The sequence below is a fragment of the Sphingobacteriales bacterium genome (assembly GCA_016700115.1).
GTDB lineage: Bacteria > Bacteroidota > Bacteroidia > Chitinophagales > UBA2359 > UBA2359.
The window spans coordinates 4,707,501-4,765,171 of record CP064999.1 but is presented as its reverse complement, the minus strand read 5'-3'; the positions used below and the strand labels follow the sequence as shown (position 1 = coordinate 4,765,171).

The 57,671-nt window shown below is 42.3% G+C and carries 35 protein-coding genes and 1 tRNA gene (2 of these 36 cut by a window edge); 20 read left to right on the top strand and 16 right to left on the bottom strand.

The annotated features are described in order from the left end of the window. On the bottom strand, nucleotides 1-526 hold the start of the coding sequence (gene pepT / locus IPM47_16975) for a peptidase T (GenBank protein ID QQS28524.1). The gene continues 743 nt to the left of window position 1, outside the view; 526 of the gene's 1,269 nt are visible here — the first part of the coding sequence; its start codon is at nucleotides 524-526; its stop codon lies off the left edge, out of view. Between the two features lie 276 nt (nucleotides 527-802). On the opposite strand from pepT, the gene IPM47_16970 reads away from it, so the two are divergent. Then, on the top strand, nucleotides 803-2,647 hold the full coding sequence (locus IPM47_16970; protein QQS28523.1) for a UbiD family decarboxylase: 1,845 nt from the start codon (nucleotides 803-805) through the stop codon (nucleotides 2,645-2,647). 67 nt (nucleotides 2,648-2,714) lie between these two features. Here IPM47_16970 and IPM47_16965 read toward each other — a convergent pair whose 3' ends face one another. Then, nucleotides 2,715-3,239 carry a TlpA family protein disulfide reductase gene (locus tag IPM47_16965; protein QQS28522.1) on the bottom strand — a complete coding sequence of 175 codons (525 nt, stop codon included), beginning with the start codon at nucleotides 3,237-3,239 and terminating at the stop codon, nucleotides 2,715-2,717. 239 nt (nucleotides 3,240-3,478) lie between these two features. Here IPM47_16965 and IPM47_16960 point away from each other — a divergent pair, with 239 nt between their 5' ends. After that, on the top strand, nucleotides 3,479-4,276 hold the full coding sequence (locus IPM47_16960) for an SDR family NAD(P)-dependent oxidoreductase (GenBank protein ID QQS28521.1): 798 nt from the start codon (nucleotides 3,479-3,481) through the stop codon (nucleotides 4,274-4,276). A 35-nt stretch (nucleotides 4,277-4,311) separates the two neighbouring features. Here the strand turns inward: IPM47_16960 and IPM47_16955 are convergent, their stop codons facing one another. Beyond that, nucleotides 4,312-5,610 (bottom strand): MgtC/SapB family protein, encoded by a 1,299-nt coding sequence (locus IPM47_16955; GenBank protein ID QQS28520.1) that lies wholly within the window; start codon nucleotides 5,608-5,610, stop codon nucleotides 4,312-4,314. Between the two features lie 172 nt (nucleotides 5,611-5,782). Between IPM47_16955 and pulA the strand changes: the two genes are divergently transcribed. Next, complete coding sequence (gene pulA / locus IPM47_16950; protein ID QQS28519.1) at nucleotides 5,783-7,804, top strand: type I pullulanase; 2,022 nt, start codon at nucleotides 5,783-5,785, stop codon at nucleotides 7,802-7,804. A gap of 64 nt (nucleotides 7,805-7,868) precedes the next feature. Beyond that, the gene (locus tag IPM47_16945) at nucleotides 7,869-8,762 is read left to right on the top strand and encodes a hypothetical protein (GenBank protein ID QQS28518.1); all 894 of its coding nucleotides are present in this window, start codon (nucleotides 7,869-7,871) and stop codon (nucleotides 8,760-8,762) included. Nucleotides 8,763-8,780: 18 nt separating this feature from the next. Here the strand turns inward: IPM47_16945 and IPM47_16940 are convergent, their stop codons facing one another. The 5 genes from IPM47_16940 to IPM47_16920 all read right to left on the bottom strand — a co-directional run bounded on the left by IPM47_16940 (nucleotide 8,781) and on the right by IPM47_16920 (nucleotide 14,349). Next, complete coding sequence (locus IPM47_16940; protein ID QQS28517.1) at nucleotides 8,781-9,425, bottom strand: deoxynucleoside kinase; 645 nt, start codon at nucleotides 9,423-9,425, stop codon at nucleotides 8,781-8,783. Nucleotides 9,426-9,443: 18 nt separating this feature from the next. After that, a complete protein-coding gene (trpS, locus tag IPM47_16935) occupies nucleotides 9,444-10,466 on the bottom strand; it encodes a tryptophan--tRNA ligase (GenBank protein ID QQS28516.1) in 1,023 nt (340 codons plus the stop codon). 98 nt (nucleotides 10,467-10,564) lie between these two features. Next, complete coding sequence (locus tag IPM47_16930) at nucleotides 10,565-13,291, bottom strand: gliding motility-associated C-terminal domain-containing protein (protein ID QQS28515.1); 2,727 nt, start codon at nucleotides 13,289-13,291, stop codon at nucleotides 10,565-10,567. 243 nt (nucleotides 13,292-13,534) lie between these two features. Further along, the gene (locus IPM47_16925; protein ID QQS28514.1) at nucleotides 13,535-14,089 is read right to left on the bottom strand and encodes a hypothetical protein; all 555 of its coding nucleotides are present in this window, start codon (nucleotides 14,087-14,089) and stop codon (nucleotides 13,535-13,537) included. A 186-nt stretch (nucleotides 14,090-14,275) separates the two neighbouring features. Continuing rightward, nucleotides 14,276-14,349: transfer RNA gene (locus IPM47_16920), tRNA-Arg, on the bottom strand. Between the two features lie 694 nt (nucleotides 14,350-15,043). On the opposite strand from IPM47_16920, the gene IPM47_16915 reads away from it, so the two are divergent. Further along, nucleotides 15,044-24,115, top strand: coding sequence for a gliding motility-associated C-terminal domain-containing protein (locus tag IPM47_16915; protein QQS28513.1), 9,072 nt, complete (start codon nucleotides 15,044-15,046; stop codon nucleotides 24,113-24,115). Nucleotides 24,116-24,694: 579 nt separating this feature from the next. Then, the gene (locus IPM47_16910) at nucleotides 24,695-25,483 is read left to right on the top strand and encodes a hypothetical protein (protein QQS28512.1); all 789 of its coding nucleotides are present in this window, start codon (nucleotides 24,695-24,697) and stop codon (nucleotides 25,481-25,483) included. 116 nt (nucleotides 25,484-25,599) lie between these two features. Here the strand turns inward: IPM47_16910 and IPM47_16905 are convergent, their stop codons facing one another. From IPM47_16905 to IPM47_16890, 4 genes are all read right to left on the bottom strand, one after another. After that, on the bottom strand, nucleotides 25,600-26,847 hold the full coding sequence (locus IPM47_16905) for a 3-phosphoshikimate 1-carboxyvinyltransferase (GenBank protein ID QQS28511.1): 1,248 nt from the start codon (nucleotides 26,845-26,847) through the stop codon (nucleotides 25,600-25,602). A gap of 75 nt (nucleotides 26,848-26,922) precedes the next feature. After that, nucleotides 26,923-27,972 (bottom strand): 3-dehydroquinate synthase, encoded by a 1,050-nt coding sequence (gene aroB / locus IPM47_16900; GenBank protein QQS28510.1) that lies wholly within the window; start codon nucleotides 27,970-27,972, stop codon nucleotides 26,923-26,925. 100 nt (nucleotides 27,973-28,072) lie between these two features. Next, the gene (locus IPM47_16895) at nucleotides 28,073-29,398 is read right to left on the bottom strand and encodes an SGNH/GDSL hydrolase family protein (protein QQS28509.1); all 1,326 of its coding nucleotides are present in this window, start codon (nucleotides 29,396-29,398) and stop codon (nucleotides 28,073-28,075) included. A 29-nt stretch (nucleotides 29,399-29,427) separates the two neighbouring features. Beyond that, a complete protein-coding gene (locus IPM47_16890) occupies nucleotides 29,428-30,699 on the bottom strand; it encodes an outer membrane protein transport protein (protein QQS28508.1) in 1,272 nt (423 codons plus the stop codon). 178 nt (nucleotides 30,700-30,877) lie between these two features. Here IPM47_16890 and IPM47_16885 point away from each other — a divergent pair, with 178 nt between their 5' ends. Both IPM47_16885 and IPM47_16880 read left to right on the top strand, forming a co-directional pair. Continuing rightward, complete coding sequence (locus IPM47_16885) at nucleotides 30,878-32,167, top strand: GNAT family N-acetyltransferase (GenBank protein ID QQS28507.1); 1,290 nt, start codon at nucleotides 30,878-30,880, stop codon at nucleotides 32,165-32,167. 131 nt (nucleotides 32,168-32,298) lie between these two features. Continuing rightward, entirely contained in the window at nucleotides 32,299-33,687 is a 1,389-nt protein-coding gene (locus IPM47_16880) for a hypothetical protein (protein ID QQS28506.1), read from the top strand. A gap of 79 nt (nucleotides 33,688-33,766) precedes the next feature. Here the strand turns inward: IPM47_16880 and fdhD are convergent, their stop codons facing one another. After that, a complete protein-coding gene (fdhD, locus tag IPM47_16875) occupies nucleotides 33,767-34,564 on the bottom strand; it encodes a formate dehydrogenase accessory sulfurtransferase FdhD (GenBank protein QQS28505.1) in 798 nt (265 codons plus the stop codon). Nucleotides 34,565-34,574: 10 nt separating this feature from the next. Further along, nucleotides 34,575-36,257, bottom strand: coding sequence for a formate--tetrahydrofolate ligase (locus IPM47_16870; GenBank protein ID QQS28504.1), 1,683 nt, complete (start codon nucleotides 36,255-36,257; stop codon nucleotides 34,575-34,577). A gap of 170 nt (nucleotides 36,258-36,427) precedes the next feature. Between IPM47_16870 and IPM47_16865 the strand changes: the two genes are divergently transcribed. The 3 genes from IPM47_16865 (at nucleotide 36,428) to IPM47_16855 (ending at nucleotide 41,557) form a co-directional block, all read left to right on the top strand. Beyond that, on the top strand, nucleotides 36,428-38,116 hold the full coding sequence (locus IPM47_16865) for a sulfatase-like hydrolase/transferase (protein QQS28503.1): 1,689 nt from the start codon (nucleotides 36,428-36,430) through the stop codon (nucleotides 38,114-38,116). Nucleotides 38,117-39,259: 1,143 nt separating this feature from the next. Further along, nucleotides 39,260-40,096 (top strand): glycogen/starch synthase, encoded by an 837-nt coding sequence (locus IPM47_16860; GenBank protein ID QQS28502.1) that lies wholly within the window; start codon nucleotides 39,260-39,262, stop codon nucleotides 40,094-40,096. A 129-nt stretch (nucleotides 40,097-40,225) separates the two neighbouring features. Next, on the top strand, nucleotides 40,226-41,557 hold the full coding sequence (locus IPM47_16855) for a DUF4270 domain-containing protein (GenBank protein ID QQS28501.1): 1,332 nt from the start codon (nucleotides 40,226-40,228) through the stop codon (nucleotides 41,555-41,557). A 94-nt stretch (nucleotides 41,558-41,651) separates the two neighbouring features. Here the strand turns inward: IPM47_16855 and IPM47_16850 are convergent, their stop codons facing one another. After that, the gene (locus IPM47_16850; protein ID QQS28500.1) at nucleotides 41,652-42,359 is read right to left on the bottom strand and encodes a YebC/PmpR family DNA-binding transcriptional regulator; all 708 of its coding nucleotides are present in this window, start codon (nucleotides 42,357-42,359) and stop codon (nucleotides 41,652-41,654) included. 343 nt (nucleotides 42,360-42,702) lie between these two features. Here IPM47_16850 and IPM47_16845 point away from each other — a divergent pair, with 343 nt between their 5' ends. From IPM47_16845 to IPM47_16805, 9 genes are all read left to right on the top strand, one after another. Further along, nucleotides 42,703-43,293 (top strand): tRNA-(ms[2]io[6]A)-hydroxylase, encoded by a 591-nt coding sequence (locus IPM47_16845; protein QQS28499.1) that lies wholly within the window; start codon nucleotides 42,703-42,705, stop codon nucleotides 43,291-43,293. A 44-nt stretch (nucleotides 43,294-43,337) separates the two neighbouring features. After that, nucleotides 43,338-45,791, top strand: a complete 2,454-nt coding sequence (gene priA / locus IPM47_16840; protein ID QQS28498.1) for a primosomal protein N' — start codon at nucleotides 43,338-43,340, stop codon at nucleotides 45,789-45,791. An 806-nt stretch (nucleotides 45,792-46,597) separates the two neighbouring features. Beyond that, on the top strand, nucleotides 46,598-48,718 hold the full coding sequence (locus IPM47_16835; protein ID QQS28497.1) for a hypothetical protein: 2,121 nt from the start codon (nucleotides 46,598-46,600) through the stop codon (nucleotides 48,716-48,718). Further along, nucleotides 48,705-49,628, top strand: a complete 924-nt coding sequence (locus tag IPM47_16830; GenBank protein ID QQS28496.1) for a hypothetical protein — start codon at nucleotides 48,705-48,707, stop codon at nucleotides 49,626-49,628. The genes IPM47_16835 and IPM47_16830 overlap by 14 nt, the downstream gene beginning before the upstream one ends. Nucleotides 49,629-49,651: 23 nt before the next feature. Further along, nucleotides 49,652-52,207, top strand: a complete 2,556-nt coding sequence (locus IPM47_16825; protein ID QQS28495.1) for an Hsp70 family protein — start codon at nucleotides 49,652-49,654, stop codon at nucleotides 52,205-52,207. A 145-nt stretch (nucleotides 52,208-52,352) separates the two neighbouring features. Then, nucleotides 52,353-53,096, top strand: coding sequence for a hypothetical protein (locus tag IPM47_16820; protein ID QQS28494.1), 744 nt, complete (start codon nucleotides 52,353-52,355; stop codon nucleotides 53,094-53,096). A gap of 57 nt (nucleotides 53,097-53,153) precedes the next feature. Further along, nucleotides 53,154-53,978, top strand: coding sequence for a KilA-N domain-containing protein (locus tag IPM47_16815; protein QQS28493.1), 825 nt, complete (start codon nucleotides 53,154-53,156; stop codon nucleotides 53,976-53,978). Nucleotides 53,979-54,040: 62 nt separating this feature from the next. Beyond that, nucleotides 54,041-55,780 carry an AAA family ATPase gene (locus IPM47_16810; protein ID QQS31513.1) on the top strand — a complete coding sequence of 580 codons (1,740 nt, stop codon included), beginning with the start codon at nucleotides 54,041-54,043 and terminating at the stop codon, nucleotides 55,778-55,780. A 755-nt stretch (nucleotides 55,781-56,535) separates the two neighbouring features. Further along, entirely contained in the window at nucleotides 56,536-56,703 is a 168-nt protein-coding gene (locus IPM47_16805; protein ID QQS28492.1) for a hypothetical protein, read from the top strand. 505 nt (nucleotides 56,704-57,208) lie between these two features. On the opposite strand, the gene IPM47_16800 is transcribed toward IPM47_16805, so the two are convergent. Continuing rightward, nucleotides 57,209-57,671 carry the 3' portion of a hypothetical protein gene (locus tag IPM47_16800; protein ID QQS28491.1) on the bottom strand. It continues 41 nt past the right edge of the window, so the window shows 463 of its 504 coding nt (coding positions 42-504); the start codon falls outside the window, past its right edge; its stop codon occupies nucleotides 57,209-57,211.

Sequence of the window (57,671 nt, the reverse complement as noted above, 5' to 3'; positions counted from 1 at the left end):
CCCGTATTGTTCCGTGTTTGACTTCGGGGTTATTTTTCAAATAATAAACAGCATCCATAATGGCTGCAACTCCTGCTTTGTTATCTGCCCCCAATAATGTTGTTCCGCTTGCGGTGATGATGTCGTGGCCGAAATGTGAACCCAATGCAGGATGTTCTGTTAGTTTAATTACCTGACCCGTATCATCGGGTAAAACAAGGTCATCTCCCTGATAGTTAGTGTGAACAATAGGCTTTACTCCTGTTCCGCTGCTATCAGGGGCGGTGTCAATATGAGAGCAAAAACAGATTACCGGAACATCTATCCTGTTAGTATTGCCTTCAAGCGTTGCATAAACCACGCCCCATTCATCCATTGCCGCATCTTTCAACCCAATCTCAAGTAATTCTTTAACTAAAAGCCGGGCTAAGTCCTTTTGTTTTTCAGTCGAAGGATAGGTCTTTGAATTTGGATCCGACTGTGTGTCTATCTGAACATAACGCAAAAACCGCTCGGTTATGGTGTGTTGAAATTGGGGTATTGACATAACTTGATTTCAGATTTTAATATTGAAAATGACAGGATAAATTACACATTCTGAGTTGTAAAAAGACTTTTAAGAGAACAAATACCTGAAAAATTTGAAGCGGCAAATTTACGATTTTCGTCCATGATTCATTAATCGAAGGATATAAATAGTCTTCCTGAATTCAGTTTGGAAAACTATAGTTTTAAAAATGGGTTTTATCTTGTGTCAGAAAGAGAAACTAAGTTATATTGTTGTCAGACAATTGATCTCAAAACCCGCTAATGCCGATTAGATATGCCATACAAAAGCACGTTTGACTGTTTGATTGATCTGGAAAAAACCGGGCATTTGGTTCGGATTACCGAAGAAGTAGATCCAAATCTGGAAATGGCATCTATTCACCGGCGAGTTTATGAAGCCGGAGGACCTGCCCTTTGGTTCACCAATGTAAAAGGAAGTAAGTTTACCTGTGCCTCCAATTTGTTTGGAACTTTGGAAAGAAGCAAGTTTATGTTCCGGCATACTTTGGAAAGAGTGCAAAAGGTAGTTGCGGTAAAAGCAAATCCTGAAGCTGCACTCAAACATCCCTGGAAATACTTGAGTGTTCCGTTTACTGCACTCAATTCATTGCCTATGAAAAGCCGGTTTGGAGCGGCGGTTACTTATGGGCAAACTACAATCGGGCAACTACCTCAAATTAAAAGTTGGCCCAAAGATGGTGGAGCATTTGTTACCCTCCCATTGGTTTATACCGAAGATTCAGACAAACCCGGTATTATGGGTTCTAACCTCGGTATGTACCGGATTCAACTCGGAGGCAATGAATATTTACCGGATAAAGAAATTGGATTGCACTATCAGCTACACAGAGGTATAGGCGTTCATCAGTCAAAAGCAAACCGTAAAGGTGAGCCATTAAAAGTGAGTATTTTTGTCGGAGGACCACCGGCACATATACTTTCGGCGGTTATGCCCCTACCGGAAGGGCTTTCAGAAATAATTTTTGCCGGAGCTTTAGGAGGCAGACGGTTTAGATATACTTACCGCGATGGATTTTGTCTTTCAGCCGATGCCGATTTTGTCATTACCGGATATGTTTACCCCCATGAAAATAAACCTGAAGGTCCGTTTGGAGATCATTTGGGGTATTACAGCTTGAAACACGATTTCCCTGTTATGAGAGTACAAAATGTGTGGCATCGCAAAAACGCTATCTGGAGTTTTACGGTTGTGGGTCGTCCGCCACAGGAAGATACGAGTTTCGGAGCAATGATTCACGAAATTACGGGAACGGTCATTCCCAGTGTATTGCCCGGATTGCATGAGGTAAATGCCGTAGATGCCGCAGGTGTTCACCCATTGTTACTGGCCATTGGCAGCGAACGCTATACGCCATATTACAAAGAACAGAAACCACAGGAAATTTTGACTATCGCCAACCATATACTGGGTTTTGGTCAGATGTCTTTGGCAAAATACCTGCTCATTATTGCTAAAGAAGATAACCCTCAGCTAACTACCCATCATATCGAAGATTTTTTAAGCCATTTGCTTGAACGAATTGACTGGACGAGAGACCTCCATTTTCAAACCAAAACAAGTATAGATACGCTCGATTACAGCGGTACCGGCTTAAACACCGGTTCGAAAGTAGTCATGGCTGCTGCCGGGGAAAAAAAGCGGACTTTAGATAATGAATTACCGGAGGGTTTAACGCTTTCACAGGGGTTTACTTTTCCGGCTGTTGCAATACCCGGAATTATGGTTATTCAGTCACCCGTTTATAAAGATGAGGAAACAGCTCAACTTCAATTAAAACAACTGACCGAACATTTATATCAATTAGGGTCTGAAATTTTATCAGGTTTCCCTTTGCTGGTGTTGGCCGATGACAGTGAATTTACTGCACGAAACCTCCGCAATCTGCTTTGGGTTACTTTTACCCGAAGCAATCCATCTCATGATATTCATGGAATCGATTCGTTTACAGAGCATAAACACTGGGGTTGTCGGGGGTCTTTGGTGATTGATGCCCGAATAAAACCACATCATGCCCCTCCCTTAGAAAATGACCCGATGATCGAAAAAAGAGTTGACATGCTTGGCACGAAAGGCCATTCCTTGCACGGAATCATATAACTCCCGTTTTTCCTTGAGTATAGAGCAAGCCGGCCTATCTAAAAAAATAAAACAAAACGGAGGAAGATTACAACAAGGGCGAAATCAGGGCTTCCAATTCTTCATAAGTAAATTCGCGTTCAAAAAAACCGCGATAATTGTCAGAGGTTCGAAGAATGATAGTAGCAGGAATGGCACCACTCCACTGAGGTTCAATTCGATCTATCCATTTATTGGGGTCGTTTCCACCATCTAAAATCAAAACTTCGGAATTTATTCCTTTGCGGCTCAGGAAAGGATTAACTCTTTTTTCCAAATCTTTGATGAAATCAAGGCTGACAAACACCACCTTTAGTTTTTTATCGGCAAATTTTTGTCCGAGTGCTTCAAAATGTGGCATTTCTTCAATGCATGGTTTGCACCAGGTCGCCCAAAAATTATAAATCATCACAGTATCAGATTGCTCATGAAACCGCATAAGTAGTTCATCTACTGTTATGGGTTTGGCAAATTTGTCTAAAGGCAAATTTGAGTCTATGCTGTCTTTTGGAGAACCTAAAGCGTGAACAGATGTATCTGAGTGAATATCTTGTGAATTATGACCTGAATACATAGTCCCCGATTGAGATTGACAGGATATTAAGCCGAATATGACAGCAACTACCAAATAAAAAAGTGAATTTAAACCCATAATGAATAATGTATGTGTGTAAAAGAACTGAAGACCGGTAAAAACGGAAAATACTAATCAAACAGATATAGTAAACAAGTTTCAGCCAAAAAGGTGTATTTTGGCGGATAACTTTAGAAAATTTAACAGGATATCAACTGCATTTGAATTATCTCAGCCCAATGGACGGAAAAACCAATTTTGATTTAGGAGGAAATTTACCACATATTGTAATGATAACCGGTGCAACTGCCGGAATAGGGAAAGCAACAGCAGCACGTTTTGCAGCAGAAGGTTGGTGGATATTAGCTACGGGCAGAAGGGTAGAACGATTGGAAGCCATTAAGAAAGAACTCGAAGATAAATTTCGGGTTAAAGTAGAAACAATTCAGGCTGATGTGAAAGACTATACTAAAATGGAGAAGGCAATTGAACATTTGCCCGATGAATGGAAAAACATCCGGGTTTTGGTCAACAATGCGGGTTTAGCACTTGGCAGAGATACCATTCAACATTCTTTAGTCGAAGATTGGGATACTATGATTGACACCAATATAAAAGGGCTGCTTTATGTCAGCAAAATTGTGATTCCATATTTGCAAAAGCATCCAAAAGGAGGACATATAATCAATTTAGGTTCAATTGCCGGTAAGGAAGTTTATGCAAACGGGGCTGTTTATTGTGCTACTAAGTTTGCAGTAGATGCACTTAGTCGTGGAATGAGAATTGACCTGTTGCATCATGGCGTAAAAGTAACCGCTATTCACCCGGGATTGGTGGAAACCGAGTTTTCAGAGGTCAGATTTAAAGGAAATCAGCAAAAGGCAAAATTGGTATATGAAGGATACCAACCTTTGTTCCCTGAAGATGTTGCAGATGCTATTTTTTATGCAGCAAGTCGTCCGCATCATGTCAATATTGGGGAAATAACACTCACCCCGCTTGCACAGGCAAGTGCTCATTATCTGTACAAAGGGTAAAAGGTGTTTTGAGCAGTTTTGAGGTAGCCGGGATTTTAGAACAGCAACCATAAAAAACCTGCTAAAGCGGCAATCAAAACCAAACTATAGCCATAGGTGAGCAATTTTCGCAACTCGCTGCTGCCAAACCATAAGGCTATAATCATTTTTACAGCCGTATTGCTGATGGTCGCCAATAATATGGAGATTTGTACGGTTTTGGCTGCAGTTGTGTTACTGCTTAGCTTAGACAGTGAAATGGTTATGGCATCAATATCAGACAGCGCAGCGATTGTGCTCGCCAGATAAAGACCTTTGTTCCCGAGATAATCATTGGCAAAGCTGACCAACAACAAAATACTGCCATAAAGAATACCAAAAAACAAGGCATCTTTTAATTGCAGAGGATTTCCTAATTCCACTTTTGTATCAGGTTTTGACGATGACACAATTTGATGAACCCAATACCAGATAATTCCCATACTGGTAAGTAATAACAAAAATAAAACGGGCAGCAGCTTTGGCAAGATAGCGGAGTTAAACAGATAGATCCAAAAAGCTACTCTCACAATCATAATCAGGGAAGCGGAAATTATAGCAATGGCGCAATGCCGGGTATATTGCGGCATTTCGTGGCTTTTTTTGGAAAAATTCCACGTAACTGCGGTACTTGAAACCAACCCTCCAAAAATTCCGGTGAGTATTATTCCTTTGTTCGGGCCGATAAACTTAACCAATAAATAACCGATAAACCCAATGGCTGAAGTAAGGACGATCACCCACCCAATTTCGCTTGGGTTCAGCACGGAATAAGGCCCATACGTGTCGTTAGGAAGAAAGGGCAGAATTAACAAAGCTATGACTACAAACTTTAAAAAGGCATAGACTTCGTCGTTGGTAATTTGTCCGACCAAATTTTTGATTTCTACCTTTAACGATAAGACCAGCAACACAATAACGGTTACAATCAGGCTCAACTGAATATATCCCATCAGCACGACTGCCCCCATCAGGAAAACAACAATCAAGGCAACTTCAGTAGTGCCTCCTGAATGTCCGCGTTTAAAATTCAACAGATAAGAAACAATGGTAAATACGATTAAACCCGACAAAACAACTTCGAAAATTGGGTTGGATAAATAGAACTTCAAAAAACAGGATAATAATCCAAGAACCGCAACTAAAGTAAATGTTCTTACTCCGGCGAAAATCTCTGTTTGTTCGGGCAAAAAGGAGCGTTCCCGCTCTAAACCGATGACAAAACCAATTCCGGCAGCTACCAATAACCGGATAAAAAACTCGTATTGAGTTAACCACAGACTTTCTATGGTTGCTTTTTGTATTATTTCTTCCATACTGTTTGAAATGAGTTACAAGATAAGAGGATATTTTAATCCGATGTTGTTTCCGCAATCCTTGAATTTATTCAAAGGCGTTAAAAATTAAAAACATGTCCGGATATTGGTTCTTTGTTTATCTTTGGCAGTTTATTTTATATTTATAAAACCCGGCTAATAGCTTAACTCAATGAAGAACCTACTCCCTTTTTTTTCACTATTAATTTGTCTCATGTCAGTTCATTGCAGCTCTTCAAAGGTTGTGGAAAAACCACAATATTCAACTACCGACTTTTTATCTTTTCCGGTCTATGCCGGCAATGATTTGGGGCTAACCTATACTAATAAAAAATCTGTTTTTAAACTTTGGGCACCAACCGCTGCACAGGTTAAGTTAAAACTTTACGATGCCGGTATTGAGGGAAACTTGTTGAAAGAAGCGATGATGTCCAAAGCAGGCAACGGGGTCTGGGCTGTTACAATGGATGGCAATTACAAGGGAAGGTTTTATACTTTTCAGGTTCAGATTGATGGCAAGTGGCTCGATGAGGCACCCGACCCTTATTGCAAAGCAGTTGGAGTGAACGGAATTCGAGGGATGGTTACTGACCTGAAAAGTACCAATCCCAAAGATTGGGATAAAGACAAACGCCCACTGATTAATGGCTTTTCAGATATTGTAATTTATGAATTGCATATTCGCGACTTATCCATTCATTCTAATTCAGGGATCAGCAACAAAGGGAAATACTTAGGGTTGACCGAAAAAGGCACAAAAAGCCCGCAAGGTGAAAAAACAGGTTTAGACCATCTCGTTCAGCTCGGAATCACACATTTACATATACTTCCGGCTTTTGACCATAATTCTATTGACGAAACCAAACTTGACCAACCTCAATTCAACTGGGGTTATGACCCTCTCAATTATAATGTACCTGAAGGCTCATTTTCGACCAACCCTTATGATGGCAGTATCAGAATCAAAGAATTTAAAGAAATGGTGAAGGCATTGCACGCCTCCGGCATTCGTGTGGTGATGGATGTGGTCTATAATCATACCGGGTTGACCAAAGATTCGTATTTTGAAAGACTTGTTCCCGGATATTATTACCGACAAAGAGCAGACGGCAGTTTTTCAGATGCCTCGGCTTGTGGTAATGAAACGGCATCAGAACGCCCTATGGTCAGAAAGTTTATCGTTGAATCGGTAAAATACTGGGCATCTGAATACCACATTGATGGATTTCGATTCGACCTAATGGCGATTCACGATATAGAAACCATGAATCAGGTGCGGGCTGCTTTGGATGAAATTGATCCGACAATCTTTGTCTATGGAGAAGGTTGGACAGGTGGGGATACTCCATTGGCCGAAGAACTGCGACCGACCAAACACAATATTCATAAAGTTTCACGCATCGCTGCCTTTAGCGATGACCTAAGAGATGGATTGAAAGGAAGTGTTTTCAAACACGACGATCAGGGATTTGTGAGCGGCGCAGAAGGGAAAGAAGAAACTATTAAGTTCGGTATCGTCGCTGCAACGCAACATCCGCAAATAGATTATTCCAAAGTTAACTATTCAAAAGCTTATTGGGCAGGCTCTCCGCTTCAGTGTATCAACTATGTTTCATGTCACGACAATCATACCCTGTTTGACCGCCTTTTGAATTCAAACCCACAAGCTTCTGATGAAGAACGCTTGCGGATGCACCGTTTGGCTAACACCATCGTGCTCACCTCTCAGGGTATTCCATTTCTTCATGCCGCTGAGGAAATGACCCGAACCAAAAACGGAGAAGAAAACTCTTACAAATCGCCGGACGCAATCAATCAGATTGACTGGCACCGGAAAACTCAGTTTAAACAATTGTTTGATTATCATGCCGGACTGATTGCCCTGAGAAAGGCACATCCTGCTTTCAGAATGACGACAACAGACATGATTGCCCAACACCTCGAGTTTTTAGAAATCAACCAACCCAACGTGGTTGCTTATTTGTTGAAAAACAACGCTAATGGCGATAAGTGGAAACATATCTTAGTGATTTTCAATGGCAATCAAGCTAAAGAAGTGGACATTCATTTGCCGGAAGGAGAATGGAAGACGGTGGTCGAAGATTGGAAAGTGGACTTAAAAGCAAAAGGGCGGGTGAAAGGCAAAAAGGTAGAAGTGCCTCCTGTTTCAGCGTTGATTTTAGCACAGGAATAACCGGGTTATTTTTTCACAGGTAATGATTAGAACCGACAAAATCAATTTCAGAAAAGTACGCGATATGGGGGAAACCATAAGCGCTACAACGGCTTTTATACGTCAGAATCATAAAATTTTGCTGAAGGCAATCTTCTTTTTAGCCTTGCCTTTTATTTTGTTGGGCTTGATATCTTATACTTTTACCTTAGCCGTGTTATTGGAGGATTTTTGGGACGACTATGACTCCTCCGCATTTGCAACTTATTCCGAATTGAGTTCAATTTTTTCCATTTTTTCTCTGTTGGGGTCTATCGTGCTGGTTGCAGTGGTTTACGAATATATCATTTTATACTTCAAACGTTCAGATTTTGAACAAATAACAGTCAGGGAAATCGGCAAAAGGGTGCTTGACAATATCGGACTTTACCTGAGCACTACCATTCTTTTGTTTTTTGTTGTTTTAGCACTGCTTGTTCCCTTCACAGCTTTGATGTTTGCATGGTTCTCTCTGATTATAGGCATGACATCAGGTATTGCCGTATTTGTTGTGATTACAACAGTTGGCATTCTGCTTATGTGTAGTTATCCGGTCATCACCCTTTCCTTTATCTATATTGTCCGGCTTGTCGAAGGTAAAAGTTTTGGGGCGGCGTTAAGTCGCTGCATGATAATTGTACAGGGCAAATGGTTTTCGACTCTTTGGTTATATATGATCACTGTGTTTATTGTTATGTCCCTGATTGGCTTGGTTCCGGCAATCCTTACCGGACTAACTGCTTTTCTCATCAACATTTTTTCGTGGGAGAGTATGTTGTTTCTCCTTCCGGTTACCGGAGTAGTATATACCATAGTTGGGGTAATTGTCAATGTCATTACCTTAATCGTCGTAGCCTTGCGCTATTTCAGTATTGTTGAAGAAAAGGAAGGTATAGGGCTAATGCGAAAAATTGCCCTGATTGGTGAAGAAAGGGAGTGAAGCAAAAGAGAGAAAAAGTTATTTGTTGCTATTCAATTCGGTAAGCTTAAGTTTGACTAACTCAATAACCTGATTCAGCCCTTCTTCTTCGTCTGCATAATTGGTTTCATCTACATTGATAATGAGTAAAGGTCCGGATTTATAACGGGCTATCCAATTTTCGTAATAATTATTGAGCCGTTCGAGATAGTCTTTGCGGATATTTGCTTCGAAGTCACGTCCTCGTTTGCTGATTTGTTTTAAAAGGGTATCGGTCGAAGCCCGAAGATAAATCAACAGGTCCGGTGCTCCAAAAGTGGCACTCATGGTTCTGAATAAGGTGATATAATTTTCAAAATCCCGCTCAGACATCAGTTCCATCTCATACAAATTAGGCGCAAAAATATAAGCATCTTCATAAATGGTGCGGTCTTGAATGACTGTTTTAGATCCCTTTTGTATATTCTTAATCTGGTTAAACCGGCTGTTGAGAAAATAGATTTGGAGGTTAAAAGACCAACGGGTCATGTCTTCATAAAAATCCTCGAGATAGGGATTGTGGTCAACATCTTCGTAGTAGGTTTCCCAACCGAAATAGACGCTAAGTTTAGAGGCAAGCGTAGTTTTACCTGCTCCAATATTTCCTGCTACTGCAATATGTTTAATGTTTGTTTGCTCTTCCATAAAAGATTCTCCTGAAAATTACCGGAAATAATTTAACCCCACTAACTCTTTTGCCCCGTCCAATGTAGTTTGTGCGCTTTCACAAGCAGCTTCAGCGCCTTGTTTGGCCACCTTTTTCAAATATGTTTCATTGCCCAACACATCTTGAATCCGTTTTCTGATAGGGGCAACTATACCAATCATATCTTGTGCCAATTGTTTTTTTAAATCGCCATACCGGATATTGCAATTGTTATATTGCTCTTCAAAATAAGAAACGGTGTCAGGATTACCTGCAAGTGCAAGCAAGTCAAATAAATTTTGAATGACCTCCGGTTTCTCCTGATTGGGAACCGTCGGTCCCGAGTCGGTAACTGCCCGCATTACCTTTTTGCGGATGGTTTCATCTTCGTCCAACAAATAAATTGCACTGTTTGGATTTTCAGCCGATTTGCTCATTTTACCGGTTCCGTCCAGACTTGGGACTTTAATTAAATTCTCTCCGTAATTAAAACCATAAGGTTCCGGAAAATAAACCTGACCGTTATTGAACAGTGAGTTAAACCGGTTGACAAAATTTCGCGCCATTTCCAAATGAGCTTCCTGATCTTTTCCAACAGGCACTTTATGAGCCCGATGAATGACGATATCAACAGCCATCAGGACGGGATAAGTCAGTAATCCCGCATTGATGCTTTTACCGGTCTGCTCCTGTGCCCTGACTTTTTCTTTAAAGGTAGGCACTTTCTCAAGTTCGCCTTTATAAGCGAGCATATTGAAGAGCAAATACAGTTCCGGTATTTGCGGCAAATGACTTTGGATATAAATAACTGCTTTGTCGGGATCTAACCCACAGCCAAGATAAATCGCTAACGCAGTTTTAACATTGGTTTGCAGTTCTTTGGCTTCTGTATGGGTGGTCAGCGCATGGTAATCTGCAATAAAAGTAAACATCTTAAACCGCTCATCTTCCTGCATCCGAACAAAATTCCGGATGGCGCCCAGATAATTTCCCAAATGAACTTCACCCGTAGGACGAATCCCGCTGACTACTGTTTCCATGTCGCAAAAATAGTAAAAATTGATTGATAACCTGATTTTAGGCTATGTAGTTGCCCACCGTACTGCTAAAAGAAACAAAAACAAATTTTCGTTCCTTCTTAGCGGATTAGTGTAACATTGCCTTTTGCCGTGCTTTGTTCTCCACTTTCGTTTGAATAAACCGCAACCCAGACATAGACCCCCAAAGGCATGTTGGTTCCGTTGTGCAATCCATCCCATCCGTCATCAGTTTCGTCGCTTTCAAACAAAAGTTTTCCCCAACGGTCAAATACTTTGAACTCATAGCTGCTGATGAACTGAGCAACAGGAACAAAAATGTCGTTTTTCCCGTCACTGTTTGGAGAAAATGCAGTAGGAAACAACAGAACAGACTGGCAAAGCGATTCAATGGTTGTTGAGGCTGAAGCAGTACAGCCAAACGCATCGGTTACTGTTACAGAATAGGTGCCCGGTTGAGAAACAGTCAGTTGTTGGGTAGTCTGTCCATCCGGCAGCCAGACATAGTTGTTGCCAGTTCCGGCATCTAAGGTAATTGTTTCATTTAGGGCGGTGCAGATAGTTTGAGCAGTGCCGAGGTTGATGGCTTCAGGAATATGAAGTGTAACGGTTACCTCATCTGTTAAAAAACATCCGCCATTGCTGACGGTTACTGAATATACGCCGCTATCAGTTACGGTAATTTGCTGAGCATTCGCCCCATTGCTCCAGACATAGCTTGCATTTGCAACGCTTCCTGCGTCCAACACTAAATCACCACCCTGACAGAGGTTCTGATCTGTTCCTAAATTGAGGGTAAATGCCGGGCTAAATTCAACTTCGGCGGATGTGCTGACTGAGCAGCCCGATGCCTGAACAGTTACTGAATAAGTGCCGGATTGGCCGGCCGGAACAGTAAAAACAGGGGCGGTGGAGTTGTCTGACCAAAGGTAGGTAACCCCTGCAAGAGCATTACTTGCGTCTAATACGAGATCTGCATCATCACAGGCATAAACAGGGTTCGGGCCAAAGTCTGGTGCAATGAGGGGAATGATCGTGATATTCACCTCATCACTGTCCGAGCAACTGCCTAAGGAAACAGTAACCGAATAATTTCCGGTTTGGGTTATGTTCAGGGTAGGAGTTGTTTCGCCGGTTGACCATAAATAAGTCAGTCCGGCTGTTGTTAACCCCGGATCGAGCAAAAAACTCGCCGCACAGATGGTTTGGTCAGCACCAAAGTTGACATCCGGTTGGGGTAAAAACTGAACGGTAACGGCATCTGTGTTGATACATGGGCCGACCGTTACCGTTACGCTATAAGGACCTCCGTTGGTAACACTGATAGTTGGTGTGTTAGCACCTGTTGACCAAACATAAGAAGTTGCGCCGGTAATTGTGGCATCGAGCAAGGCAGTTTCTCCTTCACAAAAGTTGAGTTCTGCGGTCGGCCATATTTGCTGACTGCCTGCGCTTGGGTCAACAACTACATACATGCTGTCTCTTTTGAGACAACCACCCAACGAAATATCTACCCAATACCAGGCTGATACGGTTGCAGTAATCTGAGTATTTGTAGAGCCGGTGATCCAAAAATAGGTAGCACCGGGAATATTTTGAGCCGTAACGACTCCGGAGCAAGTGATTAAGGTGTCGGAAGGGAAGTTAGCGCTTGGCGGGGCGACTATGGAAACTGATTGGGTGATGCTACTCAAACCCACACAGCCACCTACGTCAAGGGTTACGTCATAATTTCCCGGAGCGGAGAACAAATGGGTTGGGTTTTGTTCTGTTGAAGTATTAGCTGCGCCGGAAGCGGGGTCGTCAAAATTCCAGGTCCATTGCGTAGCCCCAATACTCAGGTCTGTAAACAGCGTAGGTTCGCCCTGACAAGAGTTGGCAAAAGAAAAATCTGCCAAAGCCTGACAGGGAACGGATGCCGATAGATTGGTAACCTGCATTGGCAGGGCAACAGAGGGATTGATAATTGCTGCGTTGATGGTGCTTACCGTATATAGTCTGAAATTCCCGGCAGTTTGTTCTGCAACAAAAAAGTATCTGTTGGAAAACGGGTCTAAGGCTCCGTTATTCACCGGAAGGGCGAACGGGGCTGCGGCAACAACACCCAACAAGTTTGTAGCACCGGAAGTGGGGTTAACCTCCACCAGTTGTAGGGTTGAGGTAAACAGCAACAGGCTTCCGGTAATTGGATTAAATTCTGCATCAACCGGTTCAAAAGGAAGAATAGAGATGGTGGTAGCTGCTGCTCCGCTCAAAGGGGCGACATGCAGGGTATAGATACCACCGTTCCGGCTAAAGAAAAAGAAGCGGTCTCCCGCCACATCAATCGTCGAAACATCGGGCACAAAAATATTGCCTACGGGCAGGTTAATAGTAGCTCCGATAGGTGTGAGAACGGCCGTTTGCGGATCAACTTCTACCAATCTGTAGCTGGTGGGCGACAAACGGTTGAGGCCGTAAAGAAGGTCATCGTTACAATGATATTCCAACTCCAGCAAATTGGCAATATTAGGTGAAGATATGCCCGGATTCCCGTTGAGGGCATTGACTGATTTGATGTTGGTGATTACTCCGGTTGACTGAAGGAAAATAAGTTCTTGTTGTAAACTATTTACTGTAAAACTTCCGGGCACCACTGAAATAGGGGAGCTGCTGCTGCTGATATTGGTTACTACAGCCAGATCTCCATCCAGCGTATCCACTCTGACGGGAGCAATGATATTGGGGGTAGGGGCGGTAACACCAAAAACAGTAACACAACTTTGGGCAAAACCGGAAGAGAGCACTAAAAAGTTTAAGGTAAGGAGAACGCTAAGGATGCGAATCATAGAGGGATGCTTGAAAATTTTAATGATGATGCAGAAACCGGAAAAATATCGGATTTGAATGAAGGGGCAAAGGTAATTACACAAATGCAGAACAAGCATAATTTACCGGAAAGAAGCCATATTTGTTGCAAAAATGACAGGCACAAAGCTATTTATAAATATTGTATAAATAAACAAAACCTCCTGCAATTGGTTTTTGAGGCTTTGCAGGAGGTTGTTGTCAAAAAGGACTAAAACAAATTGTCAGTCACATTCTAATTTTTTAAGAACATATTCGCCATCTCCAAACAAGTCATACTCCAAGGTAACATTTCCATTGTCGTTGACCGGAGCTACATAGCCCCAACTGTTCACTCCTCCTGCAGTAGGAGTATTTTGACCTTTTATTTTAGCATAAAACTGTACGGGAATCACCGGTGCTTTTTTTTGATCAGCACCTTCTTCTTCGACCAAAATAAAATTGATGGTGATATACCCATCATCCCCTACTTTTTTTCCTGCAGACCATTGATCGAAGAGTTCACAAATGTTGTGTTCCATGATGTAATTTCCGATTGACTCAAACAACCACTTGATTGCTAATTTCCTGACGATTTCAATCGGAATTTTCTTAGGGTCTTTTTTACTTTCTTTGGCAGCATCCAAAATCTCTTCAATCACGCTTTTGTCTGCTACAATCACCACAGAAATGCTGTTAGGATTTAACTGACCGGTTGGAGGGGCAGTACTTTGCTGAGCTTTGACATTCACAACACACAGAATAGTTGCAAATAATAAAAAGACGAGTTTTGTTTTCATGATCATTTGTTATGAAAGTTAGTAAAGAGAGAGAAAATATAAAACTAAACACAAGATATTTCTAAAGGACAGAACAAAAAGAGTTTGATTAAGCCAACCGGCGGGGCTTACTTTCTGTGTTTAGAGTGGGAGGGGAGATACTAACTGCCTGAATATAAAAACTACGAACGTGCTGACTGTTTGATGTGATCCCGATTGGATTCGAACCAATGACCTACTGCTTAGAAGGCAGTTGCTCTATCCAACTGAGCTACGGGATCTGCCTTTTTCCTGAATCTGCTGCAAAAATACATTTTTATCAGCATTTACAAAAACATCGTACAGTAAAAAAAGTTCCTTGTTCAGTTGAATATGGTGGAAGTGCCGTGGTTACCGGAGTTTGGAGCGATATAAATCCGGGAAAACAGGCCCCTAACTGGAATGATTTAGCCCGCAATCAGGACAATGAGTTCCACTTTCAGATTGATTTTTTCCGCTTTTGGAAAACTGATACTTCAGTTTGGGGAATAATCTGATGGGAGAATAAATTTATACAGGTGTTTCGTGTTGAGCAAACGGTTTTTTACTTCCGGCTCAACCGGAAAAGTATCCACGAAACCGATGTCTGAAAAGATGCCGTTCATTCCGGAACAGCTCTAATCTGCTGCTAAAGAGGGAACTTAAATATCGTCAAACGGTAAGCCGGTCATTCCTTTGGCGGAAGGACTATCTGATTACCCTTTACCTTTCTGAGGGATTTTGTTTGCCATCCTGCCTTTTGAAGATGAACTCTGAACCTTCCCGAATCGTCCGGGACAACCTCAATTTAACAATCATTTAAAGTTCTAATAGTGTTCTAAAAGACAAACCGACTTCATCGGCATCTTAAAAAGCGCTATATTTGCAGCCAAATTGGTGTATGAGATGTTATTGTCTTATTTCAATGCCAAACTAATTGCACAAATCCAACTTTCCATGAAATTCGCTGTTTCCCTTTTGGGTACTGTTTTGTTTTTGCTATCCGGAACGATACTTTTAAAAGCACAGGATGGATGGACACAAACGCCCGGCTGTACCGGAGTTAGTCCTACTCCTTTGTTGTTTATGATCAACGCATGTCCCGACAATTCAAATGAGGCATTTAACGAGTATTTTATGTTTCAGGCCGGGACGAGTCCTTATAACATCAACGGAGCGGGAACGAGTCTAAGTGTTTCCTGTCCTGCGGGGAGTATCAACAGCTCGCTCAGTTCGTTTGGAGCAAATGCGGCTGCGGTGGCTGTTCTGAACAGTTTAATCGGGCCATGCCCATCCGGAAATGTTTTTGTAGATGCCATGGCCCCTGCGGGATTAAACGGAAACATTCCGGCCAATGGGATTGTGATGGCATTTACCACCAATACGCCTGATTACAGCGCGCTTCCTGCCGGATATTTGAGCAGTTTATGCGGAGCGTCTCCCATTTATGTGATATTCGGGAATTACCCGGGACCGTTGCCCATGTTTAAAAACTATGGCTGTACCGGTTGCGGATGTATAAGATACATCAGTTTGAGTTTTGGGGGCTGTACCTATTCGGTGGATTATGATGTTCAGAACTTAGTTACGCCTGCCGGAACTGCGGGAGATGCGGATGGTGCGTTTATCACTCTTCAGCCGGCAGGAGCGATTGGTTATGACAATGACAACGGCGAATGTATTCCGGTGGCAGAATTTTGTACGCCTCCGCCTTCTCCGGTGTTGGCAACTGCCTCCTTTACTATTTGTAACGGACAGGCTGCGCCGACATTTACCTGTACGAACTGTGATGCCAATTCCGGTTGGTATAATTCTGAATTCGGTTCTACCCTGTTGGGTTCAGGAACGACTTTTACCCCGTCTCCTGCGCCGGTTACCACCACGACTTATTGGGTACAGAACTCGGCAGACTGCAACAGCGACCGCGTTCCGGCAACCGTTACGGTCAATCCCAACCCGACTGTCAGCGTCAGCATTCCGGGAGGGTTTAGCTACTGTCAGGGGCAAAGCATTTCCCTGTCAGCATCCGGCTCTTCGAATGTGGGGCCTGCTCCTACGTATAACTGGACGATTTCGGGACCGGGCGGAACGGTCAATGCCACCGGCGTAACTCCGACAATTACCATTTCCAATGCCGGAACTTACTCGATTAACTTAGTCCTCACCAATACCTCGACCACTTGTTCGGGTTCTCAGACCTTTAACAATATATTGACCATCAATCCGGCTTCCAACGCTTTTTCGGCAGGGCCGTTGACGCAATGTGAAACAGCCCCCGGACAGGCCACCTTTAACCTCAGTTCGTTGGACAATATCGTAAACGGCGGGTCGGGTCAGGCGGTTACCTGGTTTTTGAATGCGCCATTGACAATCGTGTCGAGTTCGCCCAATGCACAGTTAATAACCGGCGGCTCTACGACGGTGTATGCCGTGGTGAATTATAATGTAGTGGGGCAGTGCGCATCGGCTGCTGTTGCGGTAAATTTGGTGATTAATGCCCCTGTAACTCCTGTTTTAACTGCCATACCTCCTGTTTGTAATATTGCTGCGCCGGTGGCGCTTGCAACTACCCAAAGCGGGATAACAGGAAACTGGAGCGGTTCGGGCGTTTCGGGAAATATGTTCAACCCTTCGGGGCTGAGCGGGAGTATTGTTTTGACATTTACCCCTACGGCGGGACAATGCGCCGTTCCTGCAACTACCTCTGTCAGTATCACCACGGCAGTTCCGGTGGTGATCAGCAATGCGCCGGCTGCAACGCTGTGCAATCTTGCTGCTCCGGTTGGTTTGAACACGACCCAAAGCGGGATTCCGGGCAACTGGAGTGGGAGCGGGGTGAGCGGGAACGTTTTTACCCCTTCGGGATTAAGCGGTTCGGTGGTGCTGACCTTTACCCCGACTGCCGGACAGTGCGCTTTGCCCAATACATCTACGGTGAATGTTACGACGGCTGCTCCGGTGGTGATTGGCAGCCCGCCTCCGGCGACTTTGTGCAGCACGGCTTCCTCCATCGCCCTGAACCCAACACAGAGCGGAGTTCCGGGCAACTGGAGCGGGAGCGGGGTGAGCGGGAATTTGTTTTCACCGTCCGGGTTAAGCGGTTCGGTGGTGCTGACCTTTACCCCAACCGCCGGACAATGTGCCTTATCCGCTACAACTACGGTCAATATCACGAGTGCGGTTCCCGTAATCATCAGTGCGCCACCTGTTTTGACTCTATGCAGTACCGATTCTCCGGTGGTGCTGAATGTTACCCAAAGCGGGATTTCCGGCAACTGGAGCGGAACGGGCGTTTCGGGCAATCAGTTTAACCCTGCGGGGTTAAGCGGGGCGGTGGTGCTGACCTTTACCCCTGCTGCGGGAAACTGCGCGCTTCCCAATACTTTATCCGTGAATGTTACGGGCGCAACGGTGGTTTTGCTGAACAATCTGCCGCCTGCAACGATTTGCAGCACGGATGCTCCGGTGGTACTTTCTGCCACTCAGAGCGGGGGCGTTTCCGGCAACTGGAGCGGAACGGGCGTTTCGGGCAATCAGTTTAACCCTGCGGGGTTGAACGGTTCGGTGATTTTGACTTTTACCCCTGCTGCGGGAAACTGCCTGTTGCCCAACACGACAACGCTCGTCGTAACGAGTGCTACGCCTGTGGCCATCAACTTCCCGCCTCCGGCAAGCCTCTGTAACTCGGCTGCTCCGGTTACATTAACCAACCTTCAGAGCGGAATCACCGGCAACTGGAGCGGAACGGGGGTATCTGGCAATCAGTTTTCACCTACCGGTATCGTAGCGCCTTCGGTAACGCTGACTTTTACCCCCGATGCCGGACAATGTGCTTTGCCTGCTTCCGTGTTTATCCTTGTCAATCAGGCATCAGCGGTTACTTTGTCCGATTTGCCGCCCGCTTCCTATTGTAATTTAGACCCGCCCGTTTCGCTCAGCACCCTGCAGAGCGGGCTGACGGGAGTTTGGAGCGGAACGGGGGTTTCGGGAAATCAGTTTGACCCGGGAGCCGTTGGGGGCGCATCTGCAACCCTGACCTTTACCCCCGATGCCGGGCAATGTTCGCTGCCGAATACTTTTACCATATCCGTGTTGCAATCTGTTCCGGTTACAATCACGGCACCTCCTTTGCCATCCATTTGCAGTAGTGCCGCAGCGTTTTCGCTGAATGTGGTACAGAGTGGAATCAGTGGTGTATGGAGTGGGCCGGGTGTTTTTTCGAGTCAGTTTTCCCCCGCGGGACTGAGCGGAAATGTTACCCTGACCTTCGCGCCTGCCGCCGGTCAGTGTGCTTTGCCCAATACGGTGGTGATTGTCGTAACGCTTGCGGCACCGGTGGTCATCAACAATCTGCCCCCCCTAAATTTTTGCAGCACCGATGCTGCTGTTGTTCTGAATGCCACTCAAAGCGGAGTTACCGGAGCGTGGAGCGGAACAGGTGTAACCGGCGGTCAGTTTAACCCAACCGGGCTGAACGGAAACATCGTGCTGACGTTTACTCCCAACGCCGGACAATGCGCTTTGGCAAACACGATTTCGGTAGCAGTCGCCCCCGCATTGCCGGTCGTGTTGAATAATATCCCCCCTTTATCGCTTTGCAATTCTGCGGCTCCTGTTGTTTTGAATACCGGACAAAGCGGTATTGCCGGAACCTGGAGCGGAGCAGGCGTAACGGGCAATATCTGGAATATCGCCGGATTAGTGGGGAATATCGTGTTGACTTTTACCCCAAATGCAGGGCAATGTGCGCTTGCAAACACCTTAGATGTCGTCGTCATTCCCCTTCCCAACGCCAGCACGAACCCTCCCGGGGTCGCTCAGTTGTGCAATAATGCCGGAGGAGGCAATATTACTTCTATTCCTTTAAATAGTTTGATTGCCGGAGATGCCGGCGGGAACTGGACTACCGATGCGCCGGCCGGAACTATTCAGGCGGGCAATATTTTTAATGCCACCGGATTGCCCGACAATCAGGTCTATACAGTTACCTACACCGTTCCCGGAATTTTTCCCTGCCCCGATGCAGTAACCTCACAAACCATTACGGTCATCAACTGTAGTGCGGCCTGTACGGAAAACGCAACCACCACCGCCCCGCCTTCGCTGTGCGGGATTGCCGGAAATACTTTTGACCTGACCACACTGCTCGTTGCCGGGGTCAGTACGCCGGGAGGAACATGGACGACCAACGCACCTGCCGGCACTGTTTCGGGAAATACGTTTGACCCTGACGGACTGACCGGAACATTTACCCTGACTTATTCGGTAACGGGTGCTGCCGGATGCCCTTCGATTTCTTCCAACCAAACCATCAATATCGTTGCGCCGCCTAATGCAGCAACCCTTCCGCCCGTTGCGCTTTTGTGCAATGCTGCGGGGAGTGCTGCGCTCAATCTGACCACTTTGGTAACGGGCGATGCGGGAGGATTTTGGACGAGTCCGGATGCCCCTGCTGCCTTAACCGGAAACCTGTTCAATCCCTCCGGCCTGGCGGCAGGAAACTATGACGTGGTTTATACGGTCTTGTCAGTCGCTCCCTGTGCTTTGAATGCCATCACCACTCAGACCATTACCGTATCGGCAGCCAATACCACCGCCGGGCCGGACGACTCTGTTTGTTCATTCACCTACTTCCTCAACGGCTTTTCCGGTTTTGCCGGAAACTGGTCTGTGGCGACTGCCCCCACCGGAACGGCAACGGCAGTTTTTTCTGACCCTGCATCGCCACAATCGGGGGTTACCGTCAGCGAAACCGGGACTTATGCCTTTGTCTGGACAGCCGTTGGCGACCCCTGCATTGTTCAGGACATCGTTTTGATAGATTTTACCGCACCGCCTTTGGCAAATGCAGGAGCAGATGCCACCGTATGCGGATTTACCCAAACCCTTGCAGCAACAGGAACGGGCATCTGGAGCTATACCGGCACTGAAACGGTCAGTTTTGCCGACAACACGAGTCCCAATAGCCCGGTGAACGTCCTTACTGAGGGCGTTTACACCTTTGTATGGACAACCGGCTCCGGTCTTTGCTCAGATTCGGACGAGGTGGAACATACTTTTAACAGCCCCATCACAGCTACGCAAAACATTGTTTGCTCGGCAGATTTGAGCAACTATACCGTTACCCTGACCATCAGCGGCGGGGTGGCTCCTTACTTTGTCAATGGCCTTCCGGTGGTTGGCAACACCTATACCGGAACATTTACCAACAATGCCAATTATTCTTTGACCATTACCGACAGCAGCGGATGTACGCCTTTGCTCATAGGCGGAACTCAGAACTGCACCTGCCCGCCGGTTGCCGACCCGGTACTCAATCCGTTTTCAGGAAACCTCTGTTTTGGTCAGCCTTTCCCCATAGTTTCGGTAGTTCCAAACGGCACTGACACCTACCAATGGTTTTTTGGAGGAGCACCCGTAGCCACCGGAACGACTTTTACCCCCACCGCCGGCGGCAACTATTCGGTGCAGGCCATTGCGCCCAATAACTGCGTCAGTCCATTCGTGCCTTTTACAATTACCGTCCTTCCTTTGCCGCTTTCGCCCGCTTTGAACGCAAGCTACGATTTTTGTGCGGGTGCTGTGTTGCCTGTTTTGGTTTCTGCAGCACCGGGCAACTCGCTGCAATGGAGTGGTTCGGAAAACGGAAGCGGTGCCGGTTTTCAACCGACCTTAAATACTTCGGGTATTTACCTTTATGATATTGTCGAAATATCGCCGGACGGATGCGTCAGTCCGGTCGCTTCGACCACCGTTACGATTACCAACTGCGCCTGCCCTACCATAGTTCTGATTTCCAGCGATGCGATACTTTGCAGCGGCAGTTCCGTTACATTAAACTCAACGCTTAGTTCAAACCTCAATCTCGACCGGGTGGAATGGTTAGCTCCCGATGGCACAACCGTTTTAAGCACCGCCAACACGGTGGATATTTCAGAAACCATCACCGCCTGCTCGCCGCAGACTTTTACCTATACCTTTAATCTATATTGTTCGGACAATCCGGCGGTGGTTTCGTCTTCCGGAACAGTCAGTCTGACGTTTTACCCGATACCCGATGCAGTCATTACGCTGAGTCCGGACGGATGCCAACTGACTGCCACACCTAATTGTGCCGATTTTCTGGTTGCTCCCAATGCGGTGCAGACCACTTCGGTCAACGGGAATACCGACCCGGTTACGTTTACGGTCATCAACAACGATGCCGCCCTGTTGGGACTGCCTTGCTCGTTTACCTCCCTGACCGCCAATTTTAACTGTCAGATTTCGACCTGTCCCTTTATCGTTGGTCTTGCACCGGGCAGCATGACTGAAGTTTGCAGCGGCGATGAATATAGCCTGACCCTTGAAACTACCGACCCCGCCACTTTGTCGTCTGTCGAATGGTTTGCCGGCGGCGCATTGGCCGGAACGGGTCAAAGTATTTCCCTGACTGCCCCTGTTTTTACGGGTTGCGACCCGCAGTCCATTGCCGTTACCGCAAATATTTACTGTATTTCTGACCCCGCCACAATCTGGGACACCGAAAACTTTACCATCACGGTTTATCCGCCCTTTGACAATACTTTTCTGACCTTCAGCAGCGATTGCGCGGCATTGCCGACCCTTGTTTCCGGCTGTGCCAACTATCAGATTACACCGGTTTCAGTTCCTGCGCCGGTTACCGGCAACAATTCAGCTACCTGGGACATCAGCTATTCGGGAAATGCCTGCATTGCCGAAACAGTAACGTTTGACTATACCTGTTCTGCCGGTCAATGCCCGCAGATTACTTTAGCTTTAAATGCCAATTCGGATATTTGCGCCGGAAACCTGCCCGATTTTGCAGGTTTTGAGGCCAACATCACCTTTGATGACCCTGACGGAAACGCCAACGGGTTCGCATGGTTTGCTGATGCGGCACTGACCATCCCGCTCAGCCCTGCCGATTACGCACATTCCGGCTCCTGCCTCGCCGAAACCTTTACCCTCTATGCCGCTTTGCTCTGCAATTCCGGCCCTGCGGTGTTTGCAGGCACTGTTCAGCTTGCCGTATTCCCGACTCCCACAACCGTGGCACCGGTCGGGGGATGTTCTTTGCTGGTGGAAGATAACTGCGGGGATGTGCTGATGATTGAATACCTGCAAACGGACGGAACATGGTCGGCCGCCCTGCCCAACCCAACCCCGGTGTTTGGCGAAACGGCCGACTGGAGGGCTTATGTTGCCGGAACGCCCGACAACGACGGAGACGGGCAACCCGACTGTTTTCAAACGGGAACCGTAACGGCTATTTGCGGCTGCACCCCGCCGCCGCCGCCGGTTGGCGTGGTTACTGACCTGAGCGTTTGTGAAGGGCAGGTAAATACCGCTTCGTTTGAGGCTACGACCATAGCAGATACCTATATTATATGGATCAATGCCGCAACCGGATTGCCCCTTGCCGATGGACTGACTTATACGCCAACGGCTCCGGGCACTTATTTTGCACAAGCCGTGCTGGATGCCAACGATTTATGCGTCAGTACGCAGGTTTCGTTTACCCTGACCGAAATTCCGGCAGACGATGCCTCGTTCAGCTATGCCAATGCCCAATATTGCCTGAACGATGCGCCGGCAATACCGGTCATCGGCGGCACACCCGGCGGAATTTTTACCGTTTCGGGCGGAGCGGGGATTGATGCGGTTACGGGGGAAATGAATTTTACCGCCCTTGGCAATTTTACCGTTACCTATACCACCGCCGGCACTTGTCCCGATTCGCAGAATTTCAGTATTTCGGTAATTGACTGCACGACCTGCACGCCGCCGCCGCCACCTGCCGGAATCGTTACCGGACTAACCGTTTGCGAAGGGCAGGTCAATGCCGCCGGATTTGAAGTAAGTACAGCAGCAGGCACTTTTGTCAACTGGTACGACAGCAGCGGAGCATTGTCCGGAACGGGAAATATCTTTGTCGCCACAACTCCGGGCACTTATACCGCACAAGCCGTTGAAACAGGCAATGAAACCTGTGTCAGTACGGTGATTTCCGCCACCCTGACCGAAGTTCCCAACGACGATGCCTCGTTCAGTTATGAGGGCACTGATTTTTGCCAAAACGCCTCCAACCCCGTTCCTGTGGTGGTAACACCGGGCGGAATTTTTACCGCTTCGGGGGGGATAGCCGTCAATGCCGGAACGGGTGAGATAGATTTGAGTACTGCTCCGGCAGGGGGCAGCTTTACCATCACCTATACCACCGGCGGAGTTTGCCCCGACATCCAAACCACCGCCGTCAATATCATCGCTTCGGCTGTTGCGGTGGAGGCAGGGGAGGATTTGGTGATTTGCGAAGGGGAAACCGCCCCGCTTAACGGGCTGCTCGTGCAAGGGACAGGGAATAGTACATGGTCGGCAATACCGGGCGGTGTTTTTGACGATGTGAATGATTTGACCACCGGCTTTACCCCCTCCCAAACCGGAAGTTTCACCATCTATCTGACTGCACAGGACGTTTGCGGAAATGTTGCGCTCGATTCGCTGACCCTCACGGTGTTGCCGCAGGTCATTATTAGCATCACCGGACAATCGAACCTGAACGCCGGGCAAAGCACGCAACTGACCGCCTCCGGCGCAAGCGCGTATATCTGGCAATCAGACCCGACCCTGAGCTGTACGGACTGCCCCGACCCGGTCGCCACGCCCACACAAACCACCACTTACTTCGTTTCAGGCACCGATGCCTGCTCAGAACAGGCTTCCTTTACCATTATAGTTTCTCCCGATCAGGACAAACTCATTGTTCCCAATGCTTTTTCACCAAACGAAGACGGGGTGAACGATGAGTTCAGAGCCACCACAAACGGGGAGGTTTCCGCCTTTCTGATGCAGGTTTATAACCGCTGGGGTGAAATTGTTTTTGAAACCGGAAATCCCGCCGAAGGATGGGACGGCACTTTTAGAGGCGAGCTGCAGGAAATCGGGGTGTATGTTTTTTACATCCGATACACATTTGAGGACAGCGGAACTGAGCAATTTGTAAAAGGGAATGTTACTTTGGTGAGGTAGGTTTTTTCTTTTGCTGTTTGATGTGCTGTTGTCAGAACTTTAAGGTTTTCAAAACTTTATAGGTCTCAAAAAAGGACAGCAGCGTCAAATTCTTGAGCTGCATACTCAATATATCAGGCTGCATAGTGGTGCGCAAAGTCTGCATAGTGATGCGCAAAGTCTGCATAGTGGTGCGCAAAGTCTGCATAGTGGTGCGCAAAGTCTGCATAGTGATGCGCAAAGTCTGCATAGTGGTGCGCAAAGTCTGCATAGTGAAGTAATAGAGCTATTACATGAGTGTGCAGCTTTGTGGATAGTGTTTGCAGAGGTATTATATGAGTATGCAGAGGTATTATATGAGTATGCAGAGATAATTGTTGAGAATACAGAGATAAATATTGAGTATGCAGCTTTGTAGAATGAAAAAACGAGCCGGTAAAATGAGTTTGCAGAAGTAAAAAATGGGAATGTGTGATTTTAAGATGAATAAAATGGGATTTAAAGAAGGTTTTTTTTTTTAAAAAAGAGGTGGATGTAGAATAATTTGTAAATAATTCGGTTATTAGCATAATATTTCAATCATCTAATAAATTTAAGACTATGCCACGCAGTACGATTAAGGTAATCATACCTAAAAATTCGGATGATTTAATCTCTTTAGCGGAAGATATTTTAGAAAAAGATACCATAGACGGAGCGGGAAGTGTGATACCCGATGAGATGGCGACCGAGCTGACTACATTGTTAGCTGCTGCCGATACCGAAAATGTAAAACAGAAAGATTTGTATCGGGATGCAGAAAACTATGTGGAACAACGCAACCTGGCACTGGGGAAAGATAATTCGCAGGACAGCCGCACTGAGGACACCGTATTGTATTGTATCAGCAGTGTGCGCGATGTGTTGGGCGGTCTGTACCGGAACAATTTGCGCAATTTGGGCGGATGGGGCTTTAAGGTCAACAGCCCCAATAATATCAATAAGGTGATAATTCCGCGCAGTACGGACAGCCTTTTGGAGTTGGCCAGAAATATCCTTGAAAAAGATACGGCAGACGGTGCGGGCAGCCCCCTTCCTGCCGCCCTGATTACTACTTTGACCACGAAGACCACTGAGGCAAGCGATTTACATGAAAATGCCATGACCACCTACCGCAAAGCAGAAGCTGCTACCGAAAAAAGGAATCTGATATTGGGGATAGAAAAAAAACAAAACAGCAGAACGCCGCATACCATTTTATTCCTTGTTTCTTCTATTCGCACGCTTTTGCTGGGTCTTAACCGTGGCAAAGAGCAAAACTTAGGAGATTGGGGCTTTACCGTCAACACCAGCGGCTCAGGCACGCCGCCGCCTCCACCGCCTCCACCGCCGCCACCGCCCGCTCCTTAAGAATAATTACCGGTTATTGCCGGAGGAAATCTTAAAGCCTTCACCGTGTTCGGGTGGAGGCTTTTTGCTTTTGCTGTTTGTTGACTGACCGGCAGACCAATAAGGTTTTAAAAACTTTACAAATCCCGAACCTGCACCTGAAAATCAAGGCGGCGCAGGGTATTCCAAAAACCCGGAAAAGATTTGGATACCACCTCCGGGTTGTTAATCACCACGCCCGAAGGCTCGACCATGGTCAGGATTGCAAAAGACATCGCCATGCGGTGATCGTGGTAGGTGTCAAACGCAATAGGGGTTGGGTGGTTGTGTGTTTTTTTTGGAAAGGTCAGCGTCCCTGAGTTTTTGGTGGAGGTAAATCTGGCATTTACCTTTTTCAGTTCGGTTTGAAGGGCGGCGGTTCTGTCTGTTTCTTTAATCTTCAGGGTGCTTAACCCCTTCATATTTGCCGGAACCCTGAGTGCCGCACACAACACTGCCATCGTTTGGGCAATATCAGGGCATTTTATAAAATTATAATGGAAAACATCGGGCAGAACGGATGTGGTTTTAATAAGCCTGATTCCGTCAGTTTCCTGTCTGGTGAAGACTCCAAACCAGCTCATCAGTTCCTGAATCACCGAATCGCCTTGCAGACTTTGAGCATAGAGCTTCGGCAGTAACAGGTCGGCAGAATCGGACAAAGCCGCCAACGCAAAAAAATAAGAGGCTGCACTCCAGTCCGCCTCAATTTCAAATGGACGGGCAATGTATTTTTGCGGGGGGATATACAGCGATTGTCCGGATTTTTGGTGGTTGACCCCGAAGTATTTCATCAAACGCAGGGTCATGTTCAGATAAGGCTCTGACACTAAAGGGGTGAGCAGATTCAGGGTCAACCCTTGTTTAAAGACTGGCGCAACCATCAGCAAGGCCGACAAAAACTGACTGCTGATGTTTGCCGCGATAAAAATTTCACCTCCTTCAATAGATGTTCCCGTAATTTTTAATGGAGGGTATCCGGGATTGCCCAGATACTCGATGTTTGCGCCAAGAGTCCGAAGCGCTTCGACCAATATTCCGACCGGTCGCTCGGTCATCCGTTGGCTGCCGGTTAACACATAGGTTCCGGGTTGTGTGGACAGCCATGCACACAAAAAACGCAGGGTAGTACCGGCTGCTCCGACATCTATCACCTCCGGTTTATGAGTTAAGGCGTGTACCAACACATTCGTGTCGTCCGATTCCGAAAGGTTCGTAAGTTCAATCGCTTCCGGGCAAAGCGCCTGAATTATCAACGCGCGGTTGCTGATGCTTTTAGACCCATCCAATTCCACTGTTCCTGACAGGTGTTTGTCTGAAGGGGCAATGACCAATGCTTGTTTCATGGTGAAAGTACCGGTTTGCTGTTTGTTCTATTCCTTTGTTTGCAGGCAGCGGTTAAGGTAAAAAGGTTTCCCGTTTCAACAAAGCGTCTGTAAGGCTTCTTCGATTTCGTCGTTGGTGATGGTAACATCAATGACGGCATTCCCGATTTTGTTCAGGAGTACGCATTTAATCATTCCGTTTGAATTTTTTTTATCGTGCTTCATATAGTTTAAAATTTCGGGGAAAGCGTCCGGCGTTAGTTTGTTGTAATGTTCCGGCAAGAGTGTAGCGAGTTTCGGCATGATTTTCGAAATTTCCTTTTTTGGCAGATTCAGTTTTTTCCCCGACAGGTAAAGCTCTGCCATCATCCCCATGGCAATCGCTTCCCCGTGCAGGAGGTGATTTTTATGATGCAGGAGGGAATAGCTCTCAATTCCGTGCCCGAAGGTATGTCCAAAATTCAGCTTCTTGCGTTCCCCTTGTTCCTGGGGGTCGGCATTTACAAACTTCATCTTGATTTCAATAGAATGTTCGATGATTTTATACCATTGCAGTTTAGACCTGAGATGAATCGGAAGAAATCTTGCAAGTTCCTGATACATTCCGGCATTTGCAATCAGAGTATGTTTCACCATTTCCGCCATTCCGTTGGTAATTTGTCTTAAAGGCAGCGTTTTAAAGAAATCAGCATTGATAAATATGGCATTCGGGCATTTGATGAGGCCAATCATGTTTTTAACCCCATGGTAATCCACTCCGAGCTTGCACCCGATTGCTGCATCCACCTGCGCCAGTACCGTTGTTGGAATCTGTACATAAGGAATCCCCCGTTTATAGGTACATGCCGCAAAGCCGCCCATGTCGCAGATAACCCCCCCGCCCAAATTGATAAGCACCGAATTCCGGTCTGCTTCGTAATCCATCAACCGGTCCCAGATATACCGGCAGGTTTCGAGGTTTTTGTGGGCTTCACCCGATGGAATTTGAATGGTTTTAACCTCCGGCAGCAACGGAGACAATATCGGCAGACAATGTTTGCCCGTGTTTTCGTCTATCAGCACGATGTGTTGAGAAAACTTCTTTTCGGCAAAAAATTTCGGGAGTAAATTTTTAAATCGTCCAATATTTATCGGGCAATTTATCATTGGTTTATATTTAAAAATGAATAACGAAGGGGTATTTCATTCTTTTCATGTCAGCGACATTTTCCTGAACCCTTTTTTTAAGCCGGTTTTGCTGTAAAAATTATTGAAAAACAACCCCTTTAAACTTGGTGATGTCCATTTCGGGAATGGTAGCACCGTAGATGCTGTCAATCTTCTGAATAAAAAAGTTTGACAGCAAGGCGTACCCTCTGTCGGAGGGGTGAATGCCGTCTAATCCGAAAAATCCGCCCGAAATAAAGGTGGTACTCAATGGAACCCCGTTATAGGCCGTTCCGGCTTTTAATTTATCAAAATATTCATCAGTATCAATGACCGGAACGCTGCGTTCGGCTGCTGCTTTCCGGATAGCGCGATTATAGGCTTGGATGGCCAATGCACAATTTTGCACTTCGGTACGGTCTAAAGCATGGTCGTGCAGCAAAGGATTGTATTCCGAAAGTCCGTAAGGAACAAGCGTATCAACGCCATTTACCTGTTTCAGGTCTAATCGCCCCAATTCTGCGCCTGCCGGCAACAAAATCTTGTCGTTATAGAGCGAGTTGGGGTTAAAAGTGGCTTTTCTGACCCCATTTGTGGCCGTAATATAGACATCGAGCTTATGATCACAGCTATCAGGGCCTTTGGCCTGATAAGAAACGGAGGTAAAAAAAGGAAAGTCGAGTATTTTAGGGATGGTAAATACCATTCCTGTCGCACCGTCGGCCTGTAATTTGTCTAAAACTAATCCGTAATTGTCGGCAAACAGGAGGGTATCGGTCAGGGCAAACAGAGAAACGGGAAGATTGTCAATATATCCGCCGCCGGTTGCCGAATAGGCGATGGCATCGGTCAGTCCAAACCAGTTGGTAAAAAAAGTAGGGTGAATTTCAGCGATGGCAAAGTCCATCAGGTCGAAATAAGTCATGCCGGACGTTACCACCCGTTTTAAATAACTGTTCAGAATGGAAATATTGGAGTTGTTCAAATCGCCGGTTTTCATGTTCGGAATGCCGAGGTTGTGAAAGGTTGCCGTTCCGGCAATATTGTTTTCCCAGTTCGGGTCGGGTTCTGTTTTCTCCAAAACCGGGGTGATGATATTGCAGGTATCGGTCGAAACACTCATCAGCTTGTACATGCCCGAACCGTTGCCGGCGGGTAACAAAGGCTGGCGAAAGGGGCCGATGCCTACTGTACGGAGTTGTTCGGCCAATAAGTTGGGGTAGGAGGTTTCCTGCGAATATTTGGTAAGCCCGTCAGAGGTATAACCGGCTTCAAACGAGCTGCCAACGGCCATATAGCGGCTGAAATCGCCCGTTCCCGGCGAGGCAACCGGTAAATCCATCGTCAAATCGCATCCGGTAAAAAACAAACCGGTGGAAATCCCAAAAGAAAGTAAAAACAGGGGGTAAATTTTGTTGATATTCATCTCAAAACAGCAGTTTTTCCGGTTTGTAATTAAAAAATGTATTGAAACCCGACACCCGGACTGACGACATCCCCTTTCAGCGTAGATGCAAAGTTATTCTGTTCATTCACGGTGCTGCGTTTTAAGCCGCGACCATATAATAATGAAAAGTCTATCTTCAGTTTTGAAGTCAGGTTGGCCGACAATCCCAAAGTTCCGACAATCCGTTTGGTGTCGGGGGTTTCGGGCGAGGAACAACAATCGGGTGCTGCATTCAAATCATAATAAGCACCTGCCCGCAAGGTCAGTCGTTTTTTGGTAACGTATTGCCCCCCAATGCTGAAGCGATAGGTGTTTTGGTAGTTGCGAATCAGCTTCAGGGTTCTCGAACCCGCTATGGTGTCGGCGTATTCAAAGTTCAGGTCTTTGAAAATATTCCAGCCCACCCGCTCCACTTCAAGGCTGATTAAGCTCACATTTGATTTGTCTTTCAGGGTCGTTCCCTGTTTGGGGTCAAAAAAGTAAGCAATTGCGACAGACATCGCATCGGGGAGGCCTACATTAAGATTGAATTTGGTGTCGGGGAACAACACTTCGGCGGTCTGTGGGACGATAAAAGTAGCATCTCCGTTTTTTAAACTGACCCGTGCAGCCGATTTGTAAGCAATTCCAATCGAAAATTTATCCGGCCAAGGTTCGGTATAAACACCTGCGGTAAATCCAAACCCTGTGCCATCTGCTTCTAAATTGGCCTGACCGTAAGTTTCTTCCCCATAGACGGGAATGGCGCGTTGAATGGTAAATTTGCCATATCCTCCCACCAAACCAACGCCAATTGAAATGCGGTCGTTCACATTATAGCTGACGGTCGGTTGAAAAAACAAGGTACTGAGGGAAACATTCTGTACTAAGAACTTCCCCATCCAGTCGTCTGGATAACTTATTTTGCTGCCAAAGGGGGTATAAACCCCGATGCCGATGGTGAACTTTGAAGGCGCATCTGCCGGACCCAGGCGATGCGTATAATATAAGGAAAAGGGCAGGCTGATGCCAAAATCATTCCGTCCGCTCTGAGCGGTAGAGGTTTGCAAATATTCCGCCCGTCCATAAACCGGGTGAATGCCCACCATCAACTGTTTACCCCTCAGAAAACCCATGCCACCCGGATTGTAAAACAAAGCACCGGCATTCAGCGGAGCCGCAGTACCGCAATGTGCCAGGCCTATCTGAGGTTGGCCTTGCAGCGAGATCTGAAACCCGCTTCCCCAAACCTGAATAGGCGGGAGTAAGGAAATCAACAACAAAAAATAGAAATTGCGCATAATTGAAAGTTGTATAAAGGGCAAAGTTAAAACCTATGTTTGGTTTAATACTAAATTGAACGATAAGTTTTGACAGTCCGGAAGGGCAGCAACATTTTTAGTCTGAATGAACAAATACAGGGAATTGGCAGTTAATAGTTGCGGCTAAAATATTAACCGTTCTCACATCTCCGCCAACATGAATAGTACTTCCTGTTTTGTAGAAGCCATCCTGCCCAAGCGCTGTGTTCCGGTTCAATCCACCGAAGTTGGAATTACCACAGAAATTTACGAAACCATTTCAGACATTGCTTCCTCTGAATGGGATCACGTAGTGTCGCGACAGAACAATTTGTTTTTAACCCATGCCTATTTATCAGCCCTCGAAGAAAGCCACAGGAACATCCTGCGCTTCCGCTATCTCCTTTTTTTCTTTCAAAACAAGGTAGTTGGCGCTGCTTGTTTTCAACTGTTCGAGGTCATAGCCAAAGAGGCCTTGAAAAATGAACCCGAACCGGATTTGCAAATCCCGTCTTCCTTTTACAAGAGGATGGTGGGCGGCCTTCGCAAAAAAATACGGGATATTTCTTTCAGACAAATCTCTAAACTTCGGCTCAGGGTCTTGGTTTGCGGCAATGCCTTACTGACCGGAGAACATGGCGTATTCTTTTCGCCGCAGATAACCTCTTTTCAGGCAGGTTTTTTATTGAGCCACGCAATTTCTCGCATTGAAGCTGAAGAAAAGGCTGCCGGCAGAGCGATTAATCTGACTCTCATCAAGGATTTTCCTCAAAACAAAGCCGCAGAGGCTCGAAAACTGCTCGATTTTGGCTATAAGGAAATAAATTTTCAGCCAAATATGCTGATGACCTTGCCCGAAGAATGGAAAAGTTTTGACCACTACCTTCTCGCTTTGTCTTCCAAATACCGCATCAGAACCAAAAAGGTGTTGAGTAAAGGCAGCAAGCTGGAAAAAAAAGAATTTGACCTGCACGACATCCGCGAAAACCTGCCCGAAATCTATAACTTCTACCTCGAAGTAGCAAACAGTATGGATTTCAACATGTTAAGCGCCCAACCCGGTTATTTTGTCGAGTTAAAGCGACAACTCGAGGACCGGTTTGTGGTAAACGGATATTTTTTGGAAGGGAAATTAGTCGGTTTTATCTGTGCTTTTGCAGCAAACAATCATCTCGAAGTGCATTTCACCGGATATGACCACACCATCAACAAAGAGTTTGCCATCTATTCCAATATGTTATACGATATGGTCGGGCTTGGCTTGTATCGAGGCGTTGCTACCCTCAGTTTTGGCAGAACAGCCTTGGAAATCAAAAGCACAGTCGGGGCAGTAGGAGCCGATATGCCCGCTTTTATCAAATACAATAACCCCTGCGTCCACCGTTTCCTCATTCCCCTCATCAATCAGTTCAACAATACCGGTTGGATCCCTCGCCATCCTTTTAAACATCCGGCAATGGAACAATAACCGCCCTTGATGGGTAAAATGTGAGCTGTTCAAAGAGCGGTTTGGAAATTATAAAGGCCGGAATATCATGGATTGGTCAAAAAACGATACTTTTGCGGTTTTTAAACCAATACCTCTGCTGTCAAATGTCTATGCACCGATATTTACTAACCCTTTTCAGGGGATTTACTTTATTCCTGACCCTGCAATTTTCAGTTGCAGCGGTTTTTGCACAGGATTTTGCCGGTTTTAATGTCAATCCTTGGTCGGGTGTAACCGGAATTGACCTCCAGCCTGCCAATATTGTAGGAACAGTTTACAAAGCCGATATCAATTTAGTCGGCATGAGTTTATATGCCGCCAATAATTATCTGACGTTTAAACCGAAAACAATCTGGCGTTGGTCGCTTGACCAGGACAAATCCAACGAATTGCATGCTGACGGGGTAAAAACAAAGGCATTTATCAATACCCGCATCCATCTGCCAAGCTTTTTGTATGAAATAAACCCCAACATGGCGGTTGCTTTTACCATGCAGGCGCGCGCTTCGGTGCAAGTACAAAATGCGGGAAAGGAATTGGTAAAATTAGCCTATGACGACCTTGATTATGCCCCATATCTGGGAAAAACTTATGATACACCCGGAATTTCCATCAACCAACTCAGTTGGACGGAGATAGGAGTTACTTATGGTTACCTGCATTATCTCAATGGAGGGCATAGGTTCAAAGTTGCGGGACGGGTCAAATATCTGATGGGTCTGAATGCGCTTTACCTGAATTCCGAAGACGGTTCTTACCGTTTCGATACCGGTGATGTCCTCAGTGTTTACAACACCAATGTCAATTATGGTCATACCGAAACCGGCGACCCCTATCTCAAATTTAAACCACAAGGTCATTCGGTTGGTTTTGACTTCGGGTTTAAATATTCCTGGAAAAACCGTGTTGTTTTCGGCGTTTCGCTGCTCGATGTCGGCTCTGTTTCTTTTGATAAAGCCAATGGAAGTGGCAATTTTAATGCAAATATCAATAACTGGGACTTAGATCCGGTACAATTCAACTCCTTGCAGGATTTTGACGATACCCTCGCAACACGCGTAGCCTTTACACCCGATACCCGAAAATTTAAAATGTCCCTGCCCACCGCCCTCAGCTTTCAGGGAACGGTCTATTTATGGGACAGCGGGGTGTTTGAAGGCGGAGGATACAATAATATATACCTCAGTTTCAATTCCTACACTTCTTTGCAGTTGGGCGGGGATGATATCAACAAGTTAAAGGCGGTAAATACCTATGTGTTTACCCCGGGTTTTACCACAATTGCCATCACCGGCGGCTTACCGGTTACCATCAACGAGTTTGAGGCGGTCAATGTCGGCGGATTTTTAAGATTAGGCCCTTTTGTGTTGGGATCTAAAAACTTTTTTACCTCCCTCTTTAAAAAAGAACTTTACGAATCCGATATTTATTGGGCAATCAAGATCCCTTTGCTCAAAGACAAGCCTACCATCGTTCAGGGTTGCCCCAAAAGATTTTAAACCGTAAAAAGGGATTGTTGAATTAGATTCGACAATCCCTTTTTCAGTTTGAAGTTTCCCATCAAAAACTTATGCTACGCTAAGACTGAACTGCCTCAGGATGAGAATAGACGGTAAAATAATCGTTCCGGCAAAAAGCCATCAAAGTGATTCCCGCATTTTTGCAAAAATCAACCGCCATCGAAGAAGGAGCAGAAACGGCTGCTAAAAAAGGAATCCCTGCAAAATAAGTTTTGCTCACAATTTCATAAGAAACCCGTCCGCTGACAAGCAGGCATCTTGCCTTATCCAATTGTTTGGACAATATTAAGCTGCCGATGACTTTATCAACTGCATTATGTCTTCCAATATCTTCGCGGATGGCGAGCATTTTTCCGGATAAAGTAAAAGCAGCAGCAGCATGAACGCCGCCCGATTGCCGGAAAGATTGTTGTTCTTTGCTCATCGCTTCAAACATGGAGGGCAGGCTGCCGGCCAAAAAGATTTCATCGTGGTTAACCGGTTTTCCCACCGGGGTCAAATCCAATTCGGTTTTTCCGCAGATACCACAGCTCGATACGGAGACAATATTCCTCTTGTCGGAGTAATTTTTTAATACTAATGCTTCATCGGCTTCCACGTTTACCCCGGTAATAAAGCCTTCATCGCTTCTCGACACCACCTGAATGACCGGATCGGTATGCAAATCGCTGTAAATCTGTTCAGAAAACAATAGCCCCCTGATAAGGTCTGCTTCATAACCGGGGGTTCGCATGGTGATGGTAAAAGGGCGGTCATTGATATGGATGCTCAGCATTTCTTCCACCGCCAGAATATCCTCAACGGGGATAAAATGATGATGTTGAAACTTTAAGGCCGGATAGCGGTAGGTTTCCATAGTTGCAGAATTAGGATAAACCGGTAATCACCCCATTTTTGTCTATATCCATTTTCTCGGATGCCGGAATCGCAGGAAGTCCGGGCATCCGCATCATTTCGCCTAAAATGGGAATGATAAAACCGGCTCCGGTTGCATATTCAAACTCCCGGACATGAACGGTAAAGTTTCGGGGTCGCCCGACTTTGGTTTCGTCGTCCGAAAATGATTTCTGGGTTTTGGCCATGCAGACCGGTAAATTGTTAAATCCGAGTTCGTGCATAGTTTTTAGTTGTGCATGTGCAACAGAGGAATATTCAATCGCCTCTGCACCGTAAATCTGGGTCGCAATGATTTTTATTTTTTCCTCAATTGGTTGTGTCCAGTCATAAAGAGGTTTAAAACGGTTGCTTTCCAAACTTGCCGCTTCCACTACGGTTTCTGCAAGCAAAGCGCTGCCTGATCCCCCTTTGGCAAAACATTCGGTTACCACCGCTTTTACCCCAAGTGAAGCGCAAAATTGTTGAACCAATGCCACTTCTTCGGGAGAGTCGGAGTAAAAGCTGTTGATGGCTACGACGGGGGTTATTCCAAACTTCCTGCAATTTTCAATATGCTTTTCTAAATTTTCCAATCCTTCGCCCACAAATCCGAGGTTAGGCGTACTGTATTGGTCTTTCTTCGCGCCGCCGTGATGTCTTAAAGCGCGGATAGTTGCTACCAAAACTATGGCTGACGGTTTTAAATTCCCGTATCCGCATTTGATGTTCATGAATTTTTCTGCGCCCAGGTCGGCTCCAAATCCAGCCTCTGTTACGACATAATCTCCCAATGAAAGACCGGTTTGAGTGGCAATAATGGTATTCGTGCCCTGTGCGATGTTTGCAAATGGTCCTCCGTGAAGAATGGCCGGGTTCCCTTCAAGTGTTTGAACAAGATTGGGCTTGATGGCATCCTTCAACAGCAAAGCCATAGCGCCGCCGGCGTTTAAATCGCGGGCAAAAACGGGTTGTTTGGTGTGGGTAAATCCTACTAATATATTTCCCAATCGTGTTTTCAGGTCTTCCAGATTTTTGGAAAGGCAAAGAATGGCCATGACCTCCGATGCAGGAGTAATATTAAACCCATCTTGTCGGGGAACTCCGTTTGCAGTGCCTCCCAGTCCGATGATGATACTTCTCAATGACCGGTCGTTCATGTCCATCACCCGTTTCCAGGTAATAGTTCTTGGGTCTAACCCCAAACTCCTGCTTTTGCTTTGCAGATTATTGTCAATCAGTGCAGACAACAGGTTGTTGGCTTTTTCAACTGCCGCAAAATCGCCGGTAAAATGCAGGTTGATGTCTTCCATCGGAATTACCTGTGCATATCCTCCTCCTGCAGCGCCTCCCTTCATGCCAAATACAGGGCCTAATGAAGGCTCACGCAAAACAACAATGGCTTTTTTCCCGATATAATTCAGTCCATCAGCCAAACCGATAGAAACGGTAGTTTTTCCTTCCCCGGCAGGAGTAGGATTGATCGCACTGACTAAAATAAGTTTGCTTTGATTGATTTTATCCCGGTCAATCAGTTCAAGAGGTAGTTTGGCTTTGGTTTTTCCAAAATAATGAAGATCGTCAGAACTGATATTTAAACGGGCAGCAATCTCTTTGATATGTTTGATCGGAGCAGATTGAGCAATTTCCAAATCAGAAGGAAAGGGTAACGACATATTTTAGGTAGCATTTTGGTTGGCACAAATGTAAGAATAGTTTCGCAATCAATCCTAAGCAGAAAGTGCAGGTAATCGCAGTTCATGTATTGGGTTCATTGCATTTTACAAAGGCAAATCTTAATTTTGTGAAGCAATCTATGGGCAACTGTTTTCATTAATCAGTCTTTATGAACGGTAATTTCTCAAATAACTCTTCTGTTCCAACCGGATTTCCACTTCGGCTTACCCTCAATACCCTTGGGCTGTTGTTAATTTTGAAGTGCTGGTTTTTCATCTCCCTTCACAACAAAATGAGCTGGCTCTACTTGCTTTCCTACGTACAGGATGCTTTCTTGTTTATGGTCAATTATCTGTTGTTTATCTATTGTTTTCAAACCGGTAAATGGTTGTATCCATTGGGTTTTATGTTGTTTGTTTTGTTTTTCATCCCGATCTCTGCACTCACATTTACCTATACCTTTTTCCTCATGGATTTGTACCATTTCCCCATGAACATATTCAGTATCTCAGCAGATAGTTTATGTTTTTTCATCACCTACTTTACTTCCCCCTTCACGATTGCCGGTTTCTTAGGCATTTATGCCGTTTTATTCTCCATTTCTTACCTGGTCCCCAAAAGATTGGCTTTTGTCAATTGGATAAAGCCTGCTTGTTTACTGCTGACCTTATTATTTTTACCCTCTTCTTTAAAACCCGGAATCAATCCAATCCTGTTTTCTATTCAGGAACAGATTATTGCTTACCGCAATGCCGATACTAATCTAAAACATCTCGAAGAACCAAATGCAGAGATAGCAGATAATACGGATTTTGGTTTTGCGGACAAAAAATTTGACACCATTCCAACCATTCATTCTAACTACAAAAGAGTAATCGTGTTGGTGATGGAGGGGTTAAACTATAAGACCTTTACCCAAAAATCAAAAGAAGACCAAAACAGTTTCCTGAACAAATACCAAAAGCACATCAAGCAGTTTACGAACTACCACACCCTAAACATTGACAGTTTTACCAGCCTGATCGCAATTCTTAACAGCATTTTTGTCCCATACTCCTCCCATGTAAAAAAGGAGGCGTTCGACTTTACCGATAAACAAACCAACTTGGTAAGGTTTTTTAACCACAATCATTTTACCACCTTCTTCACAACCTCTTTAGGGCTGCAGCAAGCCTATTTTGTTCCTGATATGCCGGAATGGAAAACAACATTGTTCATGGAGAAAATGGACACCGTTGTCCATTACAAGTGCATCAATTCCATGAAAATTGAAAATTCATGTGAAGACTTAACGCTGCTAAACAATATGGTTGACACCATAGCGGCGCATGACCAAATCTTCGTATTTAATGAAATGGTCTATGGCCATGTCAATGAGTGGACAGAAAAAAAAGGAGTTGAGGTTGTCGAATACTACAATCTGTATTTTAACCGGTTGATTGAAAAGTTATCCGGAAAACAAATTTTGGACAGCACCCTCATTTTTATCCTGTCAGATCATGGCCCTAAAGAAGATGCCTATAATACGGACAATTATCATATACCCTTGTTGGTTTTTTCCACCGGTATAGATACCACTGCCAATAATAGTTTCACCTCTCATCTCGATTTTAAAAACATTTTAATAGAGTTGATGACCGGAACCCCGCAAATCTATGGCAATCAGCCGTTTTTTACCTATGGCAACAGCGTTGAAATGGTTTACGGATTGGCTACCCCCGATGGCTCACATATTTTTATCAATAACCGGCTAAGGCAAACAAAAGGCAACCTGTCAGACAGAAATGAATATTACAAACTGAATAAGCACTATCAGCAATACCTTCATTATTTCGCGTCTTTAAAAGCAAAAATCTGAATTCATCAACTCCATTTCTTCAATTCTGAAAAGATTAAACAATCAGACACAATTCCGGAATTCAGAAATCCTAAAACAAAGAAGACTTAATCTGTTTCCATCTTTTATATGGTCAATAATGGAATAAGAATGGCCCGGTTTCTTGTTTGAAAAGAAAAAAATGAAACAAGAAACGGCTCATTTCCAGTTTTCTTTTGAAGAAAAGAAGTAAGAAACGGAGCATTTCCAATTTTCTTTTGAAGAAATGAAGTAAGAAACGGCTCATTTCCAACTTGAAAAAGCAGGATTGAAACAAGAAACCGTTCATTTCCTGTTTCAACTGAGCAACATGAAGTTAGAAACAATCCATTTCTTGTTTCAAAAGATAGTTACGGAGTAAGAAACGGACCAAAACCTATTTCAATAGGGTTTGGAATGTCAATTTTAAGCTTGGAGATGTCAATTAAATCTTCCAAGATCATCATTTTTTCTTTCCAAACTTCAGATCAGGGCTTGCTGAAATACACTTAAACCAAGGTTTTCCGCTTTTTTACAACTGATAAATAAGTTGTGCGTTTCTGTTTTCTGATTTAGAGAGTTAGAAAATCCGACTTGCTCCAAATCAAATCAATTATGGCTCAAGTTAGACTGATTTTTTAAAGAGGCAAGCAGAAATTAAGAGTGGGTTTAAAAATTTCAACCCAAAACATCCCCTTTTTTCTCAATATTTCTGAAAAGTTGATTTTGTATAAATTGTATGCAAAGAGGGTTGATTCAATTTTTATGGCGGGAAAATTGGAAATATGCAGCGTTTTTGTTTACAAGTGCCCAGTTAGAAGATGATCATAAGGTCTTAAAACCTTTATTTAAGTTGAATAAACAAGATTGCGCTCAGCAATGGGTATCAGGTATATTTTTCCCCTGAAACTTGATTCCTCAATTGAAAAATCCGTTATTTTTTGGGCTTTGTTTCTATAATGTTTGTAGGATGTACTTTTTTTGGAAGCTTTTTTTTATTATCTTTGCACCTTGAAACCAATACTGTAAAGATATAGATAGATTAGTATTGGTAAAATTCACTACTGAAAGCCAACTTAAATTTGCAGTAGTTGAGCTGCAAGTTCTTTTTAACCTTTTTTTAAGTTTTAATAAAGTAATAGGAATATGACTAACAAGACAAGAGTACTGATGGTTACCCAAGAGATGAATCCCTACCTGATGTTAAGCAGTGTTGGAGAAATAACCCGTCAATTGCCACAGTATTTGCAGGAAAAGGGCATGGAATTAAGAGTCTTAATGCCTCGTTTTGGAGCAATAAATGAACGAAGGCATAGACTGCACGAGGTCGTCCGTCTTTCAGGCATTAATATAATTATTGAGGAAGACGATTTTCCGTTGATTATAAAAGTTGCCTCCCTGCCCAATAGCCGTCTTCAGGTCTATTTTTTAGATAATGATGATTTTTACAAACGCAAAAATGTAGATCGTGATGATAACGGCGAGTTTTTTGACGACAATACTGAAAGAATGGTTTTCTTTTGTAAGGGGGTTCTCGAAACGGTAAAAAAGTTTGGATGGGCACCGGATGTTATTCATTGCCATGGTTGGATGACCAGTTTAATGCCGCTCTATGTAAAGAAAGCGTACAATAACGATCCGATTTTTGCTAACTCATCGGTCATTTATTCGGTTTACAAAAACTCATTTGACGAAGATTTGGGCGATATTTTTGAGCATAAAGTACCTACCGGAAACATCTCAACCGAAGACTTATCTCCTTACGGTTCAACCAGTAATGAAGATTTAAATAAAGGTGCAATTTTTTATTCGGATGCTATTATTAAGGCAGACAAAGATTTAAGCGATGATGTTATCAGCCTGATAGATCGAACCGAAAAGCCAGTATTGGACTATATACATCCGGAAAACGGTTTCTTGAAACAATACGAAGAACTTTACAAAGAATTGCTTGCAAATAAAGTTTCAAAAATGTCGTTATAATCCGGCATAATGGCGAAGTAGTTTACAGTACTTATATTTTCTTAGGATAATTAAGACTGATAAAACTACGCAACTCCCATTCTTACAATTATTGAATATTTTCGGCAAAATTATTTACAAAACCGACGCATGAAAAGTCTGCTTACGGGAGTTTTTTTACTGTTTTTATTATTTGTCAATTCTTGTACTAAAACCACAACTATTGGTGGAGATTTGTTTAATGATGATGCTTTTCCTGAGAGCATCACTATTGATACTTTGACAATTGAAGCAAATACATTTATCTCTGACAGTATTTCTACAGCACCTCCGGTTTCCGGAATACCTTATTTATTGGGAGCGGTCAACGATGAAATTGCAGGTAAAACGCAGGCAGCAATTTTTTCTCAACTTATCATCCCTACAAACAATATCAATTTAGGCGATTCCTTAGTGTTGGATTCTATTGTTCTTACGTTAAGATATTTTAACAAAAGCGTTTATGGAGATGCGGATGCTCCCACCGGATTGACGGTTTTTGAATTGACGGAATCCATGCAAGCTGGAAATGTTTATTACTCAAACAAACAATTTGGTTTTAACCCCTTGCCGATTGGATATTTAACAGATTATTATTTAGCTCCTTCAGACAGCGTTACCATATTTAGCAAACTGTTAAAAGACCAGAACGATCAGGATTCATTAGTTTTTGTCAAAACAGAACCACATATTAGAATACCATTAAGCAGAGATTTTGGAAACAGGATTTTATCACAATCCGGAACTATCAATTTATCAGACAATTCTAACTTCCGGCAGTATTTTAAAGGATTGTATATCTCACCTTCATCTTCTAATAACGGGATTGCATATATAGATATGTTGGCATCAAGAACGAGGCTGACCATCTATTACAGTCAAGGCAGTCGCAAAAACCTGACACTCGATTTGCCGGTAAGTGCGTTGTCTGCCGTCAGCAATTATTTTAAGCACGACTATTCAAACACACAGGTTAAAACCTCGATGGAACAGCCGAAACCAAATGGTCAGGAAATAGTTTACTTAAAAGGTGCAGCAGGATTAGGTTTTAGTCTAAACTTTCCTTATTTAACAAATTTAAATAGCTATGCCGTAAATAAGGCAGAATTGGAAATGACTGTTATTCCAAATTCTTTCGAATTGTTTCAGTTGCCCACAACCCTTGCATTGGTAACTTATGATACTACAACCAATAAGATTTTAAGATCAATTACAACTGCTGTTTTAACAGAGGAGGAAGGACTAAACGGAGAAAAACTGAATAAATTCAAGTTTGTGTTTAGCTTTTACACACAGCAAAAAATAAATGGAATTGTTCAGGATGCGATTGAACAGGTATTTACCGAGCTTCAGAGAAGCAATCCAAACCGAATAATGATTGGCGGTCCCGATCATCCCGAATATCCGATGAAGTTTACCCTGATTTGCACAGAACTTCAATAGCCTTTCTTGTTTAACCATAAAAAAACACCCCTGACTTTTCAATCAGGGGTGTTTTTATTTATGCCAGAGTTTGAATCAAAAAGCATTTTTTCTGTTAAGCCATATTGTGAAAAACCTGTTGAACATCATCATCTTCTTCTAATTTTTCCAACAGTTTATTGACTTGTTCTTCCTGCTCTTCGGTTAGTGCAACTGTATTTAACGGAAACCTTTGCAGTTCTGCTTTGATTACTTCAATACCTTTGTCTTCGAGTGCTTTTTGCATGATACCAAAACTCTCAAAGGCTGTATAAATATAAATTTCATCCCCGTCTCCTTCAACTTCTTCCGCTCCGAAATCAATTAATTCCAATTCTATTTCCTCCGGATCAATTGTGCCTTTGTGAATAGTGAAAACACCTTGACGTTCAAATAAGAAATCCAGAGAACCGGTTTTGCCAAGTGCGCCATTGTTTTTGTTGAAATAGGTTCTCAAATTTGCAACGGTCCGGGTTGGATTATCGGTGGCACATTCAACGACGATTGCAACCGCATTTGGCCCATATCCTTCATAAACCACTTCGTTAAAATCTTTTTCTTCTTTGTTGGATGCCCTTTTAATAGCGTTTTCAACCTTTTCTTTAGGCATATTTACCGCCTTAGCATTTTGGATAGCCATCCTTAACCTGGGATTGGAAACAGGGTCGGGACCACCTAATTTAACAGATATTGCAATCTCTTTACCTATGCGGGTAAATGCTTTGGAAATTTGGCTCCAACGAGCCATTTTTTGGGTTTTTCTCTTTTCAAATGCTCTTCCCATAATCCTGTTTATGCTAATTAATAGTAATTAAATCGAAATATCAATGGGTAACTAAATAACTTTTATCAGTCACCTACAAAATTGTTTATCTTAAGTTGATCGCTTCATTCTAAAATTATAGTCGAAAAAGCCTCAAAAAAGTTTCCCAACAATTTTCAGTGCAAAATTACACCATTTGATGTAAATCAAACGAACAAAACCCCGGTTTTTAACGATTGGCTTTAGTCAATCTTTATTTTAGTTAATTTTGTAGTCTTTTAGCAACAGTTAAAATCTACAGCAAAAAACGATTGCCGTTTCGGTCAAAACTATTTTGATAAACAAAAACTTTCTTTTCTACACCATGAATACAATTTTGCGTTTGCAATTGCCAACTGACCCAAGATGGGTTAACCTTGCTCAAATCAGCATTGAAGATATTTTGACAGATCATGCCTACTGCGAACAAAAGGCAGCATCATCCTGTATCTCGCTCATACAGCAATATCCCGAAAAAACAGAGCTTGTAGAACAATTAGCCCCTATAGTCACCGAAGAATGGGGGCATTTCAGAATGGTATTGTCCGAACTAAAAAAACGCAACTTAAAATTGGGAAGGCAACGCAAAGACGAATATGTGAATGAATTGCTTAAATTTATCCGAAAAGGGGTAAGCCGTGACGAACAGCTTTTAGATAAATTATTGATGTGTGGATTAATTGAAGCCCGTAGTTGTGAGCGGTTTAAATTGTTGTCCAAAAACATTTCAGATATTGAGTTGCAAAAATTTTACTACAAACTAATGGTAGCAGAAGCAGCTCATTATACGCTTTTTCTTGATTTATCAAGATTATATACTTCCAAAGAACGAACTAAAGAACGATGGTTGGAATGGCTGGATTTTGAAGCAGAGGTGATGCAGAATTTAACACTTCGCGGGGATCGAATGCACTAAAAAAGTTACGCAAGATACAAAAAGTACCGAAATCATTATCAATAATGCCTACTTACGCAAAAGTTATTTTACCCTTATCACTTTCTCATGATTACTCTTACGAGGTTCCTGAATCTTTAACAGAAACCATAGCAGCCGGCAAAAGAGTTGAGATTCAGTTTGGACAAAAAAGAGTGTATGCAGGTATTGTTAAAGAAATTTTTACTGATGATCCTCCTTCATATTTGGTCAAGCCAATTCTTAGTGTGTTGGATGAGAATCCAATTGTTACCCAAATCCAACTAAATTTTTGGAAATGGATATCCGAATATTATATGTGTACAGAAGGCGATGTAATGAACGCCGCTTTGCCCGCTGCTTTTAAGTTGTCGAGCGAAACCAATTTAGAGTTAAATCCTTCTTTTAAATATGATTATTCTCTACTGACTGACGATGAGTATATGATCGCTGAAGCCTTGATAAAACAATCAAAAATTACTATTGACGATGTAAAGTTGATATTAAACAAAAAGAATGTATTGTATATCATTAAATCTCTGATTGAAAAAGGAGCAATATTGGTCAGCGAAGAGTTGGTAGAGCGCTACAAACCCAAAATGGAGACACTAATCAGGCTGACTGATGATTATAAAGACGAAAATTTGTTGAGGGATTTGTTTGAAAAACTAAATAAAGCTCCCAAACAATTGTCGGTCTTGATGGCATATCTTCAGTTAAAAAATAAAACCCTGCAAGATTCAATTCGAATTAAAGAATTAGAAAACTTTGCTCAGGTTAAAAGCGCTGATATACAGTTGCTTGTGAAGAAAGGAATATTTATCAAAGAAGATAAAATTACCAGCCGTTTGCCTGAGCTTTCAGACCTTTCTTCAACAATTGACTTGCTAACCGAACATCAACAGGAAGCTTATGACCACATTCTGCGTCAATTTGAAACAAAGGGAGTAATATTGTTACATGGGGTTACTTCGAGCGGTAAAACACAACTTTATCTAAAGCTCATCCAAGATACACTCCAAAAAGGTAAACAAGCATTATACCTTGTCCCCGAAATTGCCTTAACCAGTCAAATGATAAATCGTTTGCGAAAAGTATTTGGCAATGATGTCGGTATTTATCATTCCAAGTTTAATGATTTCGAACGGATAGAAATCTGGCAAAAAGTTTTGAATTCGGAATACAAAGTAATTCTTGGTGCTCGCTCAGCACTATTACTTCCTTTTGTTGATTTAGGTTTGACTATAGTGGATGAAGAACACGATACTTCGTTTAAACAGTTTGATCCTGCTCCCCGCTATCATGCAAGAGATGCAGCCATTTATATGTCTTCACTCTTTAAAGCCAAGACCATTTTAGGTTCTGCTACCCCATCCTTAGAAAGTTATTATAATGCCACTAAAACCCTGAAATATGGATTAGTAACATTAGACCGCCGTTATGGTGATGTTGAGCCGCCCCAAATTGAAATTGTAAACATGATTCAAGCGGCTAAGAAAAATGAAGTCCGAACTCATTTCAGCAAACAGCTCATACATGAAATGACCGAAGCCCTGAACTTAAAAGAACAAGTTATATTGTTTCAAAACCGAAGAGGATATGCGCCCTATGTATCATGCGAAACGTGTGGATGGATTCCACAGTGTCCACATTGCGATGTCAGTCTGACTTATCATAAATATTCGCATGAATTAAAGTGCCATTACTGCGGATATAAAATGAAATCTATCTCCAAATGTAAACTTTGCAGCAGTACTCATTTTGCGCAACATGGGTTTGGAACAGAAAAAATAGAAGACGATTTAAAAGCATTTTTTCCACATGCCACGATAAACAGGCTTGATTGGGAAGTTGCCCGAACTAAAACAGGATTTGAAAAAGTGATTGCTGATTTTGAGAAAAAGCAAACCGATATTTTAGTCGGCACGCAAATGGTAACCAAAGGACTTGACTTTGATCATGTAAACGTAGTTGGAATTTTAAGCGCCGATCAACTAATTAATTATCCGGACTTCAGATCTGCTGAAAGAGCATTTCAGTTGATGCTTCAGGTAAGTGGAAGAGCTGGAAGACGTGCCAAACAAGGGAAAGTTATTATTCAGACTAAAGCTCAATACAGCCGTATTATAGAATTTGTGCTACAAAATAATTATACAGGCTTTTTTACCTCTGAATTATATGAAAGAGCAAAGTTTCGGTTTCCACCTTTTACCCGTCTGATTATGATTACTTTGAAGCACACAAACGCCGAAAAAGTAAACCACGCAGCCTTCGAACTGGCAAAATCCTTAAAGTCAACCATAACCTGCAATCTCCTCGGGCCAAGCGTTCCTGCGGTTGCCCGTATAAGAAACTATTATTTGAGACAAATCCTAATCAAAATCGAGCAGAACTCCCCCCTAACTTCGACCAAACAACAAATTTTACAAACCATATCCCAGTTAAACTCGGATATAAACTACAAACAAGTTGTCGTACAGTTGGATGTTGACCCGTATTAGAACAACCGAAGCAACCTTTTAGGAAAACTCTCCAACAACGTTAAGAAGAACCCAAACCCCGTTTCGAATTAGCAACTAAATCCTCCTCTTGAGAGTTACTCTTGAAGAAATTTGGGGGAGGCAAATCTTATATCCCTCCTTGGCTAATCTTATTGCGGTTTTAGATTTCTGAAAAAGTATGCACCGAAATTATTACCTCGTATGTTTGCCCTTACTAAGTAGCAGTATCCCTTTTTCAAATAGAAGTGCTATTTTAAAGGTTTTTAACCGGAAAGAAGAGCTTTTTTTTACCTTGATAATCTGTCGGTAAAACGTTACGATTTTGTGCGGTAAAAATGTTTTGTTGCACACCGACTTCGTTTCATTATGCTGTATCAACCAATAATCCAATTTGTTCTGATTTGATAGGGTTGGGTTTAACCGGTATATTCGTTTATTGCGACAAGACCTTAAAGGAACTCGGGTACGGGTTTAACAAAAGAAATCAGACAGCGAAAAGTGGACAATAACCTTCAAACAAAAACATAGAAGAGGTGAAATGATTTTATAATAACAATCCAAATCCCATTGAGCAGATTTTTTTAAAATAATTTTTAAAACATAGTAATAACAAATGCTAAACAATTATATTTGCGCAACCATCAAATATAACCAAATAAAGCAACACAATAACCGGCGTAACGATATTTTGATTTGCTTAAAAATCCTCCCTTTTACTTAGTGGTAAGGGTTTTTGGTCTAACCTCAACAAAGAAGTAAAGGGAATTAGCCTGCGCTGATTTTTTTATAAATACCGTAGCAGCAGAATGAAGTTAGTACAAAACAATCCATACAGAAAGGTAGGTTTGCTTGTCGGCGCAACTGCAAGGGAGCAAACAAGGCAAATTAACAGGCTTAAAAAATTTCTTGCAGCCGAACATGAACCGGAAGACGACTTCAGTTTTCCAATCCTCGGAAACTTACACAGAACCGTTGACAGCGTTTCGGAAGCCGCATCAAAACTTCATTTCGACAGTGATAAGATAAGTGCCGCTTTGTTTTGGTTTTTCAAAGGTAACGACATTACAGACGAACCTGCATTTGATGCCCTGAAAGATTCCGATTCAAAACGTGCGATTGAGTTTTGGCAAAAGGTAATAAGTTCGGGTAACGTAACATCAAAAAACGGTTCTGCATTTCATAACCTTTCTACGCTTTTGCTTTGTAACAGCATCAACGGAACAAGCGTAAACCAACCACTTTTTGAAGAAGCCCTGACCCTGAAACTCAAATTTCTTGAAAGCGAGTTTGTAACCGATTTGCAAACAAAAGCAACCGACCAAACCTATAAAACCACCAAAAAGGAAATCCAGCTTCTATTTCTCAATGCTTTGAAAAGTGAGTTAGAAACACATGGGAGCAAAACGTTCTTTAAACTAATTGAAATTTTAACAAAACAAACTTTTTCAGCAAAAGAGGATTTCCTGAAAGGTTTTGTTCAGAAACTTATTGAACAAATACAGAAGAAAATAGAAGCCACTCAAAACAAACGAACAGCAAATAAAGTGGCGGCAGCAGAGGCGGGAGAGGAATTGTATAATTCGGCGGTAAGCGAATTGACACAGCTAAAAAACACTTTGGGAACAACCGACCTAAGATATGTTTCTATTGCCGACAAAACAGCCAACGAAATTCTGCAATGCAGTATAGACTATTTCAACGTAAGTCAAGAAAAAGAAAGCAGCAACTACTTTGAATTCTCAATGCAATTGGCAAAATATGCGGAAACACTTGCCGTTGGTATTCTTATAAAAGACAGAGTTAAAGACAGCATCAATACGCTTGCTGAAATTAAAGACAGAGAACTTTCGCAAGCAATAGATTTGTTACTATCCATAAAAAATGCCTATGAAACTAATAAAGCAAAAATTACAGCAGAAGTCAAAGAGCAAGAAAAAACCTTAAAATGGGGAGAGTCTATAAATTGGGACCTAGTTAATAAAATGATCGAAAATTCTATTGATTGGGAAAAAGTAATAGAGTTAATTAAGAAAGCAATACCACCGCATAACGTTGAAAAAATCAAAAATATAAATGATAAGAAAAGATTAAATGAATACAGAAGTTTGGTTGATTTCATAATGGGTAAATTAAATTCTTCTCAGAAAACAATAGTTAATTATTTAATTTTTAAAACTCCAAAAATTAAAGAACCTTCTAAAGAAAATGAAAAATTAACCTTCGAAGAGAACTTTGAAGAGCCATTACCTATAGCTGAAATATTTTCTATAACCAGCTCCAAAGTTTTAAATACAGATGTTAAATATAATCTGCTTCAAAACACAATACCCTTTTACCATTCTCAAGTCAGATTCATAAGTTTGCAATTAGAGGTTGAAGTTTTCAAATCGCTAAATCTAACCTTATTAACCAAGTATTTTAAACCAAACGGAAAATTAGATTCCAATCCTGATTATTCTCCTAAAAAATTTACTAATAAAACAGAAATTTTGATTGATGAAAATACTAAACAGATATGGCTTACTGCATGGGGAAACAATAAAAAATGTGTTTTTGAAATAGGAAAACACAAAATTGAGGTTTGGTTTGAAAATAAAATAATTTATGAAACATCTTTTCAAATAGAAAGATTTACACCAAAAGAGAGATTACAAGCACAACTGCGATATGCTGAAACGAGATTAATGACAATTAGGAACACTACATACTTTGAGCATGAAATCAGGAGTGAATATTACAAAATGGATAGAATATGTGAGTGGCAGTTTTTAAGAAGTCAAGAGGAAAGAAACAGGGAAATCAGAAATCAACAAGAAGTAATAGATAAATTGGAAAGGAAATCAGAGAACAAGAAAAAACAAAAAATATTAGAACAACAAGCGATTATAACTGAACTTAAAAATAAAATTAAAAATGCTAAATTTTAATGGTGTTTCAATAGTTATCTTAACATTTGCTCTTTTGAATTTGACTGGTATTAGTGTTTCTGCTCATGAAGATACTCTAAAGACAACAGGCTTGGGAAAAGATTCAAAACAGAATGTGTTTGGCTATAAATCGCTACTATCAGACAAAAAAAATTTGAAAAAGGAAGCACCAACTCATAATGAGGCACCTAAAAAGTCAAATGATTCTATTATTGAAGCCCTTAAACAGAAAATCCAAGAGAACACAAATGTCATTGCAAAAACAGCAGAAGAACTTGAAACCAAAATCAACGAAACAAATAAAACAAACGAAGACAGAATCAATGAAGTTTCCGAATCATTGAGCAAAAATTCGCTTATCGGAATTATCGGTGTGCTTTTGGCAATTCTGCTTTCGGGGCTTTTATATTGGTTGTTGAGCAGAAGGCAGAAAACGGATAAGATAGATATGGTTGCAAGATTTAACAACGCTAAGAAATTCATAGAAGAAGAACTAGTTCAAATTAACACTAAACTTGCAGAATTGTATAATGTTCAAATGGAGTTATTAAAGCAAGAAACAAAAGTAAACTCTACAGATGCAATTGACCATTCATTGGCGCTAAAAGTGGCTGACGAAATCGTAAAAATGCAAATGAACTTAGCTCACATGGACAATAAAGTTAGAGGGCATAGGCAGCTTTCTATTGCAGTCGCCAATGTGTTGGATAACTTCAAAGCAAAAGGATATGAAATCGTTGACCTGTTGAACAAGCCTTATAAAGAAGGAATGAATATGCAGGCTACAATGGAACCGGACCCGTCTTTAAAGGAAGGCGAACAGATTATTCGCAGAATAATTAAACCGGAAATATATTTCAACAACAAAATAATTCAGCACGCACAAGTAATTGTGGCTTACGGAGAATAACTAAACATCAAATTTTTAAAAAAATGGCAAGAATAAAAGTTGACTACGGCATAGACTTAGGTACGACCAATTCTGCAATAGCAAGAATGGAAATGGGAGAACCGGTTATTAAAAAATCTATGGACCTTCAAAAAGATACAGTACCTTCTTGTGTTTTAATCACAAAAAAGTGTGCAATAGAAGTTGGTGATAAGGCTCTCACACAACTTGGAGCTGACAAGAGATTAGAGTTTCAAAATCCTCACTATACTTCAAATGTTTTTATTGAGTTTAAAAGGACAATGGGAACCGATAAGGTTTACAAATCATCTCACTTAGGCAAAGACTTAATATCAGAGGAACTTTCCGCAGAAGTATTAAAAAAACTCAAACAACCAATCACAGACGAAGTTGTAAATGCTGTTGTTGTTACTGTACCTGCTATGTTTGGAGCAAATCAAAAAGAGGCGACTAATAAAGCTGCCAAATTAGCCGGTTTTGAACAAGTTGTGTTATTATCAGAACCTGCTGCCGCCGCTTATGCGTATGGCATTAAAACCAAAATGAAGGACGGTTATTGGATTGTGTTTGACTTTGGAGGCGGAACATTTGATGCTGCATTACTTAAAATTGAAGAAGGCATTTTTAGAGTTATCAGTACGGAGGGTGATAATTACTTAGGCGGGAAGAATATAGACTTTGCAATAATAGACGAAATACTATTACCATATTTCAGAGAAAGTTACATCTTAGAGGGTGTCTTTGAAGATGACAGTAAGCTAAATAAATTCAGAAATCAATTTAAGGATAAAGCAGAACAAGCGAAAATTGATTTGTCAACAAAATCATCTGTTGACTTGCTTTCTAACTTAGGTGAGAACTTTGGCAAAGATGATGCCGGCAATCCTTTTGAGTTTGACTTAACGGTAACAAGAGATGAGTTAGATAAAGTTCAAAGACCTTATTTTCAGAGAGCTATTGACATAACAAAAGAGTTATTGAAGCGAAACCATTTAAAGGGAAGTCAAATCAACACTTTGATTTTAGTTGGAGGCCCAACTCTAACCCCACTATTAAGAGAAATGTTGAAAGAACAGGTAACAGAACACATTGATTTTTCGGTTGACCCGATGACTGTTGTGGCAAAAGGCGCTGCTCTTTATGCTTCTACAATAGGCAGAGGAATAGAAGACCCACCACCAACCAATTGTGTAGAATTAGAAATCAACTACGATGCTATTACCGTTGAAACAGATACTTTAATTAATATCAAACTAAAAAATATTGATTCTTTAAAAGGGGTGAAAATATTTGCGGAAATTCACAGAAATGACGGGGGTTGGAGTATGAGTAAAATCCAATTAGATAGTAAAGCTCAATTGTTTGAATTAGTATTAAAAGAAGGGAAAAACCACTTTGTGGTTAAAACAACAGACAGCAAAGGGGATTATATTGAATGTTCACCTTCTGAATTTACTATAAGATGTGTAATTGAAGGATCTATCGGACCTGTTGACGTTACTATATTGCCATTTCATTATGGTATTGAAATTAAAAATAAAAAGACGGACAGAATGGAGTTTGAGCCATTGAAAGGTTTAGAAAAAGATAGAGAGTTAACATCAAAAGGGCTTATAGGCGTTTCAAACGGAAGAACAACTTCAAGCCAAATTAGAACCGGAATGAAACAGGATTTTTTAAGAATACCAATTTATCAAGGAAATTACAATGCAAAAGGGTCAAGAGCTATCTACAATGAACACGTCTTCGACTTAGAAATTACAGGTGAAGATTTACCTGCATTACTACCGGAAGGAAGCACATTTGATTTAACCATTCAATTGGACAGAAATGAAAGCATTTCAGGTAAGGCATATTTTCATATATTGGACTATCAACACGAATTTAAGGTTGTCAAAGAACATAGGGTTTCCATTCCTGCCATATATAAAATAGAATCGGAGTTTAGAGATGGATTCAGGATAATACGCGAAATTGAAAAGGCGAAGGTTTTATCCGATGACTCAAAACTAAATGAATTGAAAAAATCGCTTGCTGAATTACAAGATTATTTTGAAAAGGGGAAAAGCGATGAAGACAGACGAAAGGAAGTATTTGATAAAATGAGGGAGATCCTTATAAAAGTTGATGAATTAGACAAAGGAACCGGTTGGGATAGAATAGAAAAAGAAATTCGCGAGGAGTTTGGCAGGCTTGAAAAGGCGAATGATGATTTAGGAAACGATAAAACAAATGAGGCATTAGAAAAACTAAGGACTAAAACGGACGAAGCGATTCGTTCAAAAGACCATGATTTAGGTCGCGAAGTCCTTGAAGAAATTGAAACCTTGTTTGTTATAATAACGTTAATTTACCAATTAATAGGAAGAATAAGAAGATGGAACGAACATTTCGATTTTATTAAATGGAAAAACCCTACAAGAGTTAGGCAATTGCTAAATCAAGGATTGCTAATTATTGCAGAGAATCCGACTAAAGAAAGGTTATTGCCGATTTGTATTGAGTGCGAAAATAATTTACCTGACCAAGCTTGTACAAGTTGCGGCAGGAAAATATCACAATGTGTATGTGTTTCTTAAAATCAATTCTATTTAAATCTAAACCTTCAAAGATTTTAGAAGATAGATTAAATAGGATTACAGCCACCTCAGACGAATATTATAAATCTGAGGTTGACAATGAGAAACCAAAACATACTTTGGGTTAATCTTTAAATAAATACACATGAAGTCAATAATTGCGACAACCCTTTTCCTGAGTTTGGGTTTGTTATCCTGCGAAACCGAATTGGCAAAAAACGAACGTTTAGCCCGGGAAGAAAAGCAGCGAATCGAGTTGGAACAACAGAAAGCGGAAGAAGAAAAAGCAGCCGCTTTAAAATTGGAACGGGAGCGTATTGAATGGGAGAAACAAGAAAAAGCAACCGCCTTAAGATTGGAGCAAGAGCGTATTGAACGGGAAAAAGAAGAAGAAGCCGAGCGGGTAGAAAGAGAAGCTGAACTTGAACGTGAACGTCAAGAAAAAGCAATTTATGACAAGTACATCAATAACTCGTTAAGCACGGGTTCTACCCCCTATTCTTATTGTTATGGCAGAAATAATTCTTGTTCCAATTGGGGTTGCTCGGAAATTAGTGTGAAAACACCTTCTAACTCCGATGTATTGGTTACAATAAAGAAAGACGAAGAAGTTGTAAGACATGCTTATATAAAAAGCAGCAGTTCCTACACATTTGAACTGCATAACGGAACTTATCAACCCTTTTTCTATTATGGGAAAGGTTGGAACCCGGAAAAGTTCATGAAACAGGCAGCTTGCGGAACTTTAAAAGGGGGCTTTATAACCGATGAACATTTTGGGAAAGACAGCCCGCAAAGTTTATCTAATGATATTCTTCAGTATGAATTGATTCTACAACAAAATGGAAATTTTAGTACAAGGCCAAGTAATTCGGAAGAAGCTTTATAAATCGAAACAGTATGCCATTTTCCCCAAAGTATTTTCTAGCTTACCATAAATTAAAGCATGACTAAAAACAAGAAAATAACAGTACAACAAATAGACATTGTTGTGTATGAGGACAATGAGCAAGATTATATTTCATTGACTGATATTGCGAGATATAAAAACCCTGCGGAGCCTAAAGATGTCGTAAAAAACTGGATGCGTACCCGTACTACTATTGAGTTTCTTGGTTTGTGGGAACAACTCAACAACCCGAATTTTAAAGGGGTCGAATTCGACTCCTTTTTATACGAGGCAGGAAGTAACTCGTTTACGCTTTCTCCTTCAAAATGGATTGAAGCAACCAATGCCAAAGGTGTTGTATCCAGACAGGGTAAGAATGGAGGTACTTTTGCCCATAAAGATATAGCTTTTGAATTTGCTTCGTGGGTGTCGGCAGGATTTAAACTGTACTTAATAAAAGAGTTTCAACGTCTTAAAAACGACGAAAGTAGCCGAAATCAATTAGAATGGAACTTACAAAGAACCCTGTCTAAAATAAATTACCGTATCCATACCGATGCCATCAAAGAGAACCTTATTCCGATGGAGATAACAAAACAACAGGCAAGTTTTGTATATGCCAATGAAGCCGATTTGCTCAATGTGGCACTTTTCGGTATGACGGCAAAAGATTGGAGAGAACAAAACCCTGACAAGTCGGGAAACATACGGGATTTTGCGAGTTTAGAACAGTTGGTTGTGCTAAGTAATATGGAAAGTATCAATGCATCGCTTATAAATAAAGGCATTTCTCAAAGCGAACGCCTGTTAGAGTTAAACAAAGTCGCTATTACACAAATGAAATCACTATTGAAAAATAAAAGTATTAAAAAACTGAAATAAAGTTGGACAACTACAAAGGCATAATACCCAAAGGATTTTCCATTGAAGAAAAATATAGCATCATGTTTTTCATCAAACAGGGAAGCAATGCCGAAGCCTACCGGGTGAGAGGCAATGACGGAAAATTGTATTTTCTGAAACTTTTTAATTATGCCAAGTTGCATCGTTCGGCTTTTGATGATGATAACAACCTGCTTGAAATAGAATTTTTAAAAAAAATAAAACATGACAATATTGTAGCCTACAAAGACGATGGCGAACTGATTTACGAAAATAAGAAATTCGGATATTTGGTGTTGAATTTCATAGCGGGAGAAACCTTGTCTGAAAGAATAAGTCGGGAACCTTTCTCAATATACTATGACGTTAAGCAAATTATAAATGAAGTTTTAGGAGGTCTGCACTATTTACATCACCTGCCCGAACCTGTTATTCATAACGAGATTACCCCTCAAAACATCATGTTGGATTTGTCGGGCGATATTCCGAAAGCCAAAATCATTGACTTTGGATATGCGAGGTCTTTCCATCAATCAACCAAAACATACAATAAAGAGGGGCTAAATCTGAATTATGTAGCTTCCGAATGTTTCAATAATGCGTATTCGCCGCAAAGCGATATTTATTCGGTTGGTGCGGTCATGTATCACTTGCTATTTGGCTTACCGCCCTGGTTTAAGGAAGTTTCAAAATTCCAATCAGACAGAGCAAAGGCGGAAGAAATTGTTTTGCAGGAAAGAAACAAACCGCTGTCGTTTCCAAAGGTTTCATCTGCTTTTGTCGAATATGACAAAACGGTAAATCTGATTTTGAAAAAAGCATTAAGCCGGGATTTGGAAGACCGTTTTCAAAATGCCGGTGAATTTATGCGCGCATTGAACGGAGAAATAGAGGTTGAGGATATAGACAAAGTGCGAAAGGTAATAGCGGGCGGTTCTCAGGAAAAGAAAATCCAAAGTAAAAAGGCAAAAGGCAAAGGTTTTGATGCCATTGCAGGAATGAAAGAACTCAAAGAACAATTACAATCAGACATTATTGATGCTTTGAATAATCCCGAAGAATACGCGAAATACGGGATTACCATTCCAAACGGAATGTTGCTGTATGGCCCGCCCGGTTGCGGAAAGACTTTTTTTGCAAAACATTTTGCCGAAGAAGTAGGGTTTAATTTTATGTTGGCTACACCTTCAACGTTGAAAAGCCGTTATGTTAATGCCACACAGGAAAACATAGCAAAAATGTTTGAAGATGCCGAAAAGAATGCGCCAACAATTATTTTCATAGATGAGATAAACGAATTATTGCCCAAACGGGACAGCATTGTTCATGAAATGGCAATTAGTGCGGTTAACGAAATGCTGGCACAAATGGACAGAACGGGAGAAAAGGGTATTTTTGTCATAGGAGCAACAAACTATCCCGACATGATAGACCCTGCTATGCTAAGAGCGGGAAGATTGGAAAAGAAATTCTACATACCCCCGCCCGACTTTGAGGCAAGAAAATTATTGTTTGAGATGTATCTAAAAAAACGTCCTTTGGATTTCGGTTTGGATTATGACCAACTTTCAACTCTCACGGAACACTATGTTTCGGCAGACATTGAACTGTTGGTAAACGAAACGGCAAGATTGGCTTTTCAAACCAAAGCAAGAATTTCAATGAAGATGTTGGAAGAGGTCATCAAAAACACAAAACCCTCTGTTTCGTTGCAGGAACTGAAAAAATATGAAGCCATCAAAGCAAAGATGGAGGGAGATAACACAGACACAAAAAAGGGAAGACCACCAATTGGGTTTTAAACTTTAAAAATACAAAATGATAAACTTAGTTTTCAGAATCGTTGTTGAAGTGTTATTTGGAATATCTCGTCTGACTGGATTTACATATAATGAGGTAAATATTTTATTGTACTACTTCTTTATCCCGTTTACTTGGCTGCTTCTATTGGATAAGATTTTTCATTTCCATTATTTTAAAATTGCTTTCGTAATATTTTGTTTGGGCTTTTATATATGGTGTAAAGATTTCAAAGGATTTTCCGATTGGTTATTTGACAGGTCTGTTGATTTTTTAAAATATTTCGACAGGTTTGGCAGCAATTATAGTGCCTCTTCTGTTTGGATATGCGTAGTGCTGCCGCTGTTCATCTATGCTTTGCTAATCTTCATACTAATTAAAAAGTAAAAACATGGACACAATACCTTTTGACAAACTTTTGTTGAAAACGACATTTTGCTGTATGGCATCAGACGGCAATATTGATAAGCGGGAAGTAGCCCTAATCAAATCATTGTGTGAAAAATCGACTGTCTTTTGAATCTGAATTTTGAGGAAGAAATCAACCGTCTTATCGCCGAAATTAATGAAGACGGGAAAGTGTTTATTCAACAATATTTTGACCTGCTGCATAAAACGGAACTTTCTGAATAAGAAGAACTGACCTCTTGATTGATTTCGCCATTCTGACTATCAACACAGACGAAAAGGTGGAGTATTCGGAAATCAAATTTTTCAAAAACATCAGACGGCCTTTGAAAGTAAGCGATGAAAAATATTGGAACACTTTCCTGACATTGAACAGTTTTTGGAAGAAGATTTTATCACTGAATCTTTCCCCGATAAAATCACAAGCCAATATTTTGAAATAGCAGAACTACCTCAGTTTAACTTTATCAGTATAGACAGCCGTTCGTTTGATAACCTCGATAAAGAATGGCGGTAGCAATCAAAATAATTCTCGCGATATTGTTCTTCCTTTGTTTAACAGACATGCCTTACGACTACTTTCAATTCGTATAGTTTGCAGGTTTGGTAGGCTTTGCAATTCTTGCATACCAAGCCAATCAACAATGCAGGCAAACAGAAATGTTTATCTATGGAGTATTGGCATTACCTTTTCAACCGTTTTTCAAAATTGCACTCGGTCGGTTTTTTTGGAACATTGTAGAGGTGGTTGCGGGTGGCAGGCTTATTCTTTCTATTTTCGTATAGACGAAGGTAAAACCTAAACGGGCTTTCCGAAATGTTTCTTTTTGCCGGACTGAGTCAAATAAGGCTCTTTCAAAAGACTTTCCGGCAGTATTATTTTCATTTTCTTTATCCTATTTTGTGTATTCTGTGGCTAACCTAAAACCATATAAAAAACTGCACAAAGGCTATCCTCTGCCATTACCTGATGATGAATAAACCGTTTAATAAAAAAATCAAAGGGTTTTATAGGCAGCCTCTTATTCAATTCGTTGAAACCGGCTGATATTGGTCGTACCCAAATCACCGTTATTTGTACTGCCAAAACCAAATTCAGGATAAGGTTGAGTTAGCCCAATATATGGAATTGTCTGAACAATTTCCAGTGTCATTTCTTCTGGTTCAATGATCTCATTGATTTCGAAAATGCCTATATATTGTCCAGTAGCCGGAGAAGTCTTGTTTAAAGTTATTGGATATATATCGCTACTTTTTCCTTCTTTATCAATACTATAAGTTCCGGAATACGATACAATTAAATTATCAGTGTTTGTCTGAGTGATTGTAAATGTACTGTCAGTTCGAAATCTTATGACAACTGATGATATTGAGTCGGCTAAAACAGGTGCTATATCTACCGAACCTGCGCTCCACAAACCAACTACATTAAGCTTTGGGTCAGGTTCGTTAATTATTTCATCAGGTTCACAACTTATAAACAGT

Coding starts and splice junctions, on each gene's coding strand:
- IPM47_16890 (QQS28508.1), bottom strand. CDS start 30,699: ATGCGCAATTTCTATTTTTTGTTGTTGATTTCCTTACTCCCGCCTATT.
- IPM47_16955 (QQS28520.1), bottom strand. CDS start 5,610: ATGGAAGAAATAATACAAAAAGCAACCATAGAAAGTCTGTGGTTAACT.
- IPM47_16930 (QQS28515.1), bottom strand. CDS start 13,291: ATGATTCGCATCCTTAGCGTTCTCCTTACCTTAAACTTTTTAGTGCTC.
- IPM47_16835 (QQS28497.1), top strand. CDS start 46,598: ATGAAGTTAGTACAAAACAATCCATACAGAAAGGTAGGTTTGCTTGTC.
- pulA (QQS28519.1), top strand. CDS start 5,783: ATGAAGAACCTACTCCCTTTTTTTTCACTATTAATTTGTCTCATGTCA.
- IPM47_16915 (QQS28513.1), top strand. CDS start 15,044: ATGAAATTCGCTGTTTCCCTTTTGGGTACTGTTTTGTTTTTGCTATCC.
- IPM47_16815 (QQS28493.1), top strand. CDS start 53,154: ATGACTAAAAACAAGAAAATAACAGTACAACAAATAGACATTGTTGTG.
- IPM47_16810 (QQS31513.1), top strand. CDS start 54,041: ATGTTTTTCATCAAACAGGGAAGCAATGCCGAAGCCTACCGGGTGAGA.
- IPM47_16845 (QQS28499.1), top strand. CDS start 42,703: ATGAATACAATTTTGCGTTTGCAATTGCCAACTGACCCAAGATGGGTT.
- IPM47_16970 (QQS28523.1), top strand. CDS start 803: ATGCCATACAAAAGCACGTTTGACTGTTTGATTGATCTGGAAAAAACC.
- IPM47_16925 (QQS28514.1), bottom strand. CDS start 14,089: ATGAAAACAAAACTCGTCTTTTTATTATTTGCAACTATTCTGTGTGTT.
- IPM47_16960 (QQS28521.1), top strand. CDS start 3,479: ATGGACGGAAAAACCAATTTTGATTTAGGAGGAAATTTACCACATATT.
- IPM47_16820 (QQS28494.1), top strand. CDS start 52,353: ATGAAGTCAATAATTGCGACAACCCTTTTCCTGAGTTTGGGTTTGTTA.
- IPM47_16865 (QQS28503.1), top strand. CDS start 36,428: ATGAACGGTAATTTCTCAAATAACTCTTCTGTTCCAACCGGATTTCCA.
- IPM47_16940 (QQS28517.1), bottom strand. CDS start 9,425: ATGGAAGAGCAAACAAACATTAAACATATTGCAGTAGCAGGAAATATT.
- IPM47_16870 (QQS28504.1), bottom strand. CDS start 36,257: ATGTCGTTACCCTTTCCTTCTGATTTGGAAATTGCTCAATCTGCTCCG.
- IPM47_16945 (QQS28518.1), top strand. CDS start 7,869: ATGGGGGAAACCATAAGCGCTACAACGGCTTTTATACGTCAGAATCAT.
- fdhD (QQS28505.1), bottom strand. CDS start 34,564: ATGGAAACCTACCGCTATCCGGCCTTAAAGTTTCAACATCATCATTTT.
- IPM47_16880 (QQS28506.1), top strand. CDS start 32,299: ATGCACCGATATTTACTAACCCTTTTCAGGGGATTTACTTTATTCCTG.
- IPM47_16860 (QQS28502.1), top strand. CDS start 39,260: ATGACTAACAAGACAAGAGTACTGATGGTTACCCAAGAGATGAATCCC.
- IPM47_16885 (QQS28507.1), top strand. CDS start 30,878: ATGAATAGTACTTCCTGTTTTGTAGAAGCCATCCTGCCCAAGCGCTGT.
- IPM47_16825 (QQS28495.1), top strand. CDS start 49,652: ATGGCAAGAATAAAAGTTGACTACGGCATAGACTTAGGTACGACCAAT.
- IPM47_16965 (QQS28522.1), bottom strand. CDS start 3,239: ATGTATTCAGGTCATAATTCACAAGATATTCACTCAGATACATCTGTT.
- IPM47_16850 (QQS28500.1), bottom strand. CDS start 42,359: ATGGGAAGAGCATTTGAAAAGAGAAAAACCCAAAAAATGGCTCGTTGG.
- IPM47_16855 (QQS28501.1), top strand. CDS start 40,226: ATGAAAAGTCTGCTTACGGGAGTTTTTTTACTGTTTTTATTATTTGTC.
- aroB (QQS28510.1), bottom strand. CDS start 27,972: ATGATAAATTGCCCGATAAATATTGGACGATTTAAAAATTTACTCCCG.
- IPM47_16905 (QQS28511.1), bottom strand. CDS start 26,847: ATGAAACAAGCATTGGTCATTGCCCCTTCAGACAAACACCTGTCAGGA.
- IPM47_16895 (QQS28509.1), bottom strand. CDS start 29,398: ATGAATATCAACAAAATTTACCCCCTGTTTTTACTTTCTTTTGGGATT.
- IPM47_16910 (QQS28512.1), top strand. CDS start 24,695: ATGCCACGCAGTACGATTAAGGTAATCATACCTAAAAATTCGGATGAT.
- trpS (QQS28516.1), bottom strand. CDS start 10,466: ATGGAAACAGTAGTCAGCGGGATTCGTCCTACGGGTGAAGTTCATTTG.
- priA (QQS28498.1), top strand. CDS start 43,338: ATGCCTACTTACGCAAAAGTTATTTTACCCTTATCACTTTCTCATGAT.
- IPM47_16830 (QQS28496.1), top strand. CDS start 48,705: ATGCTAAATTTTAATGGTGTTTCAATAGTTATCTTAACATTTGCTCTT.